General features: G+C 70.1%; 54 protein-coding genes and 2 riboswitches (2 of these 56 only partly in view). Of the genes, 14 read left to right on the plus strand and 40 right to left on the minus strand.

What is annotated here, in order from left to right:
* From ilvN to FE633_RS21655, 4 genes are all read right to left on the minus strand, one after another.
* Positions 1 to 211: the beginning of an acetolactate synthase small subunit gene (gene ilvN / locus FE633_RS21640; protein ID WP_138046810.1), read on the minus strand. It extends 314 nt beyond the left edge of the window; 211 of the gene's 525 nt are visible here — the first part of the coding sequence; it begins with the start codon at positions 209 to 211; its stop codon lies beyond the left edge, outside the window.
* Positions 212 to 258: 47 nt separating this feature from the next.
* Entirely contained in the window at positions 259 to 2,112 is a 1,854-nt protein-coding gene (locus FE633_RS21645; protein WP_138046811.1) for an acetolactate synthase large subunit, read from the minus strand.
* Between the two features lie 226 nt (positions 2,113 to 2,338).
* On the minus strand, positions 2,339 to 5,347 hold the full coding sequence (locus FE633_RS21650; protein ID WP_171060066.1) for a putative bifunctional diguanylate cyclase/phosphodiesterase: 3,009 nt from the start codon (positions 5,345 to 5,347) through the stop codon (positions 2,339 to 2,341).
* Between the two features lie 428 nt (positions 5,348 to 5,775).
* Complete coding sequence (locus FE633_RS21655) at positions 5,776 to 6,717, minus strand: 2-hydroxyacid dehydrogenase (RefSeq protein WP_138046813.1); 942 nt, start codon at positions 6,715 to 6,717, stop codon at positions 5,776 to 5,778.
* Positions 6,718 to 6,792: 75 nt separating this feature from the next.
* On the opposite strand from FE633_RS21655, the gene FE633_RS21660 reads away from it, so the two are divergent.
* A complete protein-coding gene (locus tag FE633_RS21660; protein ID WP_138046814.1) occupies positions 6,793 to 7,791 on the plus strand; it encodes an aldo/keto reductase in 999 nt (332 codons plus the stop codon).
* Between the two features lie 139 nt (positions 7,792 to 7,930).
* A complete protein-coding gene (locus FE633_RS21665; protein WP_138046815.1) occupies positions 7,931 to 9,133 on the plus strand; it encodes a PQQ-dependent sugar dehydrogenase in 1,203 nt (400 codons plus the stop codon).
* A gap of 13 nt (positions 9,134 to 9,146) precedes the next feature.
* Here the strand turns inward: FE633_RS21665 and FE633_RS21670 are convergent, their stop codons facing one another.
* Together FE633_RS21670 and FE633_RS21675 are read right to left on the minus strand one after the other, a co-directional pair.
* A complete protein-coding gene (locus tag FE633_RS21670) occupies positions 9,147 to 9,347 on the minus strand; it encodes a DUF6191 domain-containing protein (protein WP_138046816.1) in 201 nt (66 codons plus the stop codon).
* Positions 9,348 to 9,386: 39 nt separating this feature from the next.
* Positions 9,387 to 12,437 carry a helix-turn-helix transcriptional regulator gene (locus FE633_RS21675; protein ID WP_138046817.1) on the minus strand — a complete coding sequence of 1,017 codons (3,051 nt, stop codon included), beginning with the start codon at positions 12,435 to 12,437 and terminating at the stop codon, positions 9,387 to 9,389.
* Positions 12,438 to 12,674: 237 nt separating this feature from the next.
* Between FE633_RS21675 and FE633_RS49520 the strand changes: the two genes are divergently transcribed.
* Complete coding sequence (locus FE633_RS49520; protein ID WP_171060063.1) at positions 12,675 to 13,214, plus strand: hypothetical protein; 540 nt, start codon at positions 12,675 to 12,677, stop codon at positions 13,212 to 13,214.
* Positions 13,215 to 13,448: 234 nt separating this feature from the next.
* Here the strand turns inward: FE633_RS49520 and FE633_RS21685 are convergent, their stop codons facing one another.
* The 4 genes from FE633_RS21685 to FE633_RS21700 form a co-directional block, all read right to left on the minus strand.
* Positions 13,449 to 14,051, minus strand: coding sequence for a hypothetical protein (locus FE633_RS21685; RefSeq protein WP_138046819.1), 603 nt, complete (start codon positions 14,049 to 14,051; stop codon positions 13,449 to 13,451).
* A gap of 35 nt (positions 14,052 to 14,086) precedes the next feature.
* Positions 14,087 to 14,671 carry a GNAT family N-acetyltransferase gene (locus FE633_RS21690; RefSeq protein ID WP_138046820.1) on the minus strand — a complete coding sequence of 195 codons (585 nt, stop codon included), beginning with the start codon at positions 14,669 to 14,671 and terminating at the stop codon, positions 14,087 to 14,089.
* The gene (locus tag FE633_RS21695) at positions 14,649 to 17,006 is read right to left on the minus strand and encodes an MMPL family transporter (RefSeq protein ID WP_138046821.1); all 2,358 of its coding nucleotides are present in this window, start codon (positions 17,004 to 17,006) and stop codon (positions 14,649 to 14,651) included. Before FE633_RS21695 ends, FE633_RS21690 begins: the two co-directional genes overlap by 23 nt.
* Before the next feature lie 170 nt (positions 17,007 to 17,176).
* Complete coding sequence (locus tag FE633_RS21700; RefSeq protein ID WP_138046822.1) at positions 17,177 to 17,803, minus strand: TetR/AcrR family transcriptional regulator; 627 nt, start codon at positions 17,801 to 17,803, stop codon at positions 17,177 to 17,179.
* Positions 17,804 to 17,900: 97 nt separating this feature from the next.
* Between FE633_RS21700 and FE633_RS21705 the strand changes: the two genes are divergently transcribed.
* Both FE633_RS21705 and FE633_RS21710 read left to right on the plus strand, forming a co-directional pair.
* Positions 17,901 to 18,512, plus strand: coding sequence for an NADPH-dependent FMN reductase (locus FE633_RS21705; protein WP_138046823.1), 612 nt, complete (start codon positions 17,901 to 17,903; stop codon positions 18,510 to 18,512).
* Complete coding sequence (locus FE633_RS21710; protein WP_246113755.1) at positions 18,509 to 19,930, plus strand: DHA2 family efflux MFS transporter permease subunit; 1,422 nt, start codon at positions 18,509 to 18,511, stop codon at positions 19,928 to 19,930. Before FE633_RS21705 ends, FE633_RS21710 begins: the two co-directional genes overlap by 4 nt.
* Positions 19,931 to 20,017: 87 nt before the next feature.
* Here FE633_RS21710 and gatB read toward each other — a convergent pair whose 3' ends face one another.
* From gatB to FE633_RS21760, 10 genes are all read right to left on the minus strand, one after another.
* The gene (gatB, locus tag FE633_RS21715) at positions 20,018 to 21,529 is read right to left on the minus strand and encodes an Asp-tRNA(Asn)/Glu-tRNA(Gln) amidotransferase subunit GatB (RefSeq protein ID WP_138046824.1); all 1,512 of its coding nucleotides are present in this window, start codon (positions 21,527 to 21,529) and stop codon (positions 20,018 to 20,020) included.
* Positions 21,530 to 21,545: 16 nt separating this feature from the next.
* On the minus strand, positions 21,546 to 21,788 hold the full coding sequence (locus FE633_RS21720; RefSeq protein ID WP_119106457.1) for a hypothetical protein: 243 nt from the start codon (positions 21,786 to 21,788) through the stop codon (positions 21,546 to 21,548).
* On the minus strand, positions 21,785 to 23,293 hold the full coding sequence (gene gatA / locus FE633_RS21725; RefSeq protein ID WP_138046825.1) for an Asp-tRNA(Asn)/Glu-tRNA(Gln) amidotransferase subunit GatA: 1,509 nt from the start codon (positions 23,291 to 23,293) through the stop codon (positions 21,785 to 21,787). The genes FE633_RS21720 and gatA overlap by 4 nt, the downstream gene beginning before the upstream one ends.
* 5 nt (positions 23,294 to 23,298) lie before the next feature.
* On the minus strand, positions 23,299 to 23,595 hold the full coding sequence (gene gatC, locus FE633_RS21730; RefSeq protein ID WP_119106455.1) for an Asp-tRNA(Asn)/Glu-tRNA(Gln) amidotransferase subunit GatC: 297 nt from the start codon (positions 23,593 to 23,595) through the stop codon (positions 23,299 to 23,301).
* Positions 23,596 to 23,767: 172 nt separating this feature from the next.
* Complete coding sequence (locus FE633_RS21735; protein ID WP_138046826.1) at positions 23,768 to 25,996, minus strand: putative bifunctional diguanylate cyclase/phosphodiesterase; 2,229 nt, start codon at positions 25,994 to 25,996, stop codon at positions 23,768 to 23,770.
* 259 nt (positions 25,997 to 26,255) lie between these two features.
* Entirely contained in the window at positions 26,256 to 28,463 is a 2,208-nt protein-coding gene (gene ligA / locus FE633_RS21740) for an NAD-dependent DNA ligase LigA (RefSeq protein ID WP_138046827.1), read from the minus strand.
* A 15-nt stretch (positions 28,464 to 28,478) separates the two neighbouring features.
* Positions 28,479 to 29,498, minus strand: a complete 1,020-nt coding sequence (locus FE633_RS21745; protein WP_138046828.1) for a methionine synthase — start codon at positions 29,496 to 29,498, stop codon at positions 28,479 to 28,481.
* Between the two features lie 31 nt (positions 29,499 to 29,529).
* The gene (locus FE633_RS21750; protein WP_138046829.1) at positions 29,530 to 30,219 is read right to left on the minus strand and encodes an SDR family oxidoreductase; all 690 of its coding nucleotides are present in this window, start codon (positions 30,217 to 30,219) and stop codon (positions 29,530 to 29,532) included.
* Positions 30,220 to 30,240: 21 nt separating this feature from the next.
* Entirely contained in the window at positions 30,241 to 30,780 is a 540-nt protein-coding gene (locus tag FE633_RS21755) for an LOG family protein (protein WP_138046830.1), read from the minus strand.
* Positions 30,781 to 30,814: 34 nt separating this feature from the next.
* On the minus strand, positions 30,815 to 31,609 hold the full coding sequence (locus FE633_RS21760) for a class I SAM-dependent methyltransferase (RefSeq protein ID WP_138046831.1): 795 nt from the start codon (positions 31,607 to 31,609) through the stop codon (positions 30,815 to 30,817).
* Between the two features lie 87 nt (positions 31,610 to 31,696).
* Here FE633_RS21760 and FE633_RS21765 point away from each other — a divergent pair, with 87 nt between their 5' ends.
* The gene (locus FE633_RS21765) at positions 31,697 to 32,029 is read left to right on the plus strand and encodes a DUF427 domain-containing protein (RefSeq protein ID WP_246113756.1); all 333 of its coding nucleotides are present in this window, start codon (positions 31,697 to 31,699) and stop codon (positions 32,027 to 32,029) included.
* Here FE633_RS21765 and FE633_RS21770 read toward each other — a convergent pair.
* Both FE633_RS21770 and mnmA read right to left on the minus strand, forming a co-directional pair.
* A complete protein-coding gene (locus tag FE633_RS21770; protein ID WP_138046833.1) occupies positions 31,999 to 32,463 on the minus strand; it encodes an HIT family protein in 465 nt (154 codons plus the stop codon). The genes FE633_RS21765 and FE633_RS21770 overlap by 31 nt on opposite strands.
* Positions 32,464 to 32,540: 77 nt before the next feature.
* Positions 32,541 to 33,665: a tRNA 2-thiouridine(34) synthase MnmA gene (mnmA, locus tag FE633_RS21775; protein ID WP_138046834.1), complete on the minus strand. Its 1,125-nt coding sequence runs from the start codon at positions 33,663 to 33,665 to the stop codon at positions 32,541 to 32,543.
* Between the two features lie 60 nt (positions 33,666 to 33,725).
* Here mnmA and FE633_RS21780 point away from each other — a divergent pair, with 60 nt between their 5' ends.
* On the plus strand, positions 33,726 to 34,391 hold the full coding sequence (locus FE633_RS21780; protein ID WP_138046835.1) for an N-acetylmuramoyl-L-alanine amidase: 666 nt from the start codon (positions 33,726 to 33,728) through the stop codon (positions 34,389 to 34,391).
* Between the two features lie 45 nt (positions 34,392 to 34,436).
* On the opposite strand, the gene FE633_RS21785 is transcribed toward FE633_RS21780, so the two are convergent.
* From FE633_RS21785 to FE633_RS21795, 3 genes are all read right to left on the minus strand, one after another.
* The gene (locus FE633_RS21785; protein ID WP_138046836.1) at positions 34,437 to 35,606 is read right to left on the minus strand and encodes a cysteine desulfurase family protein; all 1,170 of its coding nucleotides are present in this window, start codon (positions 35,604 to 35,606) and stop codon (positions 34,437 to 34,439) included.
* A 66-nt stretch (positions 35,607 to 35,672) separates the two neighbouring features.
* Entirely contained in the window at positions 35,673 to 35,948 is a 276-nt protein-coding gene (locus tag FE633_RS21790) for a DUF4190 domain-containing protein (protein ID WP_138046837.1), read from the minus strand.
* Positions 35,949 to 35,985: 37 nt separating this feature from the next.
* Positions 35,986 to 36,150 (minus strand): hypothetical protein, encoded by a 165-nt coding sequence (locus FE633_RS21795; RefSeq protein ID WP_138046838.1) that lies wholly within the window; start codon positions 36,148 to 36,150, stop codon positions 35,986 to 35,988.
* 123 nt (positions 36,151 to 36,273) lie between these two features.
* On the opposite strand from FE633_RS21795, the gene FE633_RS21800 reads away from it, so the two are divergent.
* Positions 36,274 to 36,891 (plus strand): TetR family transcriptional regulator, encoded by a 618-nt coding sequence (locus tag FE633_RS21800; RefSeq protein WP_138046839.1) that lies wholly within the window; start codon positions 36,274 to 36,276, stop codon positions 36,889 to 36,891.
* A gap of 61 nt (positions 36,892 to 36,952) precedes the next feature.
* Here the strand turns inward: FE633_RS21800 and FE633_RS21805 are convergent, their stop codons facing one another.
* From FE633_RS21805 to FE633_RS21855, 11 genes are all read right to left on the minus strand, one after another.
* Entirely contained in the window at positions 36,953 to 37,414 is a 462-nt protein-coding gene (locus FE633_RS21805; RefSeq protein ID WP_246113757.1) for a hypothetical protein, read from the minus strand.
* Between the two features lie 153 nt (positions 37,415 to 37,567).
* Entirely contained in the window at positions 37,568 to 38,533 is a 966-nt protein-coding gene (locus FE633_RS21810; RefSeq protein WP_138046840.1) for a helix-turn-helix transcriptional regulator, read from the minus strand.
* Positions 38,534 to 38,549: 16 nt separating this feature from the next.
* Positions 38,550 to 39,407, minus strand: coding sequence for a thioesterase family protein (locus FE633_RS21815; protein WP_138046841.1), 858 nt, complete (start codon positions 39,405 to 39,407; stop codon positions 38,550 to 38,552).
* A 149-nt stretch (positions 39,408 to 39,556) separates the two neighbouring features.
* Positions 39,557 to 40,789, minus strand: coding sequence for an ABC transporter ATP-binding protein (locus FE633_RS21820; protein ID WP_246113758.1), 1,233 nt, complete (start codon positions 40,787 to 40,789; stop codon positions 39,557 to 39,559).
* 23 nt (positions 40,790 to 40,812) lie between these two features.
* Positions 40,813 to 41,916 carry an ABC transporter ATP-binding protein gene (locus tag FE633_RS21825; protein ID WP_138046842.1) on the minus strand — a complete coding sequence of 368 codons (1,104 nt, stop codon included), beginning with the start codon at positions 41,914 to 41,916 and terminating at the stop codon, positions 40,813 to 40,815.
* Entirely contained in the window at positions 41,913 to 42,911 is a 999-nt protein-coding gene (locus FE633_RS21830) for an ABC transporter permease (RefSeq protein ID WP_138046843.1), read from the minus strand. Before FE633_RS21830 ends, FE633_RS21825 begins: the two co-directional genes overlap by 4 nt.
* 115 nt (positions 42,912 to 43,026) lie before the next feature.
* Positions 43,027 to 44,811: an ABC transporter substrate-binding protein gene (locus tag FE633_RS21835; RefSeq protein WP_138046844.1), complete on the minus strand. Its 1,785-nt coding sequence runs from the start codon at positions 44,809 to 44,811 to the stop codon at positions 43,027 to 43,029.
* Between the two features lie 61 nt (positions 44,812 to 44,872).
* Positions 44,873 to 45,883 (minus strand): ABC transporter permease, encoded by a 1,011-nt coding sequence (locus tag FE633_RS21840; RefSeq protein WP_138046845.1) that lies wholly within the window; start codon positions 45,881 to 45,883, stop codon positions 44,873 to 44,875.
* 347 nt (positions 45,884 to 46,230) lie between these two features.
* The gene (locus tag FE633_RS21845; protein WP_138046846.1) at positions 46,231 to 47,010 is read right to left on the minus strand and encodes an enhanced serine sensitivity protein SseB C-terminal domain-containing protein; all 780 of its coding nucleotides are present in this window, start codon (positions 47,008 to 47,010) and stop codon (positions 46,231 to 46,233) included.
* 250 nt (positions 47,011 to 47,260) lie between these two features.
* A complete protein-coding gene (locus tag FE633_RS21850) occupies positions 47,261 to 48,046 on the minus strand; it encodes an enhanced serine sensitivity protein SseB (RefSeq protein ID WP_138046847.1) in 786 nt (261 codons plus the stop codon).
* 116 nt (positions 48,047 to 48,162) lie between these two features.
* Positions 48,163 to 48,837 (minus strand): AAA family ATPase, encoded by a 675-nt coding sequence (locus FE633_RS21855; RefSeq protein WP_246113764.1) that lies wholly within the window; start codon positions 48,835 to 48,837, stop codon positions 48,163 to 48,165.
* Positions 48,838 to 49,018: 181 nt separating this feature from the next.
* Positions 49,019 to 49,115: riboswitch (glycine riboswitch) on the plus strand.
* Positions 49,116 to 49,229, plus strand: a riboswitch (glycine riboswitch).
* A 35-nt stretch (positions 49,230 to 49,264) separates the two neighbouring features.
* On the opposite strand from FE633_RS21855, the gene gcvT reads away from it, so the two are divergent.
* From gcvT to FE633_RS21880, 5 genes are all read left to right on the plus strand, one after another.
* Positions 49,265 to 50,395 (plus strand): glycine cleavage system aminomethyltransferase GcvT, encoded by a 1,131-nt coding sequence (gene gcvT / locus FE633_RS21860; RefSeq protein ID WP_138046849.1) that lies wholly within the window; start codon positions 49,265 to 49,267, stop codon positions 50,393 to 50,395.
* A gap of 127 nt (positions 50,396 to 50,522) precedes the next feature.
* Complete coding sequence (gcvH, locus tag FE633_RS21865) at positions 50,523 to 50,900, plus strand: glycine cleavage system protein GcvH (protein ID WP_138046850.1); 378 nt, start codon at positions 50,523 to 50,525, stop codon at positions 50,898 to 50,900.
* A 13-nt stretch (positions 50,901 to 50,913) separates the two neighbouring features.
* A complete protein-coding gene (gene glyA, locus FE633_RS21870; RefSeq protein WP_138046851.1) occupies positions 50,914 to 52,176 on the plus strand; it encodes a serine hydroxymethyltransferase in 1,263 nt (420 codons plus the stop codon).
* A 77-nt stretch (positions 52,177 to 52,253) separates the two neighbouring features.
* Complete coding sequence (locus FE633_RS21875; RefSeq protein WP_138046852.1) at positions 52,254 to 53,621, plus strand: L-serine ammonia-lyase; 1,368 nt, start codon at positions 52,254 to 52,256, stop codon at positions 53,619 to 53,621.
* Between the two features lie 135 nt (positions 53,622 to 53,756).
* Positions 53,757 to 54,314, plus strand: a complete 558-nt coding sequence (locus FE633_RS21880; RefSeq protein WP_138046853.1) for a glycoside hydrolase family 25 protein — start codon at positions 53,757 to 53,759, stop codon at positions 54,312 to 54,314.
* A 35-nt stretch (positions 54,315 to 54,349) separates the two neighbouring features.
* On the opposite strand, the gene FE633_RS21885 is transcribed toward FE633_RS21880, so the two are convergent.
* Both FE633_RS21885 and FE633_RS21890 read right to left on the minus strand, forming a co-directional pair.
* A complete protein-coding gene (locus FE633_RS21885) occupies positions 54,350 to 55,189 on the minus strand; it encodes an NADPH-dependent F420 reductase (protein WP_281291226.1) in 840 nt (279 codons plus the stop codon).
* Positions 55,190 to 55,226: 37 nt separating this feature from the next.
* Positions 55,227 to 55,439, minus strand: coding sequence for an EF-hand domain-containing protein (locus FE633_RS21890; protein WP_138046855.1), 213 nt, complete (start codon positions 55,437 to 55,439; stop codon positions 55,227 to 55,229).
* 86 nt (positions 55,440 to 55,525) lie between these two features.
* On the opposite strand from FE633_RS21890, the gene FE633_RS21895 reads away from it, so the two are divergent.
* Positions 55,526 to 56,164, plus strand: coding sequence for a GNAT family N-acetyltransferase (locus FE633_RS21895; protein WP_138046856.1), 639 nt, complete (start codon positions 55,526 to 55,528; stop codon positions 56,162 to 56,164).
* A 45-nt stretch (positions 56,165 to 56,209) separates the two neighbouring features.
* On the opposite strand, the gene FE633_RS21900 is transcribed toward FE633_RS21895, so the two are convergent.
* Both FE633_RS21900 and FE633_RS21905 read right to left on the minus strand, forming a co-directional pair.
* Positions 56,210 to 56,842, minus strand: a complete 633-nt coding sequence (locus FE633_RS21900) for an ADP-ribosyltransferase (protein WP_138046857.1) — start codon at positions 56,840 to 56,842, stop codon at positions 56,210 to 56,212.
* Between the two features lie 92 nt (positions 56,843 to 56,934).
* Positions 56,935 to 56,998 carry the final stretch of a YncE family protein gene (locus FE633_RS21905; protein WP_138046858.1) on the minus strand. 1,148 nt of this gene lie beyond the right edge of the window, so 64 of the gene's 1,212 nt are visible here — the last part of the coding sequence; its start codon lies beyond the right edge, outside the window; it ends in the stop codon at positions 56,935 to 56,937.

Below are 56,998 nucleotides of genomic sequence, written 5' to 3' on the forward strand. Positions count from 1 at the left end.
CGTTGACGAGCTTGTTGAGCTGCTTGGTGACCTGTTCGAGCGGCAGGTCCTCGACATTCACCACGATGGTGATCCGGGAGATGTCGGGGTGCTCGGTGACACCGACCGCGAGGGAGTCGATGTTGAAGCCGCGGCGGGAGAACAGGGCAGTGATCCGGGCGAGGACGCCGGGCTTGTTCTCGACCAGGACCGAGAGCGTGTGCTTGGACATTTCTCTGTGTCTCTTCTCTGTCTTCTCGTCTCTGCGGTCTCGCTCGCTCAGTCGTCTTCGTTGTCGCCGAAGTCGGGGCGGACGTCCCGGGCGGCCATGATCGTGTCGTTCGAGGTGCCGGCGGCGACCATCGGCCAGACCATCGCGTCCTCGTGGACGATGAAGTCGACGACCACGGGACGGTCGTTGATCTCGTTGGCCTCCTGGATGACCTTGTCCAGGTCGTCCGGGGACTCGCAGCGGATCGCGTGGCAGCCCATCGCCTCCGACAGCTTCACGAAGTCGGGGACGCGGGTGCCGGCGCTCGGCTGCTTGCCGTCGGCCTCGGGGCCGGAGTGCAGCACGGTGTTGGAATAGCGCTGGTTGTAGAACAGGGTCTGCCACTGGCGGACCATCCCGAGGGCGCCGTTGTTGATGATGGCGACCTTGATCGGGATGTTGTTCAGGGCGCAGGTGGTGAGCTCCTGATTGGTCATCTGGAAGCAGCCGTCGCCGTCGATCGCCCAGACCGTACGGTCCGGCTGCCCGGCCTTGGCTCCCATCGCGGCCGGGACCGCATAGCCCATGGTTCCGGCGCCGCCGGAGTTGAGCCAGGTGGCGGGCTTCTCGTACTCGATGTAGTGCGCGGCCCACATCTGGTGCTGGCCGACACCCGCCGCGAAGATCGTGCCCTCCGGCGCGAGCTGCCCGATGCGCTCGATGACCTGCTGCGGCGACAGCGAGCCGTTGTCGGGCTGGTCGTAGCCGAGCGGGTAGGTCTCGCGCCAGCGGTTCAGGTCCTTCCACCAGGCGCTGTAGTCGCCGGTGTTGCCCTCGCTGTGCTCCTTCTGCACGGCCTGGACCAGATCGGCGATGACCTCGCGGGCGTCGCCGACGATCGGCACGTCGGCGGCGCGGTTCTTGCCGATCTCGGCCGGGTCGATGTCGGCGTGGACGATCTTGGCGTACGGGGCGAAGCTGTCCAGCTTGCCGGTGACGCGGTCGTCGAAGCGGGCTCCGAGGGCGACGATCAGGTCGGCCTTCTGCAGCGCGGTGACGGCGGTGACCGAACCGTGCATGCCCGGCATTCCCACGTGCAGCGGGTGGCTGTCGGGGAATGCGCCGAGCGCCATCAGGGTGGTGGTGACGGGCGCTCCGGTGAGTTCCGCGAGGACCTTCAGCTCGGCGGTCGCGTGCGACTTGAGGACGCCGCCGCCGACGTAGAGGACGGGCCGCTTGGCGTGGGTGATCAGCCGGGCGGCCTCGCGGATCTGCTTGGCGTGCGGCTTGGTGACCGGACGGTACCCGGGCAGGTCGTGGGTGGGCGGCCAGCTGAAGATGGTCTGCGCCTGGAGGGCGTCCTTGGCGATGTCGACCAGGACCGGCCCGGGGCGGCCGGTGGAGGCGATGTGGAAGGCCTCGGCGATCGTCCGCGGGATGTCCTCGGCCTTGGTGACGAGGAAGTTGTGCTTGGTGATCGGCATGGTGATGCCGACGATGTCCGCCTCCTGGAAGGCGTCCGTGCCGATCGCCTTGGACGCGACCTGGCCGGTGATCGCGACGAGCGGCACGGAGTCCATGTGCGCGTCGGCGATCGGCGTGACCAGGTTGGTGGCGCCGGGGCCGGACGTCGCCATGCAGACGCCCACCCTGCCGGTGGCCTGCGCGTAACCCGTGGCCGCGTGACCGGCGCCCTGCTCGTGGCGGACCAGCACGTGCCGCACCCGCGTGGAGTCCATCAGCGGGTCGTAGGCCGGGAGGATCGCGCCACCGGGGATGCCGAATACCGTCTCGGCCCCGACCTCCTCGAGAGAACGGATGAGGGACTGCGCACCCGTGACGTGCTCGGGCGCGGACTGTCCTCCGGAACGGGGCCGCGGCTGCGGATGGTGGGCCCCGGTGGCCTGCTCGGTCATCGGCATTCTCTTCTCGATGCTGAGGGTTTTTGCGAGTTTTGTGCGGTGTACGACGGGTGCCTGTACAACAAAAAACCCCTCGTGCCATGAGGCAAGCGAGGGGAGCGCGCCGGGTAGGGTCGCTGGGAGTTCCGGTTCATCGTTCCGGGGTCCCAGCTCAGCCGACGCGCTTTCCAAGTACGAGAATTCGGGTGCGCATGGCACAGACCCTCTCCCCGTCACGCTATGCCTGTCAAGCAGGTGGGACGGGAGTCTCATTATGTGAGCGTAGGGCCGTCCCGGTCCCGTACACTCCCCCGGAGCCGCCGGCCGTATAGGCACTGGCGCCCCCACCTGCGTAAACCCCGGCCACACCGCCGCCCACGAAGACCGGCTCGACCGAGCCGCCGGGCACCGGGTAATGACCGGAAGTGAGCGCACGGCGCAGTCGGTATTCGTCGACGGGTTCGGAGAACGCCCTGCCCTGTCCGTGCGTGCAGCCCATGTCGCGCAGGGCGACGGCCTGCTCGGGCAGGTCCACGCCGTCCGCCACGGACTCCAGGCCGAGGTCGCCCGCGATCCGGAGCAGCCCTCTGGTGATCTTGTGCAGCCTGGCCGACTCGACGACACCCTCGACCAGACCACGGTCGAGCTTCAGTACGTCGATGGGGAGTCGGCGCAGCGCGGTGATCGCCGCGTAGCCGCTGCCGAAGCCGTCAAGGGCGATCCGGACGCCGAGGCGCCTGAGCGCGTTCAGCCGGCGCTCCAGGTCGTCCAGGGAGACCCGTGGGTCGGTTTCGGCCAGTTCGATGACCAGGGCCCCGGAGGCCAGGCCGTGCCGGGTCAGCAGGGCCTCGATGGAGCCGGGGGGCATGGACCGGTCCATCAGCCGCCGGGCGGTCATGCGGACGGCGACGGGCACGCCGAGTCCGGTGGCACCGCGCTCCGCGGCCTGCTCGACAGCCTCCTCCAGCATCCAGCGACCGAGCTCGGCGGTGCGATCGCTGTCCTCGGCGACGCGCAGGAACTCGGCGGGCGTGAACAGCACGCCCTGGGCCGAGCGCCAGCGCGCCTGCGCGGCGACCGCGGTGATCCGGCCGGTGTTCAACGACACCACCGGCTGGTGCAGCAACGCGAACTCACCGTCGTGCAGGGCGGCCCTCAGCCGGGTCGCCAACTCCGCCTTGCGGACCACGTCCTGCTGCATCTGCGGCGCGTACAGCTCGACGCGGCCCTTGCCCGCGGCCTTGGCGCGGTACATCGCGAGGTCGGCGTTGCGGAGCAGCTCGCCCGCCCCCAGGCCCGGTTCGGCGAAGGAGACGCCGATGGACGCGGCGACCCGGACATCGTTGCCGTCGATGGAGTACGGCTGCGAGAGGGTGACTCGGAGGCGGTCGGCCAGCTCGAAGATGTGGTGTTCGCGCGCGGTGCGGTCGCGTGTGCCGTCGCCGACGATGAGGGCCGCGAACTCGTCGCCGCCCAGCCGGGAGGCGGTGTCTCCCTGGCGCACCGCGTCCTGGAGTCTGCGGGCGGCCTGGACGAGCAGTTCGTCGCCGGCCTGGTGCCCGATGGTGTCGTTGACGGCCTTGAAACCGTCGAGGTCGATGAAGAGGACGGCCGTGCCGTGGTCGGAGGCGCGGCGACCGGAGAGGGCCTGTCCGACGCGCTTGGTGAACAGGGCGCGGTTGGGCAGGTCGGTGAGCGGGTCGTGTTCGGCGTTGTGCTGCAACTGGGCCTGCAGGCGCACCCGCTCGGTGACGTCACGGCTGTTGAAGATGAGGCCGCCGTGGTGCCGGTTCACCGTCGATTCGACGTTGAGCCAGCCGCCGTCGCCGGACTTGAAGCGGCACTCGATGCGGGTGGTGGGCTCGTCGGCCGGACTCGCGGCGAGGAACCGGCGCACCTCGTGCACCACGCAGCCGAGATCCTCGGGATGGATGAGCGAGGCGAGTTCGCAGCCCTTGAGTTCCTCGGCGTCCCGCCCGTAGACCCCGGCGGCGGCCGGGCTGACGTACTGGAGGATGCCGTTCGGCGCGGCGATCATGATGACGTCGCTGGAACCCTGCACCAGGGAGCGGAAGTGGTTCTCCTTCTGTGCCAGTTCCTGGGTGAGGGTGATGTTGTCGCGGAGCATGATGCCCTGGCGTACGACGAGGCCGAGCACGACCGTGCCGCCGGTGATGAGCACCACGCGGTCGACGCTGCGGCCGTTGAGCACGTTGTAGAGAATGCCCAACGTGCAGACGGCCGCCGCGAGATAGGGCGTGAGCGCCGCCAGTGAACCGGCGATGGGCCGGTTGGCCGGATACCGGCTGTGGCCTCCTTCCTGGAGGGGCACATGGGCCGGTTGGTCCTTGCGGGGCACTTGTGCCGCTTGCTCCTGGCGGGGCACATGCGCCGGTCGCTCCGGGCGGGGTACGTGTGCCGCTCGCTCCGGGCGGGGTACGTGTGCCCGTCGCTCCGGGCGGGGCCCTGACACGTAGCCGAACACCACGCGCGGGAGCCCCTCTTCTTCTGTCTGTCCGTGGCGTTGCCCCACCCAGGGGGCGTACGCGAGCAGCAGTGAACCGGCGAACCAGCCGGCGTCGAGCAACTGCCCGGAGCGATAACTGTTGTGCAGCAGCGGTGAGGTGAACAGCGCGTCGCACATCACCGTCAGGGCGAGAGCGCCGATCGCGGTGTTCACCGCGGACCGGTTCACCGAGGACCGCCTGAAGTGCAGGGCCAGCACCATGCTCACCAGCGCGATGTCCAGCAGCGGATACGCGAGTGACAGAGCGGTGTGCGCGACGCTCGGCCCCTCCACCCTCGCCGCCTGGGCGAGCGCGAGGCTCCAGGCCAGCGTGAGCAGGGAGCCGCCGATCAGCCAGGCGTCCAGCGCCAGACAGACCCAGCCGGCCCTGCTCGCCGGCCGCTTGGCGAGCACGAGCAGTCCCACGATCGCCGGCGGCGCGAAACACAGGAAGAACAGGTCGGCGTAGCTCGGGCTGGGCACCGGTATGCCGAGGACGACCTCGTACCACCCCCAGACGAAATTGCCCGCGGCCGCCATCGCGGAGGAGAGCGCGAACAGCAGCCATGCGGGTCGGAAGCGGCTGCGGGGTGTGCGGGCGGACAGGAAGCAGGAGACGGCCGCGGCGGCGGCCGCCGCGCTCAGCCCGAAGTCGCCCATGACCAGCGCGAGAGTCTCCGAACCCCAGCCGAACGAGGCGCCGATGGCGTACCCCGCGCACACCAGGACCAGTACGAGTTGCGGGACCATGCTCGTGCCGCCGCCGGAGACCGGGCGGCGTGCGAGCAGTGCCCCCTGGGAGCTCACTGCTTCTCTCCGGTACGCGCCGCCCCCGAGTCCCTCTGGTCCCGGTGTGCCGGATGCGCATGTCGCCTGCGGCTGCCGTGCTGCGGGCGGTGGTGGTGACAGCTGTGGCCGCGACTGCTGGGTACGCGCCGGGGTCGCCGTCGGCGGCTCCGCCGCGTCGGATCGTTCGTCCATAGGCCGTGCATCGCCCGTCGCCCCCCTCGCAGTCTGCCTTCTCGTCCCCGGCGCCGAATGGTGCGCGGCGCATCCCCTGTCGGGACGATACACCAGTCTCGTCACTCAGGGACATAGCCCCTCTACGCTCCGTGACGATCAGCGGCGATGCGTGCACTCCCCGCATTCAGGAGACTGCGGAGGGTGGCTGACGCGGCCTACGCACCCGTCGTAAGGACCACGTTGCGCAGTGGCTCCCGGTTCACGAACCGGTTGAACTGGTCAACCAGCAGCCGCTTCGCGCGCGGCAGGAACGCGGACGTCGGGCCGCCCACATGGGGACTGATGAGTACGCCCGGCGCATGCCACAACGGGTGGCCCTTGGGCAGCGGTTCGGGATCGGTGACATCCAGGGCCGCCCTGATCCGGCCGCCCTCCAGCTCCGCGAGGAGCGCCTTGGTGTCGACGACTCCGCCACGGGCGACGTTCACGAGCAGCGCGCCGTCCTTCATCCGCGCCAGGAAGTCGGCGCCCACCAGACCCTTCGTCTGCTCGGTGAGGGGGGTGATGATCACCACGACATCGAAGTCCGGAAGGAGTTCGGGCAGGGCGGTGATCGGATGCACGGGGCCGCGCTCCGTCTCGCGTGCGGAGCGCGCGACGCGCGCCACCCGCGCCACCTCGAAGGGCGCGAGCCGGTCTTCGATGGCGGAGCCGACCGAGCCGTAGCCGACGATCAGGACGGACTTGTCGGCCAGCGCCGGGCGGAATCCGGACCGCCACTCCTCACGGTCCTGTCCGCGTACGAAGTCGGGGACGCCTCGCAGCGAAGAGAGGATCAGTGTGAGGGTGAGTTCGGCGGTGCTGGCATCGTGCACCCCGCGTGCGTTGCACAACTGCACGCCCTTGGGCAGCTGTCCCAGGCCCGGCTGGACGTGGTCGATACCGGCCGACATCGTCTGCACGACCTGTACGGACGTCATCCGGGCCATGGGGCGCACCGAGATGTCGCTGCCCTTCATATAGGGCACGACATAGAACGCGCAGTCGGCGGGATCGGCGGGAAACTCCTGCTCACCGTCCCAGAAGCGATAGTTGAGGCCTTCGGGGAGGCCGTCGATGTCGTCTGCGTCGAAGGGGAGCCACACATCGGGAGTCATGCTCAGGAGGCTATGCGAAAGAGCAGGGGACGCAGAGGTTAGTTTGGGGGACCGGGAAAGGGAGGGTACGGCCAGGTGGATCGCAGGACGATCGGGGCGGCGGCGCTCGAAGTGGGTGCTGTCGGCCTCGGGTGCATGCCGATGAGCTGGGCGTACTCGGGCTCTCGGCAGCGGGGCGAGGAGTCGCTGCGGACCGTGCACACGGCCCTCGACCGGGGCTCGACCCTCCTCGACACCGCCGACATGTACGGACCGTTCACCAATGAGCTGCTGGTGGGCCGGGTGCTGAAGGAGCGGCGCCCGGAGGCCTTCGTCTCCACCAAGTGCGGGCTGCTGGTGGGCGAGCAGCACATCGTGGCCAATGGCCGTCCCGGATATGTGAAGCGGGCCTGCGACGCCTCGCTGCGGCGGCTGCAGACGGACGTCATCGACCTGTACCAGCTGCATCGCGCGGACCCCGAGGTGCCGGTCGAGGAGACATGGGGCGCGATGGCGGAGCTGGTGTCGGCGGGGAAGGTGCGGGCCCTAGGGCTGTGCGCGGTGGGCGCCCGCTCGGGCCGCCGCTCCGGGGCACGCCTGCACGACGGAACGATCCGGCAGCTGCAGCGGGTGCAGCAGGTCTTTCCGGTGAGCGCGGTGGAGGCCGAGCTGTCGGTGTGGTCGCCGGAGGCGCTGGACGGGCTCCTGCCGTGGTGCGAGGCGCGCGGCATCGGTTTTCTGGCGGCGATGCCGCTCGGCAACGGTTACCTGACCGGGACCCTGACACCTGGCGAGGGCTTCGAGCCCGACGACGTACGCGCCCGGCACCCCCGCTTCACCGCCGAGATGATGGCCGCGAACCAGCCGATCGTGGCCGGTCTGCGCCGCATCGCCCGGCGGCACGGCGACGAGGTCACCCCGGCGCAGGTGGCCCTCGCGTGGGTACTCGCGCAGGGACGGCACGTGGTGCCGGTGCCGGGCGCCAAGCGCGGGCGCTGGGCGGCCGAGAACGCGGGGGCGGCCGGGCTGCGGCTGTCCGCTCAGGATCTCGCGGAGGTGGCGGAGCTGCCTTCGGCTCAGGGATCTTGGGACTGAATGGCCCGGGGGCGGGTGCGGCGGCCCGGGGGCAGGTGCGGGCGGCCCGCGGCATGAGCGAGGGTGGTCTGGGGACCGTGTGAAGGTCTCGCCGCGATCTGCGTCCGGAGATCGGGAACCTGTGAGGCGGTTGCGGTGTATGAACAGTAGAACCTGCCGCGTCGAAGGGATCCTGATCGTGCGACATCGAGCTGTGACCGCCGTCTTGGCCGCGGCCGCGCTTCTACTGACGGCCGGGTGCTCCTCGGACGACGACGAAAAGGGCGGCGGCTCCTCGGCGGGCGCCTCGGATCCGGGCGCCTCGGCGCCGCCCTCGCAGGGGACGGGGGAAGACGCCGCGCCGGCGAAGGGCTCGGCGAAGGTCGTGCGGACCGTCACGGAGGGCCTGAAAAGCCCGTGGGGTCTCGCGCCGCTGCCCGGTGAGGACGCCCTGCTGGTGTCGTCGCGGGACGAGGGCACGATCCTCCGGGTCGACACGAAGACCGGCAAGAAGACGGAGCTCGGGACGGTGCCGGGGGTCTCCCCCGCAGGCGAGGGCGGCCTGCTGGGCATCGTGCTCTCCCCGGAGTACGCCTCGGACCACATGGTCTACGCGTACTTCACGAGCGCCTCGGACAACCGGATCGTGCGGATGCCGTACGACCCCAAGAAGCCGGCGGGCGAGCAGCTGGGCGCCCCCGACATCATCCTGCGGGGCATCCCGAAGGGCACGAACCACAACGGAGGCCGCCTCGCCTTCGGCCCCGACAAGATGCTGTACGCCACGACCGGCGAGCGGTACGAGGGGCCGCTGGCGCAGGACAAGAAGTCGCTGGGCGGCAAGATCCTGCGCATGACCCCGGAGGGCGAGCCGGCGCCGGGCAATCCCTTCGGCGACTCACCCGTCTACTCGTACGGACACCGCAACGTCCAGGGTCTCGCCTGGGACGACAAACAGCGGCTGTGGGCCTCGGAGTTCGGCCAGGACACCTGGGACGAGCTGAACCAGATCCGGCCGGGCGGCAACTACGGCTGGCCCGAGGTGGAGGGCAAGTCCGGCGATTCCCGGTACATCAACCCGGTGGCCCAGTGGCCCGTGGCCGACTCCTCGCCGAGCGGCATCGCCATCGCGGAGGGCTCGGTCTGGATGGCGGGCCTGCGCGGCAAACGCCTCTGGCGCATCCCGCTGGACGGCACGAAGGCCGCGGCGGCCCCGCAGGCATTCTTCGAGGGCGTCTACGGCCGCCTGCGCACGGTGGTCTCCGAAGGCGGCGACAAGATGTGGCTGATGACGAGCGAGACGGACGGCCGGGGGACCCCCGAGTCCGGGGACGACAAAATCCTTGAGCTGGAGGTGAAGTAGGCGGCAGCCGCCGTCAGTCCTCGGACGGCCGGGTGGGCGACTGGGGCTGCGCCTGCGTCGGCAGGCGTACGACCACCTTGCCGGAGGACAGGTCTATCGGCCCGCGTCCCGGGTCACCGTCGTTCAGGTCCACGCGCGTCAGCTCCAGCCGCTTGCGCTCGTCGTTGGTGTGCTTGCGGCCTGGTGCGAAGAGCTCCTCGAACATGTTGAACACGGCGCCTCCCTGGGCCCGGGGTCCTTTACAGCGTATACCTCACCCTGTCGCCTGGGCAGTGGGCGCCTCCGGAAGCGCGAACAGCCGCAGCCGGTGCGCCAGTGCCGCCGCCTCGCCCCGGCCCGAGACGTTCAGCTTGGCGAGGATGTTGGAGACATGGACGCTGGCCGTCTTCGGGGAGATGAAGAGTTCCTCGGCTATCTGGCGGTTGCTGCGGCCGGCGGCGACCAGACGCAGGACGTCACGCTCACGGCTGGTGAGGCCGAGCGCCTCGACCGGGTCGACGGGGGTGAGGGCGGCCGGCTCCTGGTCCCGCGCCAGGACGAGGCGGGCGCGCCGCGCGAGCAGAGAGACGGACTCGGCCAGCGGGCGGGCGCCGAGGTGGTCGGCGACGACGAGGGCCAGGCGCAGCAACTCCGCGGCCCGGTCACGCTCGTCCTCGCCGCCGGCGGTCAGCAGGGACTCGGCGAGGCGGAGCCGGAGGCGGGCGAGGTCGTAGGGGCGCTCGATCGGTTCGAAGGCGGTGACCGCCTCGGACCAGATGGGCGGGGTGTCCCTGCCTTCGGCACGCTGGAGTTCGGCGCGAACCCATTGCTCGTACGCGAGCCAGACGGGCGCGCCGGTGGCCAGTGACTTGGCCGCCGTGCGGAGGCGGTCCACGGTCTCGGTGTGGCCCGGTCCGGCGACGGGCAGCCCGCGGGCGTCGGCCTCCGCGCCGGCGGCGGTCAGCAGCAGCGGCCAGCCGTAGCGCTGGGTGCCGGGCGGGAAGCCCGCGTCCAGAGCTCGGCCCAACTCGGCGCGGGCATCGGGGAGTCGGCCCTCGGCGGCGGCGATGCCGATCGCGAGGCAGGCCAGCGGCAGCGCGTTCTGCGGCATCGCGCCGTCGGGGCCGAAGTGCCCACGGGCGGCGGTGAGGAGACGTCCGGCCTCGGCCGGCTCACCCCGCGCGAGCGCGAGACGAGCGTGATAGGCGGCACGGAAGGCACGCGGCTTGGAACTCTGGCCGACACGCTCCGAGTTGATGCCGGCCTCACTCGCCTCCTCCCAGCTGCCGAGGGAGCAGAAGGAGTCGGCGAGATTGCCCCAGCACCAGGCCTCGGTGTCCGTCAGGCCGCGCATCCTGGCGAATTCGGCCCCTTCGTGGAGCACATGAACCGCTTCCCGCGAGCGGCCGACGCCCTCCAGGGCGGAGCCCAGGTTCACATGGAAGCGGCCCAGCACGAAGGCGTGGTCCAGCACCGTCGCCTCTTCCTTGACCCGGTACATCTCGGCGAACCCGGCCTCGATGTCACCCGCGTCGACCAGCAGCCCGCCCAGGGTGAGCCGCACGTTCAGTTCGATGTCACGGGCGCCCACCATGCGCGCGTACTCCAGGGCGCGCTCGGCGGCGGTCAGTGCGTCGGGGCCCGGCTTGTGCAGCATCGACCAGTTGGCGACCAGGCCGAGGACCGCGGCATGCACCTCGGAGGGCGGCAGGCCGCGGACGAGCTCCTGGGCGGTGGCGAGTTCCTTCCAGCCGTCACCGCGGCCCAGCAACTGTGTCAGCCGGGAGCGTTCGGACCAGAACCAGGCGGTGCGCAGGGGCTCGTTCTCGTCCTCCAGGAGGTGCAGCGCCCGCTTGTTGATCTTCAGGGCGCGTTCCCGTTCCCCACTCAGCCGGCCCGCCACGGCCGCCTCGGCCATCAGGTCGAGGTAGGTCAGCGGCCCGTTCTCCGGGTCGCGGGCGCAGGGGGGATAGACCTCGGTGTGGTCGACGGGACGCAGTTCGGCCCGTACGGCCGCCGGGGCGGTGTCCCACAGCTCCATCGCCCGCTCCAGGAGCCGCAGTTGCTCGGAGTAGGCGTGCCGGCGGCGGGCCTCGACGGACGCGTCGAGGACGACGGGCAGGGCCTTGGCCGCGTCGTGCGCGTGGTACCAGTAGCTGGCCAGGCGGGTGGCGCGCTCGTCGGCCGGCACGAGCGTCGGGTCGGCCTCCAGTGCCTCGGCGTACCGCCGGTTGAGGCGGGAGCGCTCGCCGGGCAGCAGGTCGTCGCTGACGGCCTCGCGTACCAGGGAGTGACGGAAGCGGTAGCCGTCGCCGTTCGGTGTCGCGAGCAGGATGTTGGCGCCGACGGCCGCCCTGAGCGCCTCGATGAGATCGTCCTCGGCGAGCCGTGCCACGGCCGCGAGAAGCGCGTACTCGACGGTGGAGCCGCCCTCGGCGACGATCCGGGCGACCCGCTGGGAACTCTCGGGCAGGCTCTCGACGCGGACGAGGAGCAGGTCGCGGAGGGAGTCGGTGAGGCCGGTGCAGCACTCCTCGTACGAGGCGACGGCGAGTTCCTCGACGAAGAACGCGTTCCCGTCGGAGCGTTCGAAGATCTCGTCGACCTTGGCCGGGTCCGGCTCGGCGTCGAGGATTCCGGCGATCTGGCAGCCGACTTCGTCGCGGCTGAAGCGGCCGAGTTCGATCCGGCGGACCGTGCGCAGCCGGTCCAGCTCGGCGAGCAGGGGGCGCAGCGGGTGGCGGCGGTGGATGTCGTCGGCGCGGTAGGTGGCGACGACGAGGAGGCGGCCGCTGCGCAGCGTACGGAAGAGGTAGGCGAGAAGGTGGCGGGTCGAGGCGTCGGCCCAGTGCAGGTCCTCCAGGAGGACGACCACCGTACGGTCGGCGGCGACGCGCTCCAGGAGGCGGACGGTGAGTTCGAAGAGGCGGGCCATGCCCTCCTCGTCGTGCCGGCCCCGCGAGGTGTCGCCCAGCTCGGGCAGCAGCCGGGCCAGCTCCTCCTCCTGCCCGGCCGCCGCGGCCGCGAGCGCGTCGGGCAGTTGGCGGCGCAGGGCGCGCAGGGCGGCGGAGAAGGGCGCGAAGGGCAGCCCGTCGGCGCCGATCTCGACACAACCGCCGAGCGCCATGACAGCGCCGTCGCGGGCGGCCGTGGCGGCGAACTCCTCGATGAGCCGGGTCTTTCCGACGCCGGCCTCACCACCGAGCAGCAACGCCTGCGGCTCGCCCGCGGCAGCTCGGGCGAGCGCGTCGTTCAGCGCGCCCAGTTCGTCGGCACGGCCGACGAAGACCGGACTGACGGACCTGGCCTCCACAACATCGAGCATCGCACAGGCCCCTGACAGACCGGCAGCGGTTGTCGCCCACGGCTTCGTGGGTCGCTGCGGCGGGACTTCGGCACGGCGCTCGGGCTGGGGGTCCGCGTGGTGCTGCCGCCGCGCGTACGGAAGGGCCTGCGGCCCGAGGTCCGCACAGCCCTCTGACAGGGCAGCACCGGTTGTTGCCGGCGGCTCCAAGGGGCGCCGCGACGGGCCTTCAGCACGGCCCCCGGGCTGCGGGACCGCATGGGGCTGCGGCTGGGCGTACGGACGGGCCTGCGGCCCCAGGCTCGCACGCTGCGGCTCGGGGGCGACGCGGCCCCGCGACTCAACAGCCACACCGCGCTGCGGCTCGCCGTCCGCGCGGCCCTGCGGCTCGCCGTCCGCGCGGCCCTGCGGCTCGCTGTCCGCGCGACCCTGCGGCTTGGATTCCGCATGGCGCGGCGGCTCAGCGGCCTCGCGGAGCGATGGCTCAGAGCCAGCAAGGCGCTGCGGCCCGGGGTCCCCACGGCCCTGCGGCTCAAGCTCCTCGCGGCGCTGCGGCTCAAGCTCCCCACGGCGCTGCGGCTCGCCGTCCGCGCGGTCCTGCGGCCCGAGGCCCGCGTCGCGCTGCGCCGGGAGTCCCCCCGGACTCCCGGGCCCGGCGTCTTCCCCAGGCGGGGTCACGCCGCGCGGGGGGAGCGGTGGCGGCGTGGCTGGGAGTGGGTCACCTGCCCTTCGGGATCGTCCTTCGCCGAGCGGCGGGCGGCGCGGCGGGCGCTTACCGCCTGCCGTGCCAGACGGTAGTTGTCGGCCTTGCGGATCAGCTCGGCGGAACGGATCTGGTGGAGCTCGTACGCGAACATCTCGTACCCCTCGTGAAGAGTCGGTTTCGGCTTCGCTCGTTGCGATGCCTCAACCTTCGTCTCCAAGGGGGGTGCGCCACATCGGGAGAGTTCCGCATCTTGCGCGTACGAAGGGCCTTAGGCGCACCGTAAGTGGCTTACGGCGAACCTAAGGCCCCTCAGGACGTGCGGTTGTTCAGCCGGTGGGGGCGGAGGGGGCGGAGGGGGCGGAAGGGAGGGCGAGGAGGATGTCGGTGTACTTCAGGGCGGCGAGCAGCAGCCCGATGACGGCGAGCGAGACGCCCGCCCAGGCGACCGACTTGACCCACGGAGCCTGCACCCGGTCCGGGTTCCCGAACGCGGGCCGGACGAGCACCACGACGCCGACGATCAGCGCGGCGAGCGCGAAGAACCCGGCGACCGCCGCGTTGGCGTTCCAGGAGTCGCCGTACAGCTGCTTGAGCTGTGTGCCCACGCCCGAGTTCTGCGCGACCTCCAGCTGGCCGTACAGCGAGTCGCGTGCCTGGGCCACGGTGCCGACCCAGCTGCCGGTCAGCGAGACGATACCGAGCCCGGCGGAGACGACGGCACCGGCTCCCTGGCCCACGCCGGAGCCACCGGTGTCCGTACCGGCGCCCTCGTCGAAGTCCGGGCGCGTCTGCTCGCCCTCGTCCCGCGCCTCGACGTCGGCCTGGTCACCGGCCGTGTCGGCGTCCTTCGTGAGCTCTACGTCCTCCTTGTCGCGCTTCGCCTCGGTGCCGGTGTCGACTCCGGCCTCGTCAACTGTCTTGGTACCCATGCTCCGCACCGTACGGACGCTGTATGAGAAGTCTCTTAATGATCGGCAGGCGCGTATCGATCGGCACGCGCGCGTGCGGCCCGCCACTCCCCCGCGAGCACCGACCAGACCTCCACGTCCTGCCGGACCCCCCGGTAGGGGTGGTGCTCCCGCAGCACGCCGTCACGGCTCATCCCGAGCCGCCGCGCCACCTTCAGGCTCGGTTCGTTGGCGGAGGAGGCGTGCCACTCCACTCGGTGCATGCCGCGCTCGTCGACCGCCCAGTCGATGAGGACCCGGGCGCCGCGCGTGATCAGGCCGCGGCCGGTCGCGGCGGGTTCCAGCCAGCAGCCGAGTTCGCAGGTACCGGTCTCGGCGTCGAAGATCCGGAAGAGGAGTCCGCCGACGAGCTTCCCGTCCAGCCACAGCCCGTGCAGGCTGCCGCTGTCGGCGGCGCGCTTGTCCGCGTACGACTGGAGCAGCGCCCGCGCGGAGTCGACATCCGTGGCCTTGAGACCGAAGGGCACGTGCTGGGTGATGAACTCGCGTCCGCGGTCGAGATGGGCGAGGAACTCCTCGGCCCGCCAGGGCTCCAAAGGACGAAGTTCCGCGCCGTCGTCACCCAGGGATATCGCGTACATCCTGCTGCCGCTCCTTCATGAGTACGTCCACGAGCGCGCCGTCGCGCGCACCGGGAATCGTCGCACGGGGAGCACCGCACTCCGGCGGTTCGATGCTGATGCGCGGCAGACGGCGGTCGAGCCAGCGCGGCAGCCACCAGTTGGCGCCGCCCAGCATGTGCATGAGGGCGGGCACCAGGAGCGTACGCAGGACGAAGGCGTCGAGGGCGACCGCGGCGGCGAGCGCGATGCCGAACATCGCGATGACGCGGTCGCCGCTGAGCACGAAGGCGAGGAAGACCGAAATCATGATCACGGCGGCGGAGTTGATCACCCGGCTGGTCTCGGCGAGACCGACGCGGACGGCGCGCCGGTTGTCGCCGGTCTCCAGCCACTCCTCGTACATCCGGCTGACCAGGAAGACCTGGTAGTCCATGGAGAGCCCGAAGAGCACGGACACCATGATCACGGGCAGGAAGGGTTCGATCGGCCCCCCGCGGCCGAGGCCCAGCAGCTCACCGCCCCAGCCCCACTGGAAGATCGCCACGACCACCCCGAAGGCGGCCGCCACGGCGGCGATGTTCATCGCGGCGGCCTTGAGCGGGACGCCCAGGGAGCGGAAGGCGAGCAGCAGCAGGACGCAGCCGAGCCCGATCACCACACCCACGAACAGCGGCAGCTTGCCGATGATGACGTCGGCGAAGTCGTCGTAGCCCGCGGTGACCCCGCCGACGTGCAGGTCGAGCGAGGTGTCCGTCTCGGCCCGCGGCAGCACGTCGTCACGCAGCCGGTCGACGAGATCGCTGGTCTTCTCGGACTGCGGCGAGGAGTCCGGTACGACGGTGAGATACGCCGTGTCACCGTCCGCGTTGTACGTCACGGGAGACGCCGTCCGCACGCCCTCGGTCGACCGGAGCGTGGTGTCGAGGTTGTCGAGCGCGAGCCGGTCCTCGGCCCCGTCGACGTGCGTGACGAGGGTCAGCGGACCGTTCATGCCGGGTCCGAAGCCGTCCGCGACGAGGTCGTACGCCTGCCGTGTGGTGGCCGCTGCCGGGTTGTTGCCCTGGTCCGAGGTGCCCAGGTGCAGCGAGAGCGTCGGCAGGGCGAGCACGGCCATGACGGCGACGGCGACGACGCCGAGCAGCTTGGGGTGACGCTCGACGAAGGCGGACCAGCGCGCGGCCAGCCCGGTGGGCAGCTCCGGTTCCGGGCCGTGCTCCGCCAGGCGTCGGCGCTCGCGGCGGCTGAGGGCGCGCATGCCGATGAAGGAGAGCAGCGAGGGCAGCAGGGTCACGGAGGCCGCGACGGTGAGCAGCACGGTCAGGGACGCGGCGATCGCGACGCCGTTGAGGAAGCTGAGCCGCAGGATGAGCATGCCGAGCAGGGCGATGCAAACGGTTGCGCCCGCGAAGACGACGGCGCGCCCGGTGGTCGCCACCGCGTTCCGCGCGGCCTCCTCGACCGGCAGTCCGCGCTTGAGGCCGCGCCGGTGCCGGGTCACGATGAACAGCGCGTAGTCGATGCCTACGCCCAGCCCGACCAGCATGCCGAGCATCGGCGCGAAGTCGGCGACGGTCATGAAGTGCCCGAGCAGCACGATCCCGGCGTATGCCGTGCCGACACTCATCAGTGCGGTGGCGATGGGCAGCAGCGAGGCGGCGAGCGAGCCGAAGGCGAGGAAGAGGACCACGGCCGCGACGATCACGCCGACGGCCTCGGCGATGTGCCCGCCCTCCGATTCGGTGAGCCCGACGGCGCTGCCGCCCAGCTCGACCTGGAGGCCGTCCGCCTCCGCGTCCTTGGCGGTGTCGACGACGGCCTGGACGTCCGCCTTGTCGATGTCGTTGGACGGTTCCTCGAAGGAGACCGTGGCATAGGCGGTACGCCCGTCACCGCTGATCCGGCCCGTGGCCTGGGCTTTTTCCCGGCCCGAGCCCTGGCCCTGGCCCTGATCCTGATCCTGGACCTGGTCCTTGCCCTGCCCCTGGTTCACGCCCCGGTCCTGCTCCTGCCCCGGGTCCTGGTCCTGGTCCTGGTACGGGCTCACGACCGCGGCCACTCCGGGCAGCTCGGCGATCTTGTCCAGGGTGCGGGTCATCGTCTGCTCGACGTCGGCGGCGCGCACCGAGCCGGGTGTGGTGTGCCAGACGATCGTGTCGCTGTCCCCGCCGAGCTCCGGGAATCCCTCGCGCAGCAGCTCCGTCGCACGGCCGGACTCCGTGCCGGGCACCTTGTAGTCGTTCGAGTAGGCCGATCCCGCGACGGCAGCGGCGGCGGTCGTGCCGCCCAGCGCCAGGATCCACAACAGAACGACGACAAGACGGTGCCTGACACACCAGCGCGCAAGTGCTGCCACGGGACGTGCTCCCTGGGATTTCGTGGATCTTTACCGGGGAACGACCCGCAAAGAACACATGAGCAATGCGCGGCCCACTCTTACAGAGTTACGAGATCGTTAGTTGTTTTCGTGCCCTTACTCACAGAGGGGCGAGGAGGCCATAACGCAGCCACATGAACCCCCTCACATCACCTGTGCGGCAGATAGCCGTGCAGGAACGCCCGCACCCCGGAGACGATCAGCTCGTTCCGCTCCTCGTCCGGCATCGGAACCGCCCCGTGATACGTGAGGTCGTTGATTTCGGCGCTGGTCAGCACAAGGAAGTGGGTCGCGGCCCGCTTCGGGTCCGGAACGTCGAGGAGCCCCTCCTCGGCCAGCTCGCGGAACCGGGCGGCCATCTCCTTGAGGGCACGATCGGGGCCGGATGCCCGCCAGGCGTCCAGGAACTCCTGCGGAATGTGGCCGACCTCGGCGCGCAGCTGCCGTACGAGGGCGAAGTGGTCGCGGTACTGGTACATGGGCGCCATCCAGGCGTGCGCGAAGTCGACGAGGTCGGCCTCCAGATCCGTGATCTTGTACAACCGCCGGTCGACGGCGTCGAGATGCGCGCGTACGACCTCCTCGGAGCCCTCCACGACGACCACACGGAAGAGCTGCGCCTTGCCCTCCGGAAAGTGGTTGTAGATCGTGCGGGTGGAGACTCCGGCCTCCTTGGCGATGGAGTCGATGCCGGCGCGGGTGTAGCCGTCGCGCCCGAAGACCCGGCGCGCCCCTCGCACGATCGCCTGCCGCTTCTCAGCGAGCCCCTGTCTCACGCGTCCTGCCCCTTCCTGTCGCCTGTCACGGTATCCGGACCAGGAGAGTTACAACGATCGTTGCATTCATTGCCATGAGCGTTGTACTTTTCTCGGCATGACGACTTCATCGAACGCACCTCTTTCCCCGAACCCGGCGGACACCCCGCTCCCGGTCGCCGTTCTGACCGGTTCCACCCGCGAGGGCCGCTTCGGGCCCGTGGTCACCGACTGGTTCCTGCGGTTCGCCGCCCAGCGCGGCGATCTCGAACTCGACCCGATCGACCTGGCCGAGCACGCACTGCCCGACGTCGTCTCCCCTGAGCCCCACCCGGAGGCCGCCGCGGTCACGGCGCGTCTGGAGGCGGCCGACGCCTTCGTGGTGATCACGCCCGAGTACAACCACAGCTTCCCGGGGCCCCTGAAGAACGCCATCGACCTGCACTTCACGCAGTGGCAGGCCAAGCCGGTCGGCTTCGTGTCGTACGGCGGCCTGGGCGGCGGTCTGCGCGCGGTCGAGCAACTGCGGCTGGTCTTCGCCGAGTTGCACGCCGTGACGATGCGGGACACCGTCAGCTTCCACATGGCGTGGGAGAACTTCGCGGAGGACGGCTCACTCCTGCGACCCGACATCCCCGAAGGCGCGGGCAAGGGAATGCTGGACCAACTGACCTGGTGGGGCCGGACGTTGCGGGCCGGCCGGGCCCACGCCGCCTACGGTGCGCGGTGAGCGCCACACTGCCCACGCGGAGCGGGGGTTCCGGGGGGTCGGAGAGGTCCGGGGGATCCGGGGGTTCGCCCCTGTCCCCCATCCCCCGGCACGTCCTGGCCCTCGCGGGCGTGGTGATCCTCGGCTCGTTCATGACGGTGCTCGACATGACGATCGTCAATGTCGCGCTGGACCACCTGTCGCGTACCTTCGACGCGCCGCTGTCCGTCATCCAGTGGACCGTGACCGGCTACTCGCTCGCGCTGGCGACCGTCATCCCGGTCACCGCGTGGGCGGTCGGCCGGTACGGCGCCAAGCGGGTCTTCCTCACGGCCGTCGCGCTCTTCACACTCGGCTCCGGGCTCACGGGCCTCGCCTGGAACGCCGGTTCGCTGATCGCCTTCCGGGTGCTGCAGGGGTTCGGCGGCGGCATGATCATGCCGGTCGCGATGACCGTGGTTCTGCGCGCCGCGCCGCGGGAGCGCAAGGGCACGATGATGGGCCTCCTCGGCATCCCCGTGCTCATCGGCCCGATGGCGGGCCCGATCCTCGGCGGCGTCTTCACCGACTCGCTCTCCTGGCGCTGGATCTTCTTCGTCAACGTCCCGGTCGGTGCCCTGACCCTGCTGCTCGGTGCGCGCGTCATGCGCTCCGACGACGAGCGGATCCGCCGCCCACTGGACCTGGCCGGCCTGCTGACCCTCTCCCCGGGCCTCGCCGCCCTTCTCTACGGCCTGACACTGGGCGGCGAGCGTGGCGGTTTCGGCGACGCCGGAGTTCTCGTCCCGCTCGTCGCGGGTGCGGCGCTGGTGACCGCTTTCGCGATACGGGCGTTGCGGACGCCCCATCCGCTGCTCGACCTGCGGTTGCTGCGCAGGGCGCCGGTCGGCCGGGCGGTGACGACGATGGTGCCGTTCTCGGCCGCGTACTTCGGCTCGATGATCCTCGTACCACTGTACTGGCAGCAGGAGCGCGGCCTGAGCGCCACGGAGGCCGGACTGCTGATGGCCCCTCAGTTCCTGTTCAGCGGCACGGTGATGCAGTTCTCCAGTCGTGTCTCGGACCGCGTCGCGACGCGCGCGATCGTCGTGCCGGGCATCCTGTGCGCCGTCACGGGCTTCCTCGCCTACGCCGTCCAGGCGGGGCCCGACACCCCGTACTGGCGGCTGGTCGCTTCGCTCGCCCTGATGGGCACCGGTGTCGGCATGACCAACATGCCCGTGATGGCCTCGGCCACGCGCGGCCTCGCGGACAGTGAGGTGGCCGCCGGCAGCACGGCGCTGAACATCATCCTCCAGATCGCCGCGTCCGTCGGCACGGCGCTCACCGCTCTGCTGCTGACGGCCACGGACGGATTCCGTACGACGCTGCTGTGCGGGGTGGGGCTGCTGGCGCTCGCGCTGCCGATGGCGGCGCGGCTGCCGAAGCACCGGCCGTGAGCTCGAGAGACCTCGCCGGGCTGAAAACAACGCCGGCCGGGCTGGACACTCCAGCCCGGCCGGCGTTCACACGTGCTCGGCGATGGTTTAACCCTCGACGCCCAGCTTCTCCAGGATGAGCTCCTTGACGCGGGCCGCGTCGGCCTGACCCCGCGTGGCCTTCATGACGGCGCCCACGAGGGCGCCCGCCGCGGCCACCTTGCCGCCGCGGATCTTGTCCGCGATGGCCGGGTTGCCGGCGATGGCCTCCTCGACAGCGGTCGTCAGGGCACCCTCGTCCGAGACGACCTTCAATCCGCGCTTCTCGACGACCTCGTCCGGGGTGCCCTCGCCCGCGAGGACGCCCACGATGACCTGACGGGCCAGCTTGTCGTTGAGCTCGCCGGCGGACACCAGGGCGGCGACCCTGGCAACTTGCTCGGGTGTGATCGGCAGCTCGTCGATCGGGTGCCCCGACTCGTTGGCGTGCCGGGCCAGTTCGCCCATCCACCACTTGCGGGCCGCGGTCGAGTCGGCGCCCGCGTCGATCGTGGCGGCGATCGCATCGATCGCGCCGGCGTTCAGGATCGACTGCATGTCGTGCGCGGAGATGCCCCACTCCTCGCGCAGCCGGTTGCGGCGTACGCGCGGCAGCTCGGGCAGGCCCGCCCGCAGCTCCTCCACCCACTCACGGGCCGGAGCGACCGGCACGAGGTCCGGCTCGGGGAAGTAGCGGTAGTCCTCCGCCTCCTCCTTCACCCGGCCCGAGGTCGTGGAGCCCGTGTCCTCGTGGAAATGCCGGGTCTCCTGGACGATCGTCTCGCCCGAGGACAGTACGGCCGCGTGCCGCTGGATCTCGAAACGGGCCGCACGCTCGACGGAACGCAGCGAGTTCACGTTCTTCGTCTCGGAGCGCGTACCGAACTTCTCGGCGCCCTTGGGCATCAGCGAGAGGTTCACATCGCAGCGCATCTGGCCCATCTCCATGCGGGCCTCCGACACGCCGAGCGCCTTGATGAGCTCGCGCAGTTCGGCGACGTACGCCTTGGCGACCTCGGGAGCGCGCTCGCCCGCGCCGACGATCGGCTTGGTGACGATCTCGATGAGCGGGATGCCGGCACGGTTGTAGTCGAGGAGGGAGTGCGAGGCGCCGTGGATACGGCCCGTCGCACCGCCCACGTGCGTGGACTTGCCGGTGTCCTCCTCCATGTGGGCGCGCTCGATCTCCACGCGGAAGACCTCGCCGTCCTCCAGCTGGACGTCCAGATAGCCGTTGAAGGCGATCGGCTCGTCGTACTGGGAGGTCTGGAAGTTCTTCGGCATGTCCGGATAGAAGTAGTTCTTCCGGGCGAAGCGGCACCACTCGGCGATCTCACAGTTCAGCGCGAGGCCGATCTTGATCGCGGACTCGACACCGATCCTGTTCATGACCGGGAGCGAGCCGGGCATGCCGAGGCAGGTGGGGCAGGTCTGGGTGTTCGGCTCGGCGCCGAGGGCCGTGGAACAGCCGCAGAACATCTTGGTCCTGGTGCCGAGTTCGACATGGACCTCGAGGCCCATGACGGGGTCGTACGACGCGAGCGCGTCCTCGTACGACACCAGATCAGTCGTGACAGTCACGGTGAAACTTTCCCTCTCAGCCCAGCAGGACGTCGTCGTCGCCCAGGCGCTTGAGCTCCCGGTAGAGGATGGCGAGGCCGGTGACGATGGCGGCGGCGGACACGGCCGCGTCGACCAGGCGCAGTGTGTCGTTCTCGAGGCGGGCCTTCTTGGCCTGCTTCACGACGGAGACGGCGCCGAACGCGGTGGTGGCCATGGACAGGTACGTACCGGACTTCGACTTCTTGAAGCCCTTGGCCTTCGACAGTGCCTTGCTCACAGTGACGGAGCCTCCTCGATCAGCGGGTGCCCCCACTTTTCCACGAAGGCGGCCTCGACGGCGGCTCCCACCTTGTAGAGGCGGTCGTCCTTCATCGCGGGGGCGATGATCTGCAGGCCGACCGGGAGGTTGTCCTCCGGAGCGAGGCCGCAGGGCAGCGACATGGCGGCGTTGCCCGCCAGGTTGGTCGGGATGGTGCACAGGTCGGCGAGGTACATCGCCATCGGGTCGTCGGCGCGCTCACCGATCGGGAAGGCGGTCGTCGGGGTCGTCGGCGAGACGATGACGTCCACCTTCTCGAAGGACTTCTCGAAGTCCTTCGTGATGAGCGTGCGGACCTTCTGGGCGCTGCCGTAGTACGCGTCGTAGTAGCCGGAGCTCAGGGCGTACGTGCCGAGCATGATGCGGCGCTTGACCTCGTCGCCGAAGCCCTCCGCACGGGTGAGGGCGGTGACGTCCTCGGCGGAGTGCGTGCCGTCGTCGCCGACGCGCAGGCCGTAGCGCATGGCGTCGAAGCGGGCGAGGTTGCTGGAGCACTCGCTCGGGGCGATCAGGTAGTAAGCGGAGAGCGCCAGGTCGAAGGACGGGCAGTCCAGCTCGACGATCTCGGCGCCCAGCTCCTTGAGGAGCGCGACCGACTCGTCGAAACGCTGGACGACACCGGCCTGGTAGCCCTCGCCGCGGAACTGCTTGACGACACCGACGCGCATGCCTGCGACGGAGCCGTTGCGAGCGGCCTCGACGACGGGCGGTACCGGCGCGTCGATGGAGGTCGAGTCGAGGGGGTCGTGACCGGCGATGGTCTCGTGGAGGAGGGCCGCGTCCAGGACGGTACGGGCGCAGGGCCCGCCCTGGTCGAGGGAGGACGAGAACGCCACCATGCCGAAGCGCGACACGCCGCCGTACGTCGGCTTCACGCCGACCGTGCCGGTGACGGCGGCGGGCTGGCGGATGGAGCCGCCGGTGTCGGTACCGATGGCGAGGGGGGCCTGGAAGGAGGCGAGGGCGGCGCTCGATCCACCGCCGGAGCCGCCGGGAATCCTGGTCAGGTCCCACGGGTTGCCGGTGGGACCGTACGCGCTGTTCTCCGTGCTGGACCCCATGGCGAACTCGTCCATGTTGGTCTTGCCGAGGATCACGACGTCGGCGGCCTTCAGCTTCTTGGTGAGGGTGGCGTCGTACGGCGGAATCCACCCTTCGAGGATCTTCGACCCGACGGTGGTCGGAATCCCCTCGGTGGTGAAGATGTCCTTGAGCGCGAGCGGCACACCGGCGAGCGGCCCGAGCTTCTCCCCCTTGGCCCGCTTCTCGTCGACGGCACGGGCCTGGGCGAGAGCACCCTCGCGGTCGACGTGCAGGAAGGCGTGCACCTTCTCGTCGACGGCGCCGATACGGGCGAGGTGGGCCTCGGTGACCTCGACGGCGGTGAGCTCACCGGCGGCGATCTTCTGCGCGATCTCGGCCGCGGTGAGCCTGATGATGTTGACGTTGCTGTTGTCCGTCATGGTGATTAGTCCTCCCCCAGGATCTGCGGCACCTTGAAACGCTGCTGCTCCTGGGCCGGGGCGCCGGAAAGCGCCTGCTCGGGGGTGAGCGACGGACGGACCTCGTCCGCGCGCATGACATTCGTCAGCGGCAGCGGGTGGGAGGTCGGCGGTACGTCTTGGTCGGCGACTTCGCTGACGCGGGCGACCGCGCCGATGATGTCGTCGAGCTGACCGGCGAAGTGATCGAGCTCTTCGTCCCGCAGCTCCAGACGCGCCAGCCGTGCGAGGTGGGCGACCTCCTCGCGCGTGATGCCAGGCATGCAGCGATCCTCAGGGGTGAGTGCGTGTGGTTTGCGGCCAATCCTATGGCGCCGACACGAGTGCCCGCGCACGGGTTTCTCCCACCCACCCGCAGCCGCCGACGGCGAGGCCCCAAAACGGGAAGACCCGCACCCGACCGACGACTGTCACGGGTGGTGCGGGTGGGAACAATTACCCGACCCGCCCAGGATCATCCGCCGCCGCGGGCAACGCGGCGGCGGGCCGCTGCCACCCCCGCGACCCACGGGCCCGAAGCCACGCGGTCGTCTCCTCGGCCGGCATGGCCGCGGCAACGAGCCACCCCTGCACGGCATCGCAGCCGAGATCCCGAAGCCGCTCCCACGTCTCGTCGTCCTCGACCCCCTCGGCGACGACAAGAAGCCCCAGCGAGTGAGCGAGATCGACGGTGCACCGGACGATCTCGGCATCCTCAGTGTCGACGGCCAGCCGCGCGACGAAGGACCGGTCGATCTTCAGCTCGCTCACGGGAAGCCGGCGCAGGTGGACCAGCGACGAATACCCGGTCCCGAAGTCGTCGAGCGACATCTTCACCCCGTGACCGGTCAGCGCGGCCAGGGTGTCCGCGGCCCGCTGCGGATCCTCCAGCAGCACATGCTCGGTGATCTCCAGCTGCAACGCCCCCGCGGGGACCCCGTGCCGAGCCAGCCGCGCCGCGACCGCCCCCGCGAACCCAGGCGTGTGCACATCCCGCGGCGACACATTGACGGCCACCGGGACGAACAGCCCCTGCCCCCGCCACCGGGCGACCTGTCCGAGCGCCGTCTCCAGCACGTACTCGGTGAGATGAGGCATCAGCCCGGACGACTCGGCGATCGCTATGAACTCGTCCGGCGGCACCTTTCCGCGCTCGGGATGCACCCACCGTACGAGCGCCTCGAGGCCGGCCACCTGCCCGTCGAACCGCACCTTCGGCTGGTAGTGCAGCTCGACGTCCCCGGCGTCCAGCGCCCGCCGCAGGTCCCCCAACAGCCCGAGCCGGTCGGGAGTGTTGGAGTCCCGCTTGGACTCGTACACCTCCACTCCCGTCCGGTCCCGCTTCGCCTGGTACATCGCGACGTCCGCCCGCCGCAGCAGCCCCTCCGCGTCGAGCGCGTGATCGGGGAAGACGGCGAGGCCGGCGCTGGCCTCCAGGACGAGGGTGAGCCCGTCGAGGTCGAGCGGCGAACCGAGCGCGCCGACGAGGTTGCGGGCGACCCGTGTGGCGGACGTCGTGGAGTCCGCGACGGGCAGTAAGACGGCGAACTCGTCCCCACCGAGCCGCGCGGCCTCCGCTCCGCGCGGCAATGCCAGCCGCAACCGGTCGGCTATCTGCAACAGCAGACGGTCCCCGGCGAGATGCCCCAGCGTGTCGTTCACGGAGCGGAATCGGTCCAGGTCGATCAGCATCAGTGCGGAACGCGCACCGATCCGCTCGGCATCGTCCAGCGCCGTCCAGGTCCGTTCGAGAAGCCACTGGCGGTTGGGCAGCCCGGTGAGCGGGTCGCGCAGCTGCTCCTCCGCCCGGGCGCGGGCTATCCACAGTGTGGAGTCGAGCGCGATGAGCGGGATCGAGAAGAGCGGCAGCAGCACGGGCAGGGCCATCGCGACGACGCAGATCAGCGGGGCGAGGCCGAGCACCGCCACCGCGACGAGCCCCTGTCTGACGAGGGCGGTACGGGCGACGGTGGGCAGACCGCCGACACGGGGCGCTTGGAGGTACCAGAGCAGCGCGCGGCTCACGACGAGATACGCGGCCGCCACCAACGCCACCTCGGGCACGGTGTAGACGGTCCAGCTCTCCGGGTCCCAGGGCTTCTCCACGGACGGGACCCGGCCGAACGCGGCCAGCACCAGAGCGCCGCCGCCGATGCCGAGGATGTCCACCGCGCCGTGCAGCACGCCCTGCCGCCAGCGGTGGCGGCGCGCAATGCCGACGAGGACGACGACGGTAAGGCTGACCATTCCGGCCGGCACCCAGCCGTACAGCAACAGGACCGCGAGCGTGAGAGCCGCGCCGGAGCCCGTGCCGCCCCACCAGCGGGCGCGGCCGAGCGCCACCAGATGGCCGACGATGATGCCTGCCAGGAGGGCCAGGGACCATCCGACGGAGCCGGACGGAAAGAGCGCGTGGTGCCCGGTGAACGCCCGGTAGAAGCCCGCGCCCAGCACGATCCCGGCGATCGCGACGACCGCCGCGGGCAGCGCGGGCCAGGATGTCTGCCGCTCGGTGTCATGGCCCGGTATCGCGTGCCCGGAGCCGACGCCGGCCGGGCCCGGGTTTCGCCCGCCCGTCGCGGTGCGCTGCCCGGCGGTGCGCAGCGACATCCCCCATCGCCGCATACCGGTCACCCAGCGCGGGCGCAGCCGTGAGTCCAGGGCGGCGCTCTCGGTCGGTTCCATTCCCGTCCCTCTCACAGCCGGCGGTGCCCACGCCACGCGGCCCGATGCCCGACACACCTTCAACGGCACCGCGTCTGAAAACCGTTCCCCGAACTCTCGACGAGCAGGGCATGCGCCAACCGCAGTTGGGCACGGCAGGCGCACACCTCAACAGTAGGCCGCAGAAGGCTTCTACGGGCAGCGGTCGTCCACGGTTGCCCGAATGCGACCCGGCCACCCGTATGCATCTGGTATGCGCCGATCGGGTGGCCTTCAACCCCTACTCCTCGGTCGGAAGCGCTACTTCAGCCGCCGATTCCGGCCCGTTTTCGAGCAGAACCGCAAAGCCGTCCTCGTTCAGAACCGGAACTTTCAGCTGCATGGCCTTGTCATACTTCGACCCAGGATTGTCACCTACGACCACGAAGGACGTCTTCTTCGAAACCGAACCGGTCACTTTCGCACCACGGCTCTGCAGCGCCTCCTTCGCGCCGTCCCGCGTGTGGTGTTCGAGCGTTCCGGTGACGACGACGGTGAGTCCTTCGAGCGGCCGCGGCCCCTCGTCCTCTCCGGAACTCTCCTCCTGCGTCCGGACTCCGGCTTCCCGCCACTTGCGCAGGATCTCCTGATGCCAGTCGACCGCGAACCACTCCTTGAGCGAGGCCGCGACGATGCCGCCGACGCCGTCGACCGCCTTCAGCTCCTCCTCCGTGGCCTGCTGGATGCGGTCGATCGAGCGGAACTCACGGGCCAGCGCCTCGGCGGCCACCGGGCCGACATGGCGGATGGAGAGGCCGGTGAGGATACGGGCCAGGGGACGCTCCTTGGCCGCCGCGATGTTCTCCAGCATCGCGAGAGCGTTCTTCTTGGGTGCCCCCTCCTGGTTGGCGAAGACCGTGACGATCTTCTCCTCGCCCGTGTCCGGGTCCCGCTTGGGCAGTCCGCTGTCCTGGTCGAGGACGTACGCCTTGATGGGCAGCAACTGCCCGATGGTGAGGTCGAAGAGGCCGCCCTCGTCCACCAGCGGCGGATCGGAGGGCTCCAGCGGCTTGGTGAGGGCCGCGGCGGCGACGTATCCGAAGTTCTCGATGTCCAGGCACTTGCGCCCTGCGAGGTAGAACAGGCGCTCGCGCAACTGTGCCGGGCAGGTACGGGCGTTGGGGCAGCGCAGGTCGATATCGCCCTCCTTGGCGGGCGCCAGCGACGTGCCGCACTCGGGGCACTCGGCGGGCATCACGAACTCCTGCTCGCTGCCGTCGCGCAGGTCGACGACCGGGCCGAGGATCTCCGGGATGACGTCACCGGCCTTGCGCAGCACCACCGTGTCGCCGATGAGGACGCCCTTGGCCTTCACCACGTCCTGGTTGTGCAGCGTCGCGAACTCGACCTCGGAGCCGGCCACGGTCACCGGCTCCACCTGCGCGTACGGGGTGACACGGCCCGTGCGGCCCACGCCCACGCGGATGTTGACCAGCTTGGTGTTGACCTCCTCCGGCGCGTACTTCCACGCGATCGCCCAGCGCGGGGCGCGCGAGGTCGAGCCGAGGCGGCCCTGGAGGGGGATCTCGTCGAGCTTCACGACGACGCCGTCGATCTCGTGCTCCACGGAGTGGCGGTTCTCTCCGTAGTACGCGATGAACTCCCGTACACCGTCGAGCCCGTCGACCACCTTGCTGTACGGAGTGGTCGGCAGACCCCAGGAGCTCAGCAGGTCGTAGGCCTCCGAGAGCCGGCCGAGCCCGTCGAAGCCCTCTCTCGCGCCGAGGCCGTGCACCACCATGTGCAGCGGGCGGGTGGCGGTGATGCGGGGGTCCTTCTGGCGCAGGGAACCCGCCGCCGCGTTGCGCGGGTTGGCGAAGGGCTTGTCGCCGGCCTCCACCAGGCGGGCGTTGAGCTCCTCGAACTTCTCCATCGGGAAGAAGACCTCGCCGCGGATCTCCACGAGGTCCGGGATGCGGTCGCCCCTGAGACGGTCCGGGATCTCGGTGATCGTCCGCACGTTCGGCGTGATGTCCTCGCCCGTGCGGCCGTCACCGCGGGTCGCCGCGCGAGTGAGGCGGCCGTGCTCGTAGGTGAGGTTGACCGCGAGGCCGTCGACCTTCAGCTCGCACAGGAAGTGGTGGTCGGACGTGCCGACCTCCTTGGCGACGCGGTCGGCCCAGGCCGCCAGCTCCGCGTCGTCGAAGGCGTTGTCGAGGGAGAGCATGCGCTCGCGGTGCTGAACCGCCGAGAACTCCGTCTCGTACGCCCCCGCGACCTTCTGGGTCGGCGAGTCGGGGGTGCGCAGCTCGGGGTACTCGTCCTCCAAGGCCTCCAGCGCGCGCAGGAGTTTGTCGAATTCCGCGTCGCTGACGACCGGAGCGTCCTTCACGTAGTACCGGAAGCGATGCTCCTCGATCTGCTCAGCGAGCTGCGCGTGCTTCTCCCGTGCCTCGGCGGGCACGGGCCCCGCAGCCGAGGCAGTCAGTGCGTCCTTGTCGCCGGCCACCGTGTTGTCCTCCCGTTACTCAGGGTTGTCCGCGAGGGATCTCGCCGCCCGGACGCAGTGGGCGAGTGCCCTGCGTGCGTACTCGGGCGAAGCGCCCGCGAGTCCGCACGACGGCGTGAGCGTGACCGCCTCCGTGAGAAGCCCCGGATTCAGCCCCAGCCTGCGCCACAACGTCCTGACACCCATGACGCTACCGGCAGGGTCTGACAATGGACCGTCCGTGCCCGGCACGACGCCCGCGAACAGCTTCGTGCCGCCTTCCACGGCTTCCCCGATCGCGTCGTCGTCACGCTCGGTGAGGAGCGCGAAGTCGAAGGAGATCGCGGTGGCTCCGGCCCGGCGCAGCAGCGCGAACGGGACGTCGGGGGCGCATGTGTGCACGACGACGGGCCCTCCGTCCCGCACGCCCGCCACATCCCGCAGGGTGGCCTCGACGACCTGGCGGTCCACGGCCCGGTGGGTGCGGTAGCCGCTCGCGGTCTTCACCTGGCCGCGCAGTACGGGGACGAGCGAGGGCTCGTCCAGCTGCAGCACGACCTGGGCACCGGGCACCCGCCGCCGTACGTCGTCGAGATGGGCCCGCAGCCCCTCGGCGAGCGACCCGGCGAGATCACGGCAGGCCCCGGCGTCGGACAACGCCGCCTCGCCGTTCTTCAGTTCCAGCGCCGCCGCGAGCGTCCAGGGCCCGACCGCCTGCACCTTCAGCGGCCCCTCGTAGCCCTGTGTGAACTCCTCCAGTGCGTCGAGATCCTCGCCGAGCCAGGTCCTGGCCCGCCGGGTGTCCCGCCCGGGCCGGTCCCCGACGCGCCACCCGCTGGGCTCGACGCGCGCGTACACCTCGACCAGCATCCCGGCCGTCCGCCCGATCATGTCGGCCCCAGGCCCCCGGGCGGGCAGCTCCGCCAGATACGGCATCCCCGTCTCCGGTCCCTCGAACGTGCCGGTCACGGTCCTCGCGGCCTCCCGGGCGTCCTCGCCCGGCATCGAACCGACGCCGGTCGCGGGGCCGGGCCTGAACTCGCTGTTTTCGCTCACCTGGGAAGCGTACGGAATCGTGGTGGCGCGGTCAGCGGCCCGGTCGCACCGTCAGGTCGTTGACCTCGGCGTCCCGGGGCAGATCCAGGGCCATCAGGATCGTCGTCGCCACCGACTCGGGGTCGATCCACTTCGAGGGGTCGTACTCCTTGCCCTCCTGCTGGTGGACCTTGGCCTGCATGGGGCTGGTGGTGCGGCCGGGGTAGACCGTGGTGACCCGGACACCGTTCGCGTGCTCCTCGTGGCGCAGTGAGTCGGCGAGGGCCTTGAGGCCGTGTTTCGAGGCGGCGTACGCGGACCAGCCGGCGTGGGCGTTGAGGCCGGCGCCGGAGTTGACGAAGAGCACATGGCCCTGGGTGACGCGGAGTTGGGGCAGGAAGTGGCGGGTCAGCTCGGCGGGGGCGATCAGGTTGACGTTGAGCTGGTGGCGCCAGGACTTGGGGGTCAGCTCGCCGATCGCGCCGAGGTCGACGACGCCCGCGATGTGGAGGAGCGAGTCGACCCGGTCCGGCAGTGTCTGGTGCGAGAACGCCCACGAGAGCCGGTCCGGGTCCGCGAGGTCGCCGACCAGGGTCTTGGCCCCGGGGAACTCGGCGGCGAGCTCCTTCGCCCGGCCGGCGTCGCGCGCGTGCAGCACGAGTTCGTCCCCGCGCGCGTGGAGGCGGCGGGCGACGGCCGCGCCGATGCCGGAACCGGCCCCGGTGATCACATGTGTAGCCATGGCCCCATGCTCGCACCAGCGTCACTGCGTGCCGAGCGACTCCTCCAGATATGCCAGCGCCCCCACCGGCTCCTGCGCGAAGAACACCAGCTCGGTCAGCGGCACCGGCAGGAAACCCTCGTCCTCCATGCGCCGGAACTGCTCCTTGAGGCCGTCGTAGAAGCCCGCCGTGTTCAGCAGCACCACCGGCTTGGTGGTGTGGCCGTGCTTCTTCAGCTCCAATATGTCGGTCGCCTCGTCCAGCGTGCCGGTCCCGCCGACCATGATCACCACGGCGTCGGCCTTCTCCAGGAGCAGCGCCTTTCGCTCGGCGAGATCACGCGCGACGACCATCTCGTCGGCCCCCGGGTGTGCCTTGGCCGCGAGGAACTCCACGGAGACGCCGAGCAGCCGCCCGCCCGCCTCCTGCACCCCGTCGGCGACGACCTTCATGAGCCCGACGTCCGAACCGCCCCACACCAGGGTGTGCCCGCCCTTTCCGAGCAGTTCGGCGAACTCACGGGCGGGGCGTGTGTAGCGCTCGTCGAGGTCGGCGGCCGAGAGGAAGACGCAGATGTTCATGGCTTCACGGTACGGGCCGCCTCTGACATCGCGGTCAGGCGGAGCTTCCATCTGACATCGCGGTCAGGCGGAGCTTCGACTGGAGATGCGGCAGCGTCTCCCAGTCGTCCATGAAACGGGCCGAAAGGCCGTACTTCGCGGCCTGTTCGACGAGTGTCGAGGTGCGGTAGTAGAAGTCCTCGTGCAGCACCTGGTGTTCGCTGCCCTCGGTCCGGTCGAAGGTGAAGTCGAAGAACCCGCCGGGCGCGAGGATGCGGCCGACGTGGGCGAAACACTGCTTGATGACCTGCGGCGGCGAGTGCGAGAACACGCTGTGGGCGTGCACCACGTCGAAGTGCGCGTCGGGCAGGAAGGCGAAGGTCAGGTCGTCGGTGAGCGTCAGATGCGGCACCTTGGCCTGGAGACCTTCCCGTACGAGGGTGTCCTGGGCCGCGATCAGGATGTCCGGCGAGATGTCGATCCCGTAGTAGTTGCCGCTCTCCAGGTAGTCGATGAACAACCGCCCGGCGCGCAGGTTCCCGCAGCCGATCTCCAGCATCCTGTGCTGCGGCGTCAGCCCGTGCCGGACCAGGTAGTCGAACTGCATCCGGCCCATCTCGGTCCACCGGTCGAGCGACGAGGTGTGTCCCACCGCCATCTCGGGGCTGCGCGCGGCGTCGGAGGCCATCACCGCCCGGTAATAGGCGATGTGGTCGGGGTAGCGGAGCCGCAGCCATGCGTCGCGCGCGGCCCGGCGGGCGTGCGCGGGCACCTTCTCGGGGTTCCGCAGGGCGTAACGGACCTGATGGGCGAGACTCTTGCGGTTACGGGTGAGGTACGTGGTTCCCATGAGGCTCCCATCGGCATGAAGTCAGGGAAGAAGAGGGACGCGACGCGCGCTGTATCCGGTAAGACCGCTACCCGAGGAGCCGGAACCTTGACCGCAGGCCATCGCATCACCATCGAGCAGGGCACCGAGCACGTACGCGTGGTCCATGAGGGGCAGGTGCTCGCGGAGAGCACGCGTCCGCTGCTGCTGCGCGAGACGGGCTGTCCCGTACGGTACTACCTACCTATGGAGGATGTACGTATCGACTTGCTGACTCCGTCGGAGACCCACACCCACTGCCCGTTCAAGGGCGACGCGTCCTACTGGTCACTCGCGGACGCACCCGACCTCGTCTGGACGTACCCCGACCCGAAGCCGGAGGTCGCCGAGATCAAGGACCACGTGTGCTTCTACGAAGTGGAAGTCGTCGCGGCCCACTGACGAAGAGAGCGCACGATTCCATCGGTGACGTCCGGGGCGACCCATTGTTGCTCAGGCCGCCTGAGCAGCCCGAAGACCCGGGGGCCACGCAGTTCCTGGGGAAGGTCGCTCATACGCGGCACGATGTGGAAGTGCGCATGGGCGAACCCTTCGGCCTCGGCGAACTGCGCGACGTAGGTCTTGACGCACCCGGTCACGTCGCGGAGGGCCCGGGACAATCTCACCTGCCACAGGCCCAATGTCCCGGCCTCCGCATCGGTGAGCTCGTGGATGGCGGTGACATGGCGGCGGGGCAGCAGCACCAGCCAGCCAGGCAGTGCCGTATCGAAGGCATGGGCCACCCGCCAATGCTGATCCACCGCGATGCGCTCGCTCGGCGGTAGATCGTCGAATCGTTCCTCCTGGCCGCAGGCGTAGCAGTCGGGCGTCGTCATGCCAGGAATCGTATGACTGCCGGTCACCTGCCCGGCGGTGCGCGGGAGAAGCCAACGGCCGCCGGGCCGGTGAGGTCCTAGGCCACCGCCGTCGTCGCGCGCCTGGTTGTCGCGATCGTCGCCGAGCCCACCACGCGTGTGCCGTCGTACAGCACCACCGCCTGCCCGGGAGCGACGCCCCGGACCGGCTCGGCGAAGGTGACCTCCAGCGCGCCGTCGACGAACTCCGCCGTCACCGTCGTCTCGCCGCCGTGGGCCCGCAGCTGCGCCGTGTACGTGCCCGGGCCGGTGGGGGCCGCGCCGCACCAGCGGGGCTTGATCGCGGTCAGGGCGGTGACGTCGAGGGACGCCGCCGGGCCGACCGTCACCTTGTTGTTCACCGGCGAGATGTCGAGGACATAGCGCGGCTTGCCGTCGGGGGCGGGGGTGCCGATGCGGAGCCCCTTGCGCTGGCCGATCGTGAAGCCGTACGCCCCTTCGTGCGTGCCGACGACCGCGCCGGACTCGTCGACGATGTCGCCCTCAGACTTGCCCAGCCGGTTCGCCAGGAAGCCCTGGGTGTCGCCGTCGGCGATGAAGCAGATGTCGTGCGAGTCCGGCTTCTTGGCGACGGCCAGGCCCCGGCGCTCGGCCTCCGCGCGGATCTCGTCCTTCGTCGTGACCGTGTCGCCGAGCGGGAACAGCGCGTGCGCGAGCTGGCGGTCGTCGAGGACTCCGAGGACGTACGACTGGTCCTTGGCCATGTCGGAGGCGCGGTGCAGCTCGCGCGTGCCGTCCTCGTTCACGATCACCTTGGCGTAGTGACCGGTGCAGACCGCGTCGAAGCCGAGGGCGAGGGCCTTGTCCAGCAGGGCCGCGAACTTGATCTTCTCGTTGCAGCGCAGGCAGGGGTTCGGGGTGCGCCCCGCCTCGTACTCGGCGACGAAGTCCTCGACCACGTCCTCGCGGAAGCGCTCGGCGAGGTCCCACACATAGAACGGGATGCCGATGACGTCCGCGGCGCGGCGGGCGTCGCGCGAGTCCTCGATGGTGCAACAACCGCGCGCGCCGGTCCGGAAGGACTGGGGGTTCGCCGAGAGGGCGAGGTGGACGCCGGTCACGTCGTGCCCGGCTTCCGCGGCGCGGGCGGCGGCGACGGCGGAGTCCACACCGCCGGACATGGCGGCCAGTACACGGAGGGGACGCTGCGAGATCTCAGTCATAACGCTTCAAGGGTACGGGTCCACGGGAACCGGAGCCCACGAGTATCCGTTGACGATCACATGGGCGAGAGGAAGAAGGACTCGGACCGGCGCGTCGGGAGGCGCGCCCTGCTCATCGGCGGGGCGGCGGCCGCCGTGGGCACGAGCGTGCTGGCCCGTGACGAGCTGGCACGCCTGTGGTGGCGGATGCCGAGCGTGGAGAAGCCGCGCAAGGCAGGCGAGGTCGACTTCAGAGGCGCCCGCTGGGTCGCGGCGTCGTCCGCGAACTGGCGGCTCGCGGACCGCCCCGACGACTACGACATAGACCGCGTGATCATCCACGTCACCCAGGGCAGCTTCGGCAGCGCCGTGAAGGCCTTCCAGGACCCGGGGCACGGCGCGGCCGCGCACTACATCGTCCGCAAGGACGGCCACATCACGCAGATGATCCGCGAGCTGGACGTGGCCTACCACGCCGGGAACCGCGACTTCAACGAACGCAGTGTCGGCATCGAGCACGAGGGCTTCGTGGACCGGCCGAAGGACTTCACGGACGCGATGTACGCCGCGTCTGCCCGTCTCACGGCGCGGATATGCGCGCGCTACGACCTGCCCGTCGACCGTGAGCACATCATCGGCCACGTGGAAGTGCCGGGCACGGACCACACGGATCCGGGGCCGCACTGGGACTGGGACCGGTACATACCGCTGGTGCGCAAGGCTCGTACGGCCCAGGCCAAGGCCTAGGCCCAGGCCCAGGGGGTACTCCAGGGGCTCGAAGGCACCCGGGAGTCAGCTCAGCCCCGCCGTCCGTGCCCGTTCCACCGCCGGGCCGATCGCCTGGGCCACCGCCTCCACGTCCGCCTCCGTTGAGGTGTGGCCGAGGGAGAAGCGGAGGGTGCCGCGCGCCAGGTCCGGGTCGGTGCCCGTGGCGAGGAGGACATGGCTGGGCTGGGCCACGCCCGCCGTGCACGCCGAGCCCGTGGAGCACTCGATGCCCTGGGCGTCCAGGAGCAACAGCAGCGAGTCGCCCTCGCAGCCGGGGAAGGTGAAGTGGGCGTTCGCCGGCAGTCGGCCCGTGCCGACGGGATCGCCGCCGAGGATGGCGTCAGGGACGGCCTTGCGTACGGCGTCCACCAGGTCGTCGCGCAGCGCGCCGATCTCCCGGGCGAACCACTCGCGGTGCTCGGCGGCGGTCCGGCCGGCGACGGCGAACGCGGCGACGGCGGGCACATCGAGGGTGCCGGAGCGGACATGGCGCTCCTGGCCGCCGCCGTGCAGGACCGGTACGGGGCTGTACTCACGGCCGAGGAGCAGCGCGCCGATGCCGTACGGGCCGCCGATCTTGTGGCCCGAGAGGGACATCGCGGCGAGCCCGGAGGCGCCGAAGTCGACGGGGAGCTGGCCGACGGCCTGGACGGCGTCGGCGTGCAGTGGGACGCCGAACTCGGCGGCGGTTTCGGCGAGTTCGCGGACCGGCATGATCGTGCCGATCTCGTTGTTGGCCCACATGACCGTGGCCAGCGCGATGTCGTCGGGGTTGCGCTCGATGGCCTCGCGCAGGGTCTCGGGGTGGACGCGGCCGTACGCGTCGACCGGGAGGTACTCGACCGTGGCGCCCTCGTGTTCGCCGAGCCAGTGCACGGCGTCGAGGACGGCGTGGTGCTCGACGGGGCTGGCGAGTACCCGGGTGCGGGCCGGGTCGGCGTCGCGGCGGGACCAGTACAGGCCCTTCACGGCGAGATTGTCGGCCTCGGTGCCGCCGGAGGTGAAGACCACCTCGCTGGGACGTGCGCCCAGGGCTTCCGCCAGGGTTTCGCGGGCCTCCTCGACGGTGCGCCTCGCACGGCGGCCGGCGGCGTGCAGGGACGAGGCGTTGCCGGTGACGCTCAGCTGGGCGGTCAACGCCTCGACCGCCTCCGGCAGCATCGGGGTGGTCGCGGCGTGGTCGAGGTATGCCATGGTGGGCCCAATTCTAGGGCCCGCTGCCGGCCGGCATGTTTCGGCTCCGCCCAGCGGCGGTGGCCGTCAGCTGCCGAAGCTCCACGACATCGTGTGGTCGGCCGACATGAACACCGCGAGGACCAGAAGGTCGGCCGCGCCCAGGCCGAGGCCCAGGAAGGCGCGGCCGCGACGGGCGGTGCCGCGGTGGAGGGCCACGGCCGCCAGCGCGATGGCGATGGGGCCGAGGAAGACGTTGAAGACCAGGAGGCCGACGAGTCCGAGGATGAAGGACGCGACGGCCATGCCGTCGGCGTCACGGACGGCGTTCCGGCGCCGGGGCGCAGCGGTGGTGAGTTCCATGAGGTCTGCTCCCAACAGGCTTGTGGGTACGGGGTGGTCAGTTGGCGGTGTGGCGCCGACGGCCGTGGCGCTCGCGGACCGCGAAGACGGCCAGCCAGACACCGATGACGACGCTCGCGACGACTGTGAGGGGGAGCGGCGCGTGGGCCACGGTGCCCAGGACGACGCCCAGCAGCAGGAGTGCTGCGACGAGGAACAGCATGAGATGCCTTTCCTGGAAGTCGAATGTTCGGTGAACGCTTGTGGTTACAACTGTTCACTGACTTCCCAGTCTAACGCGCCCTACGGCTTCCCTCTTACGGAGAACAGTTGTTAACTGCATGGCATGAGTCACACCCTCGGCGTCCGGCAGGCCAAGAAACAGAAGACCCGGCAGGCGCTCCTGGACGCCGCGCTGGGCCTGCTTGAGGAACAGAGCCTCAGCAGTCTGGGCCTGCGCGAGGTCACCCGGGCCGTCGGCGTCGCCCCGACGGCCTTCTACCGGCACTTCCAGTCGACGGCGGATCTCGGCGTCGCCCTGGTCGAAGAGGCGCTGGGCAGCCTGCACCCGATGATCGCCGGCACGGTGTCCGCGGCCGGCGACGGTGACGAACGCATCGACCGCGCCGTCGGCCTGATCGCCCGTCATGTGCGCGAGTACCCCGCACACATCCGTTTTGTCGCCCGCGAGCGAAACGGCGGGGTGCAGAAGGTCCGGGCCGCGATCGCGGAGCAACTGGCCAGGTTCACGGGCGAGGTGAAGGCCGAACTGGCCAAGCACCCGGAGTCGGCCGGATGGAGCGACGACGACCTGCTGATGCTCGCGGGCCTGTACGTCGACCAGATGCTGATGACCGCCTGCAACTTCCTGGAGGCGCCCGCCGAGGAGCAGGATCAGGTGGCCCGGGTGGCGACCCGCCGGATGCGACTGATCAGCATCGGCCGCCGCCACTGGCCCGGATGACAGAGGGCGCGTACGACATCTTCGTACGCGCCCCTCGTCGTCCCGCGGCGAGCAGCCGGCGTCAACCCTGAGCCTGCTGGTCCTGGCCCTGGCCCTGGCCCTGGCCCTGGTCCTGGTCCTGGTCCTGATTCTGGTCCTGATTCTGGTCCTGATTCTGGCCCTGGTTCTGCCCCTGCTGCCCACCGGGACCGCAGCCGCCGCCCTGCCCACCACCGGGGCCACCGCCGGGCGCACCCGACGGCATGCCGGAAGGGGCACCCGACGGGGCCTTTCCGGTGGGCGCACCCGAAGGTGCGCCGGAAGGCGCATCCGTCGGCGCACCCGAAGGCGCCCCGCTGGGCTTCCCCGACGGAGTCCCGCTGGGGGCGCCGGACGGAGCCTGGCAGTTCTGCTGCCCCGACGTGCCGTTACCGCTGCCGCTGCCCGAGGACGAGGACGAGGAGTCGCCCGAGCCACAGGCCGTGAGAAGGAAGGGTGAGACGGCCAGCAAGGCCACCGCGGGGGCGAGGCGTACACGATTCATGAGGGCAACTCCCGGATGATGAGCGGATTCTGAGACGCCGCATGCAATCAACCGCCCATAGGCCTGACTTGGGCCCGCGCTGTGCCCCGCCTGTGGTTACGGCAAAGGCCGACCCAACACATACGGCCTGACCTGCGCTTTCTTGTGCAGCCCTCAACTCCCCCGCTGGTACAGCTCCGTGACAGAGGCCGCCACTGAGGCCAGTTCCTCCCGGACCTCCGGCGGCGAGAGCACCTCCAGCCGGTCCCCGAAGGCGAGCAACGGCCGCGCCTCGCCGACCACTCCGATCGCGAGCCGGGCGGTGACCCATGGGCTCACGCCGTCGTCCTCGGGCGGCTCGGTCAGCGCGCCGCCGTGGAGGCGCAGGAAAAGGCCGAAGCGCTCACGCCTGACCCGTACCGTCACGTCGATCCCGCCCGGCCTTTCCTCGACCTGGCGCCGCAGCACCTCCCAGGCGTCGGCGAGTTCGACCCCGGGACGGCGCTTCACCGGTTCCTCCGTGAGGCGGGCCGAGCGCACCCGGTCGGCACGGAAGAGCCGCGGACCGCCGCGCCGGTCGGCGACGAGGTACCAGACGCCCGCCTTGGAGACGAGCCCGTACGGGTCCACGGTGTAGGTGCTGTCCTCCGTGTCGTCGCTGTGGCGGTAGCGCAGCCGCAGCCGGCGGTCGGCGAACACCGCGTCCTGGAGCGTGTCGAGGTCGACGGCGGGCAGCGGGCCGCCCTTCCAGCGGGTGGCGTCGACGAGGATGCGGCGGCTGGTGACCTCGGCGGCGGGCCGGTGCGGCGCGGGCAGCGCGGCCATCACCTTGCGCAGCGCCGAACCGAGGGCGTCGTCGAGACCGAGCGCGGCATGCGCGCCCTGGGCGGCGAGGATGAACAGCGCACGGGACTCGTCGGCGGTCAGTCCCGTGACGTCCGTACGGAAACCGGCGAGCAGTTCGATCCCGCCGTGCCGCCCGCGCTCGGCGTAGACCGGAACGCCGGAGGCCGACAGGGCCTCGACATCCCGGTAGATGGTGCGCACCGACACCTCTAGCCGCTCGGCGAGTTGATGCGCGGGCACACGGCCGTGCGTCTGCAGGAGCAGGAGGATCGAGAGCAGCCGGTCGGACTTCACATGCCCAGGATCCCGGTCAGAGCCTGACCCGCGCGAGCTGCCGGGACTGCGCCACCAGCCGGTCCGCACTGTCCCAGACCTCGGCGTCCTCCTCCAGGAAACCGCCGGCGAGATTCCGTGTGGTGATCGAGATCCGCAGCGGTCCGGGCGCCGGGCGGCAGCGTATGTGCACGGTCAGCTCGACAGTCGGGACCCAGCCGGACAGGCCCAGTTCGAAGGCGGTCGGCGGCAGCGCGTCGACCGCGAGCAGCAGCGAGAACGGATCGGCGTCGCGGCCGTCGGCAAGCCCGAACCAGGACCGCATCTCGCCCTTGCCGGAGGGTGCGCCGAGGGCCCAGCCCAGGGTGGCCGGGTCGAGCTTGAGCATCAGCCGGTCGGCGATGGCGGAGCTGCCGGTGACGGGAGTGGGCGAGTCGGCAGGGCCGAAGCACTGCTCCAGGGGCGGAATCGTGGGCGGCTTCGCCGTCGTACGGACGTCGTCGGGCAGGGAGCCCAGGTCCCCGTAGGAGGCGAGGACGCGGATCCGCTCGACCTCCCGGCCCGCGTCGTCGTACTGGAACAGGGACGCCTGGCCCGTCGAGAGCGTGCGGCCCGTCCGTACGACATCCGTGCGAACGACCGCCGGACCAGGCTGTGATGCCGTCAGGTAGTGCGCGGAGATCGTGAACGGATCGCCGTGCGGCAGGGTGTCCGCGAGCGCGCGCCCCAGGACGGCCAGCAGATAGCCGCCGTTGACGGCGTTGATGATCGTCCAGCCGGCGGACAGGTCGATGTCGTAGACACCTGGCTCGCGCCGGGTGACCGCCGTGTCGCGGTCGAACTCGCTGTCGCCGATCGTGGCTCGGACGGCCTGCATGGAAGCTGCTTCTGACATGGTTGAACCGTACAACAGAGATTACTAAGCAGTAGCTTTTTGTGTTGCGGCTGCGTGACATCTCACACCGCTCACTTCGCGCCCCGCAACGCAAAGAACGGGAGAGCGCCGTGACCTGCGCTCTCCCGTTCGCGTACTGCTCGCGCGTCCTACTTGTCGGTCGACTCCGGACGATCGGTGGTCTTCTCCACCGAGGTCTCCTCCACCGCGGTCTCCTCCACCGCGGCCTCGGAAGCCTCTTCCGCCGCTGCCAGCTCGGCCGCCGTGCCCACCGCGACCAGGTCGACCGCCTCCTTGGCCGCCGACAGCAGCACGGTGTCCTGCGGTGCCTGGTCCTCGGCGTTCTCCGGGTGGTGACAGGCGACCTGCTGACCCGGCTTCAGCTCGAGGAGCGGCGGCTCCTGCTTGGTGCAGATCTCCGTCGCCTTCCAGCACCGGGTGTGGAACCGGCAGCCGCTCGGCGGCGAGATCGGCGAGGGCACATCGCCCTTGAGCAGGATGCGCTCGCTCTTGGCGGACCGTCGCCGGGGGTCCGGGATGGGCACGGCCGACATCAGCGCCTTGGTGTACGGGTGCATCGGCGCCTTGTAGAGCGACTCGCGGTCCGCGAGCTCCACGATCTTGCCGAGGTACATCACCGCGATACGGTCCGAGACATGGCGTACGACGGACAGGTCGTGCGCGATGATCACGTACGTCAGGCCCAGCTCCTGCTGGAGGTCGTCCAGCAGGTTCACGACCTGCGCCTGGATCGACACGTCCAGCGCCGAGACCGGCTCGTCCGCCACGACCAGCTTGGGGTTGAGCGCGAGCGCGCGGGCGATGCCGATGCGCTGGCGCTGGCCGCCGGAGAACTCGTGCGGATAGCGGTTGTAGTGCTCGGGGTTGAGGCCGACCACCGACAGCAGTCGCTGGACCTCCTTCTTGACACCGCCCTCGGGCTCGACGCCCTGGAGCTTGAAGGGGGCCCCGATGATGGTGCCGATCGTGTGGCGCGGGTTCAGCGACGAGTACGGGTCCTGGAAGATCATCTGGACGTCACGGCGCATCGGGCGCATACCGCTGACCCCGAGGTGCGTGATGTCCCTGCCCTCGAACTCGACCTTGCCGGCGGTCGGTTCGAGCAGCCGGGTGATCAGCCGGCCCATCGTCGACTTGCCGCAGCCCGACTCGCCGACGACGCCCAGGGTCTCGCCCGCGCGCACCTCGAAGTCGATGCCGTCGACCGCCCGCACCGCGCCGACCTGCCGCTGGAGCAGGCCCTTGCGGATCGGGAAGTGCTTCTGGAGCCCGGTCACCTTCAACAGGGTCTCGCCGGCGCCGGCGTCCTTGGTGAGGGTCGCGCCCTTTGCCGCGCCGTCGCTCTGTGCAGGGATGCTCACTGCGTTGTCCTCTGCGTTCTCGCTCACAGCTTCGGCGCAATCTCTTCGGTCCAGATACGCTCCCGCTCCTCCTGCGTCATATGGCAGGCGGCCCAGTGCTGGCTGCCGACCTCGGACAGCTCGGGGCGGACCGTGCGGGTGACGTTGTCCTTGGGGACGTCCGCGTACGGGCAGCGCGGGTTGAAGGCGCAGCCGGACGGGATGTTGATCAGCGAGGGCGGGGAGCCCTTGACCGGGATGAGCCGCTCCTGCTGGTCGCGGTCCAGGCGCGGCATCGAGCCGAGCAGCCCCCAGGTGTAGGGGTGCCGGGGCTCGTAGAACACCTTCTCGGCGGGACCGCGCTCGACGCACCGGCCGCCGTACATCACCAGGATGTCGTCGGACAGCTCGGCGACGACGCCCAGGTCGTGGGTGATGATGATGACCGCGGAGCCGAACTCCTTCTGCAGGTCCCGGATGAGGTCGAGGATCTGCGCCTGGACGGTGACGTCGAGGGCGGTCGTCGGCTCGTCCGCGATCAGCAGCTCGGGGTTGTTCACCAGCGACATCGCGATCATCGCGCGCTGGCGCATACCGCCGGAGAACTCGTGCGGGTAGTTGTCGACCCGCTTGTCCGGCTGCGGGATGCCCACCCGGTCGAGCATCTCCACGGCACGGCGCTTGGCGGTCTTCTTGTCGACGTCGTGGTGGATCCGGTACGCCTCCACGATCTGCTGGCCGATCGTGTAGTACGGGTGCAGCGCCGACAGCGGGTCCTGGAAGATCATCGCCATCTCACGGCCACGCAGCTTGCGTACGTGGTCGGGGTCGGCGGAGAGCAGTTCCGTGCCGTCGAGCCAGATCTCGCCGGAGATCCGCGCCTTGCGCTTGCCGTACTGGCCGGCGGTGTGCAGGCCCATGATGCCGAGCGAGGTCACCGACTTGCCGGAGCCTGACTCGCCCACGATGCCGAGGGTCTTGCCCTTCTCCAGCGTGAAGCTGAGCCCGTCGACGGACTTGACCAGGCCGTCGTCGGTCGGGAAGTGCACCTTCAGGTCGCGGACTTCGAGGAAGGCGGTGGGGGCGGCCGAGTCACTGGCGACAGGCTCGGTCATCGCCGCCCCGGAGCTCTTGCTGAGTTCGGTCATGCGAGCCTCACTCGGGGGTCGATCACGGCGTACAGGATGTCCACGACGAGGTTCGCGATGATCACCGCGAGGGAGGTGATCAGGGTGACGCCGAGGATCACGGGCAGGTCCTTGTCGCTGATCGCCTTGAGGACCGCCTGCCCGAGGCCGGGAAGGCTGAACGTGGTCTCGGTGAGGATCGCGCCGCCGATCAGGGCGCCGAGGTCCATGCCGAGCATGGTGAGGATCGGGGTCATCGTGGAGCGCATCGCGTGCTTGCCGATGACGACCGGCTCGCGCAGACCCTTGGCGCGCGCGGTGCGGATGTAGTCCTCGCCCATGACCTCCAGCATCGTGGCTCTGGTGATCCGGGCGTACATGGCCGCGTAGAGGAAGGCGAGGGTGACCCAGGGCAGGATCATGCCGCCGATCCAGCCGCCGAAACTCTCCTCGATCGGTACGTACTGGGCGTCGAGCCAGCCGAGTCCGTAGCTGAAGATCGCGAGCGACAGCAGACCGGTGAAGTAGATCGGCAGCGAGACGCCGGCGAGGGCGACGACCATCGCGCTGCGGTCCCACAGGGTCCCGCGCTTGAGCGCGGAGAGCACGCCCGCCGCGACACCGAACAGCAGCCACAGCACGGCGGCACCGAGCGCGAGCGCCAGGGTCACCGGGAAGCGGTCGGTGAGCACCGGCCAGATGGCCTGCTCGTTGCGGAAGGAGTAACCGAAGCACGGCGCCGCGCAGTTGGTCACGTCGCCGCCCGCCGCGTACGTACGTCCCACGAAGAGGCCTTTGAAGAACTCCCAGACCTGGACGAGGATCGGGTCGCCGAGGCCCAGCTTCTGGCGCACCGCCTCGATGGCCCCGGGGTCGGCCTGCTTGCCCACGAACATCGTGGCCGGGTCCACGCCCGCCCACTTGGGGACGAGGAAGAAGATGCAGAAGACCACCAGGATGATGACCACCAGCATCACTGCGGCGGCGAAGAGCCGCCTGATGAGGTAAGCGAGCACTGCTCTCGGCCCGGCGGCGGACCGTGGGCCACCGGAGGTCTTCCGGTGGCCCACGATCACACCGCGCCGGCCTTCACCTGCCTTTCGTGCCGTACGGCGGGTGTGCCGGTCGGGTTTACTTCTTCAGGCCCAGGTTGACGAAGTCGTACTGACCGCTGTAAGCGTCGGTCGTGTACACGTTCGCCAGCCGGTCCGAGCGCCAGTTGATGAACTTCTCGAAGACGAAGGGCAGGTAGTAACCGCCCTCCATCACCTTGTGGTTGATCTCCGTGGCGATCTGTTCCTTCTTCGCGTCGTCCAGCTCCTTGACGTAGTCGTCGAAGAGGCCGTCGATCGTCTTGTCGTTGATCATCGCGAAGTTGTTGTTACCGCTCTCGAGGATGTACTTGCTGTCCCACAGCGGCAGACCGAAGCCCTGGACGGACGGGAAGTCCGGACCCCAGCCCATGATGATGATGCCGTAGCCCTTCTTCTTCACGTTCGAGGGGCTGCCGATGATGCCGGAGCTCTGCGCACCGTCGTACTGGTCGATCTCGGCGGTGATGCCGATCTTCTTCAGCGACGCCTGCAGGGACTCGGCGGTGGCCACCTCGACCGGCTTGTTGTTGCGGACCGCGATGGTGGTCTTGAAGCCGTTCGGCTTGCCGCAGGCCTTCAGCTCTTCCTTGGCCTTGGCGACGTTGCCCTTCTTGTTGGCACCGGCCATCTCGTACGGGTCGTACTTCTGGCCCTCGGAGCCCGGGACCGACGGCGGGAGCATGTTGGTGCCGATGTCGCCACCGGCGATCGGGCCGCCGCGAGCGGTCTGCAGCGACTCGTGGTCGGCACCGTAGAGCACGGCCTTGCGGCAGTGGATGTTGTCGAACGGCTTGACCGTCTGCGGGAAGGTCGCGTAGCGGATGTAACCGGACACCGGGTTGTCCAGGTTGCCCTTGTGCTCCTTCAGGGCGGTGGTGCGGCCCTGCGGGGACAGACCGGTCTGGTTGATGTCCAGGTCGTAGTCGCCGTTGATCAGACGCTGGTCCATGTCATTGGCGTTGGTGAACAGCGTCAGCGTGATCTTGTCCGGGTACGCCTTGCGGATCGGGTCCGAGGACTGCTTCCAGTTCTCGTTGCGGACCAGCGTGAGCGACTTGTTCGGCGTGTACGACTGGAACTTGTACGGGCCGGACGAGAACGGCTTCAGCCCGTACTTGGACTTGGTGTCCTTGTCCTGGCGGACCGGGGACGCCGAGGTCATGGCGAGCACTTCTTCGAAGTCGGAGTTCGCCGCGGGCAGGTTGAAGACGATGGTCTTGTCGTCGGGCGTCTCGATCGCCTTCAGACCGAGCTTGTCCGGGGACGTGTCCTTGTAGGGGCCCTTGTACTCGCCCTTGGGGTCGAGGATGTCCTTCACGTAGACCGGACCGCCGGACAGCACGTCCTGCGCCCACACGCGCTCGATGCCGTACTTGACGTCCTTGGAGGTGATCGGCTTGCCGTCCTCCCAGGTGATCCCGTCGCGCAGCGTGTACGTGTACGTCTTGCCGCCGTTGGTGATCTTCGCCGTGCTGGTGGCGAGGTCCGGGGTGAGCTCGGTGCCCTTGGCTCCGGGCTCCGTCTTGCTGGTCACCAGCTGACGGCTGTAGTACCGCATGAAGTTCCAGGCCATGCCGTAGTAACCACGCGTGGTGTCCCACGAGTCGGCGTCCTGGGCGCCGGCGAACTTCAGCGTGCCGCCCTTCTTGGCGAGGGAGGCCTGCGCGACCTTGTTGTTCGCGGCGTCGTAGCCGGCCGCGCCGTTCTTCGAACCGCCGTCGTCGTTGCCGCCGCCGCACGCCGCCGTGGACAGCAGCGCCGCGACCACGGCTGCGGCAGCCGCGGCCTGCTTGCGCCGCCCTGTGGTTCGTTGGGTAGTCACTCGGATCCTCCGTGTGTATAGCGGCCCGTCGACAGATGACGGGCCCTGGGGGTACGGCAGTTCAGCGAGAACCCTTCGGGTCGAGCGCATCGCGTACGCCGTCGCCGAAGAGGTTGAAGGCAAGGACGGTGATGAAGATCGCTACACCCGGGATCACCATGTAGGTGGGGTCCGAGTCGTAGTAGTCGATCGCCGAGGAGAGCATCTGTCCCCAGGAGGCTGTGGGGGGCTTGACGCCCACGCCCAGGAAGCTGAGCGCCGCTTCGGTGAGGATGTTCGTCGGGATCATCATCGTCGTGTACACGATGATGGGCGCGACGAGGTTGGGCAGCAGCTCCTTGAACAGGATGTACAGCCGCCCGGCCCCGAGACTGCGGGCGGCCTCGACGTACTCGCGCTCACGCAGCGAGAGCGTCTGGCCGCGCACCACGCGTCCGACATAGGGCCAGCCGAAGAAGCCGATCACCAGGATCATCACGAAGATACGCACGCCCGTGCCGGTGAGGCCGAGCATCTCGTTCGGCATGACCGAGACCAGCGCGATGATGAACAGCAGCTGCGGGAACGCCAGCAGACCGTCCATCACCCGGCTGATGAGGGCGTCCAGCCAGCCGCCGAAGTAGCCGGCGAGGACACCCAGAACCGTGCCGATCACGACCGCGACCAGGGCGGACAGGAAGCCGACCAGGAGCGAGATGCGGGCGCCGTAGACGATGCGGGCGAACACGTCGCGCCCGTTGACCGGTTCGACACCGAAGAGGTGGTCCCCGCTGATACCGCCCAAGGACCCCTTGGGAGTCGAGAAGAGAGGGTCGATCAGGTCCTCGTGGTGCGTCTCGGGGTCCTGCCCGACCAGGTTCGTGATCACCGGTGCGAGCAACGCGATCGCGATCAGGACGAGGACGACAACGCCGCCCGTGAGAGCCAGTTTGTCGCGCTTGAGGCGCTCCCAGGCAATCCGGCCGAGGGAACGCCCCTGTACCGACTTGGCCTCGGCGGAGCCGGCTGTCGCCGCCTCCTCGGCAGCACTCGGGGCCGCTTCCGCGGTCGGCTCGTGCAATGGTGCCGTCATCGTGGCAGCGACCCCTCTCAAACCGGCGGTAGCCGGCCCCCACATGCCGCTGTAGCGGCGTGATCTGTCTGTCGAACGCAGGGGAGAACACCCCTGGAGCCGGAGTCTTCAACGGTTCAGCGATCTGTTGCCAGACTTGGCGGTGAATGGATGCCTAAACGTGATGCTGTCTGGGGTGTTCCGTTATCCGGACTGCCGATAACGGGAGGCGGACGGGGGATAGTTGGGGCGTAAGGGGCTCACTACCCCATTTACCCGCGTAGATTTGGACAATCTACGCGCGGTGACTCTCGGCAAGCGGTACAACCGGTGCAAGCGGTTTTCGAGGGACAGACGGCGGACCGGGCTCAGTACGTGCCCGGGAAGCCACCCGTCGCCGGGGCGGGGGCCGCATGGGCCTCCCGGTCGTAGAACGGCCGCGCGTTGGCCCGCATCCACATGGCCACCGGGTCGTACCCGTCGGACATCGCGACGGTCGACACCGGCAGCCCGTCCGGCACGGCGCCGATGGACTGCTGCATCATCGCCCGTACCGAGTCCACGGCGGGCGGACTGGTGTCGTACACATCGAGGCCGATGGCGAGATACGGCGCCCCGAGCGCCGGCTGCACCCAGGCGCGGCGCAGCGAGCGCACGGCGGCGGTGCGATGCGCGTTCTGCGCGAGCAGGGCGTAGAACTGCGGGAGTTCGATGCCCGGTTCGGCCATCCTGAGCGGGCCCGCGGGCTGCCGCTCCAGGCCGGTGGCGATGCGGCGCAGGTCGAGCCAGGGGATGCCGACGCCACCGCCGGGCGCGTGCGGGTTCAGCCAGAGGCCGTAGTGGTCGGGGTAGAGGGTGCGGGCCACGTCGAGGCCGTCGACGACCTCGTACGAACGGTTCCAGCCGCTGGCCGAGAGTTCCTGGGCGGAGGTGACGCAGGGCGCGTAACTGAAGCCCTCCACCTCCATGTTCCCGTACTGGGCGTCCGGCGACCCGGCCTGGCCGTGCCAGAGCAGCATCCAGACCTGACCCGCGGAGGGCGTCGCGAGCGCCCGCAGGAGCGCCTCGTAGGCGTCGTAACGCCCGGGCGTCACCTGGCGCAGCATGTGCTCGACCTGCCCGGCCGCGGCTGTGCCCGACGCGCTCACCCTCTACCGCCCCTTCGCGACATACCTGTCAACATGCCCCACAGGCCCGGCGTGCGTCATGTACTTGAAGCGCGCACCACCCGACCGAGCCATTCTGCATCGTCCGGGGCCGATGCACTCACTGGCGCCTCAGCCGTGGGCCGGACCCCCGAGCGAAAGACCCCCAACCCCGACCGAGCCATGAAACCAGCTTAGGTCGCCATCCTGACAGCGGCTCGGCGCACGCGGCCGCGGCTGTGACCCCGTGGCGTCAGTGTCCGTGCCGATGGAAGGGGCGCACGCGGGCGCGCATCCAGTCGCCCACCGGGTCCTGCGCGACGTCGAGGAACACGAGGTTCACAGGCGGCGCCACCGGCACCCGGGCGAGCGCCCGCCCCAGGGCGTCCAACGGGAGCGCACGCGCCCCCTCGTCCCAGGAGATCAGTTCGACGCCGATGAACATCACCGGGTCGCCCCCCTCGATGCTCGCCAGGCAGCGGCGGGCACTCAGCACGACACCGGTTCCCGCGAACTCGGCCGAGGCGGCGGCCAGGAAGTCCACCGGGTCCTCCTGCCAGTCGGGCTCGAACAGCCGGACCCGGCCGCCGCTCGCGGGCCCGTCCAGCTCAGTCCGTCCGGCCCGGCACAACGCGGCGACGGCGGGCGGCGGCAGGGGCACACCGACCGTGCCGTCCGGATTCACCGCGATGCCCACGTGCGGCGGCAGTCCGCGCGCGAACTCCACGGCGGGCGCGATGGTGTACGACATGTGGTCGCCCACGATCTGCCGGAACTGCTGCTCCGAGCTGAAGACCGGAACGTACGCCTGTCCGTCGAGCTCCATCATCGGCAGGTCGAGCGGGCCGCTGTGCGGGCCGCCGCCGTTGGGCAGCGGCACCCAGAGGAAGCTGCGCCCGAGGACCTCCACGATGCGGGCACCCGCCGAGGGCGCCGCGGGCCCCCCGGGAGCGCCGAGGGACGCGGCGAGCACCTCCTCCAGCGCGTTGCCGGGCCAGCCGGCATGCGGGTGAGGGTGCGCCTGTACCGGTATGTCCATCTGCGTAACCATCTGCTCGGAACCTCTGCTGATGGGGGTAAACCCTATCGCCTGCGGAGCTTTCACCCCACGCGGCGTCCAGTGGGGTTCAGCCACCGAAGGGGCGCCGAAGGGACTCAGTCGCCGAAGTCGATCCGCCGCAGCACGTCCGCCGCGGCACGGTCGACGAGAACGGCCGAGTCGCAGCCCTCCGGCAGGTCGCCCTCCTCGACGGAGCGCAACAGCCGGTCGACCGCGCCGCGGTGCCGGGCGAAGGCGTATCGCGAGACGCCGCGGCCGCGCTCGCGCTGGCCGTCCAGCGCGGTGTCCGGCGGGACGTCGAGCAGCAGCAGGTGCAGCGTGCCGCCCCGGCGCCTGGCTTCGCGGGCGATCCAGTTGCGCACCCAGGCCTGGGTGCCGCAGTCGTGCACGACGACCCCCTCACCGGAGCGCAGGGCGCGGCGCAGGCCCGCGTAGTGCGCGGCCCGCACGAGGGGGCGGTAGACCGCGTACGGCACAAAGCGGGACAGACGGCGGTCCCAGCGGTCGCGGGTGTCCTGCGAGTCGATACGGAGGCCCGTCACGGCGCGGCGCATCAGGGTCGACTTGCCGCTGCCCGGGAGGCCCGTGACCACGACCAGGTCGGCCGCGCCGAAGCGGAGGCCGTGCGGACTGTGTCCCGCACGGTCCCGCAGATCGCGGACGACGGGCGCCGGGAGCGGGCCGCACGCCTCCCTGGCCGGGGCAGCGGGCTGCTTGGGCAGTGCGACGGCCGCACCTGTCGCGTACACCGTGGTCCTGTTCACGCTGATCGTCCTCCCCTTGGGGTCGGGAGACCCATCCCCGTCGAGTGTAAAGAGAAGGTAATGCGTGCCACCTGTCATTTTGGTTCTCGTCCTGCCACAGCCCCGTCACAGATCTCTGTGAAAGGTCCCCCTGCCGTGCCGCACCCAGGCGTGCAATGATGTGCGCGCCAACTGCATACCGGCCGCTTGAATCCGCGCGGGAGAGTTCCGGGTACGCGTACCCGGGCGCCGAAGGAGCAAGTCCCTCCCTTGAATCTCTCAGGCCCCGTTACCGCGCGGGCGAGGCACATCTGAAAAGCGGGCCGCTGTCCAGTGGCTCCACCCAAGGTGCAAACCGTGACCGCCGGCTGCCGACGGTCATGGCGAACCTCTCAGGTTCCGATGACAGATGGGGAGGAACGACCTCGCCCGTCATGCCCTGGGAGCAGAACCGATGAGCAGTAACGCCGCGCCCCTCACGCCACGGCGCACCGCGCTCGATGCCCTGCATCGTTCGCTCGGCGCGACGATGACCGACTTCGCCGGCTGGGACATGCCTCTGCGGTACGGCTCCGAGCGGGACGAACACATCGCCGTCCGTACCAGGGCAGGCCTCTTCGACCTCTCCCACATGGGCGAGATCACCGTCACCGGCCCCCAGGCCGGCCGGCTCCTCGACCACGCGCTGGTCGGCAACCTCTCCTCGGTCGGCGTGGGCCGCGCCCGCTACACCATGATCTGCCGGGCCGACGGCGGCATCCTCGACGACCTGATCGTGTACCGGCTCGGGGAGAGCGAGTACATGGTCGTCGCCAACGCCTCCAACGCCCAGGTGGTCCTGGACGCCCTGACCGAGCGCGCCGCCGGCTTCGACGCCGCCGTGCGCGACGACCGCGACGCGTACGCGCTGCTCGCTATCCAGGGCCCCGAGTCCTCCGGCATCCTCAAGTCCCTCACCGACGCCGACCTGGACGGCCTCAAGTACTACGCGGGCCTGCCCGGCACCGTCGCGGGCGTCCCGGCCCTGATCGCCCGCACCGGCTACACCGGCGAGGACGGCTTCGAGCTGTTCGTCTCCCCGGCCGACGCGGAGAAGCTGTGGCAGGCGCTGACCGACGCGGGCTCCGCGGCGGGCCTGGTCCCCTGCGGCCTCTCCTGCCGCGACACCCTGCGCCTGGAGGCGGGCATGCCGCTGTACGGGCATGAGCTGAGCACCTCGCTGACGCCGTTCGACGCGGGGCTCGGCCGGGTCGTGAAGTTCGAGAAGGAGGGCGACTTCGTGGGGCGCGAGGCGCTCACCGAGGCCGCCTCCAGGGCCGAGGAGAACCCCCCGCGTGTCCTCGTCGGTCTGATCGCCGAGGGCCGCCGCGTCCCGCGCGCCGGGTACGCGGTCGTCGCCGGCGGCGAGGTCGTCGGCGAGGTCACCTCGGGCGCGCCCTCGCCCACCCTCGGCAAGCCGATCGCGATGGCGTACGTGGACGCCACGCACGCCGCGCCCGGCACGCCCGGTGTCGGCGTGGACATCCGGGGCAGTCACGAGCCGTACGAGGTCGTGGCGTTGCCCTTCTACAAGCGCCGGAAGTAGTCCCGGCGTCGGGGTCGGCAGCGCGCCGACGTGACCTGCGGCCCCGTGTGCCGTCTCGTAGCGCAAAGGGCATCTCACCAGCCCACCCGTTCACCAGCACTCCCTCGCGTACAGGAGAATTCAGGCCATGAGCAACCCCCAGCAGCTGCGTTACAGCAAGGAGCACGAGTGGCTGTCGGCCGCCGAGGACGGCGTCGCGACGGTCGGCATCACCGAGTTCGCGGCCAACGCGCTCGGCGACGTCGTCTACGCCCAGCTCCCCGAGGTCGGCACCACGGTGACCGAGGGCGAGACCTGCGGCGAGCTGGAGTCGACGAAGTCGGTGAGCGATCTGTACTCGCCGGTGTCCGGTGAGGTCACCGAGATCAACCAGGACGTCGTGGACGACCCCGCACTGGTGAACACCGCCCCGTTCGAAGGCGGCTGGCTGTTCAGGATTCGCATCGCGCAGGAACCGAAGGACCTGCTCTCCGCGGACGAGTACACCGAATTCTCCGGATCTTGAGGACTCCTGACCGATGTCGCTTCTGAACCAGCCCCTCTCTGAACTCGACCCGGACGTCGCCGCCGCCGTCGACGCCGAGCTGAACCGTCAGCAGTCCACCCTGGAGATGATCGCCTCGGAGAACTTCGCTCCGGTGGCGGTCATGGAGGCCCAGGGCTCCGTACTCACCAACAAGTACGCCGAGGGCTACCCGGGCCGCCGCTACTACGGCGGCTGCGAGCACGTCGACGTGGTCGAGCAGATCGCCATCGACCGCGTCAAGGAGCTCTTCGGCGCCGAACACGCCAACGTGCAGCCGCACTCGGGCGCCCAGGCCAACGCCGCCGCGATGTTCGCCCTGCTCAAGCCCGGCGACACGATCATGGGCCTGAACCTCGCACACGGCGGGCACCTGACCCACGGCATGAAGATCAACTTCTCCGGCAAGCTCTACAACGTGGTCGCGTACCACGTGGACGATGCGACCGGCCAGGTCGACATGGCCGAGGTCGAGCGCCTCGCCAAGGAGTCCAAGCCGAAGCTGATCGTGGCCGGCTGGTCGGCGTACCCGCGTCAGCTGGACTTCGCCGCGTTCCGCCGGATCGCCGACGAGGTCGGCGCGTATCTGATGGTGGACATGGCGCACTTCGCGGGCCTGGTGGCGGCGGGCCTGCACCCGAACCCCGTCCCGCACGCGCACGTGGTCACGACCACGACGCACAAGACGCTGGGCGGCCCGCGCGGTGGCGTGATCCTGTCCACGGCGGAGCTGGCGAAGAAGATCAACTCGGCCGTCTTCCCGGGCCAGCAGGGCGGCCCGCTGGAGCATGTGATCGCGGCCAAGGCCGTCTCGTTCAAGGTCGCGGCCTCGGAGGACTTCAAGGAGCGGCAGCGGCGGACGCTGGACGGCGCGCGGATTCTCGCCGAGCGCCTGGTCCAGGACGACGTCAAGTCCGTCGGCGTCGATGTCCTGTCCGGCGGTACGGACGTCCATCTTGTCCTGGTCGACCTGCGCGACTCCGAACTCGACGGGCAGCAGGCCGAGGACCGCCTCCACGAGGTCGGCATCACGGTCAACCGCAACGCCATCCCGAACGACCCGCGTCCGCCGATGGTCACCTCCGGCCTGCGCATCGGAACGCCGGCCCTGGCTACCCGAGGCTTTGGGGCCGAGGACTTCGCCGAGGTCGCGGACATCATCGCCGAGGCGCTGAAGCCCACGTACGACCGGGACGCCCTGAAGGCCCGGGTGTCCGCCCTGGCCGGCCGGCACCCGCTGTATCCCGGCCTGAAGTAACCGCTCGGGGGCACCGCGCGGCCTGAACGTGCGTGCGCGGTGCCCCACTCTGTTCCACCCCGTTGTGAGGAGTCACCGTGGCCATCTCGGTCTTCGACCTTTTCTCGATCGGCATCGGCCCGTCCAGCTCCCACACGGTCGGCCCGATGCGCGCGGCGCGGTTGTTCGCCCGCCGCCTGCGCAACGAGGGCCTGCTGGCCCCCACCGCCTCGCTGCGCGCCGAGTTGTACGGCTCGCTCGGCGCGACCGGGCACGGCCATGGCACGCCGAAGGCGGTTCTGCTCGGCCTGGAAGGCGAGTCTCCGCGGACGGTGGACGTGGAGACGGCGGACGACCGGGTCGACGCGATCCGCTCGGAGAAGCTCCTGAAACTGCTCGGCGAGCACGAGATCGCCTTCTCCTACGACGACGACCTGATCCTCCACCGGCGCAAGGCTCTGCCGTACCACGCGAACGGGATGACGCTCTGGGCGTACGACACCGACGGGACGGAGCTCCTCTCGAAGACGTACTACTCGGTGGGCGGCGGCTTCGTCGTGGACGAGGAGGCGGTCGGCGCGGACCGGATCAAGCTCGACGACACGGTGCTGAAGCACCCGTTCCGTACGGGCGACGAGTTGCTGCGCCTGACACGGGAGACAGGCCTGTCCATCTCCGCGCTCATGCTGGAGAACGAGCGGGCCTGGCGCACCGAGGAGGAGATCCGCGAGGGGCTGCTGGGGATCTGGCGCGTGATGCAGGCCTGCGTCTCGCGCGGCATGTCCCGCGAGGGCATCCTGCCCGGCGGCCTGAAGGTACGGCGCAGGGCGGCCGTCTCGGCACGCCAACTCCGCTCCGAGGGCGAACCGTTGGCCCGCGCCATGGAGTGGATCACGCTCTACGCGATGGCCGTGAACGAGGAGAACGCGGCGGGCGGCCGGGTGGTGACCGCCCCCACCAACGGAGCCGCGGGCATCATCCCCGCGGTGCTCCACTACTACATCAACTTCGTGCCGGGCGCCGACGAGGAGGGCGTGGTCCGCTTCCTGCTGGCCGCGGGCGCGATCGGCATGCTCTTCAAGGAGAACGCGTCCATCTCCGGCGCCGAGGTCGGCTGCCAGGGCGAGGTCGGCTCGGCCTGCTCCATGGCGGCCGGCGCGCTCGCCGAGGTCCTGGGCGGCTCCCCCGAACAGGTCGAGAACGCGGCCGAGATCGGCATGGAACACAACCTCGGCCTCACCTGCGACCCCGTCGGCGGCCTCGTCCAGATCCCGTGCATCGAACGCAACGGCATGGCCGCCGCGAAGGCCGTCACGGCCGCCCGCATGGCCATGCGCGGCGACGGCTCCCACAAGGTGTCCCTCGACAAGGTCATCAAGACCATGAAGGACACCGGCGCCGACATGTCCGTGAAGTACAAGGAGACGGCACGGGGCGGGCTCGCGGTGAACATCATCGAGTGCTGAGCCCTGCCATCTTAGGGATGGAATGGGGCGATGTAGGGGAAAAGCAAGGTAGTTGAGTGCTTCACCCGCACTTTTCCGTACCCCTGTGCCTACCCCACTCCCCCACCTGTCTCCCCACGCACGGAGGAATGCCCCATGCTGCGCGGCATCGATGTCAGTTCCCACCAGTCGTCCTCGTTCGACACCGACGGCCTGTCCTTCGTCTTCATCAAGGCGACGGAGGGCCGTTCGTACGTCAACCCGAAACTGAGCGCCCAGACGAAGACGGCCCGCGACGGCGGCTGCGTGGTCGGCTTCTACCACTTCCTCTGGCCCGGCAACCTCACCGCCCAGGCCGAGTACTTCGTCAGCAAGGCCCCGGAGAAGGCGGGCGACGTCCTCGCCGTCGACTGGGAATCGACGAGCGAGGGCACCCACGCGAGCAACGCCGAGAAGGACCGCTTCATCCGCAAGGTGAAGGAACTGCGGCCGAACCACCGGGTCGTTCTGTACTGCAACAGAAACTACTGGCTGAACGTCGACACCACCTCGTACGCGGGTGACGCCCTGTGGATCGCCGACTACGTCACCGCCGGCGAGCCCCGCATCAAGGCGAAGTGGCGCTTCCACCAGTACACCGACAGCCCGCTGGACAAGAACGTCGCCGATTTCGCGAGCAAGGCAGCGCTCCGCGAGTGGGCCACCGGCGGCTGAGGCCGGGCGGCCGGGGCCGGCCCCCGCCCTACGCCTTACGCCCGGAAGTCCGCCGTCCGCTCCGGAGACGCCTCCGCCAGGGCCTTGGTGACCGCCTCGGTCCCGGCCTGAAGGCCGTAGACCGGGGTCGCGGGCTGCTGGCGCCAGGAGTCGTCGAGGGTGCCGGAGTCGACCGTGTCGAAGCCGAGTTCGTCGATGAGACCGCGGACGACGCGCTTGGCCGCCTCGTCGTCACCGGCGACCGGGAGGGCCATGCGGTCGGGGGCGCCGGCGGGGCGGGGGCGGTCGAGGATGTCCTGGGCGTACGTGCCGTTGAAGGCCTTGATGACCGTGTGGCCGATCTGCTGGGCGGTCCAGCGGCTCTCCGTCAGACCCTCGTCCTCGATCGCGGCGATCTTGCCGTCGCGCTCCCGCGGGTAGTAGTTGCCGGTGTCGATCACGGCGACAGCGTCAGCCGCCTCGTCGAGGAAGCCGGACGGCAGGTCCGGTACGGCCTTCAGAGGGACGGTGACGACGACGAGCTCCGCGCCACGCGCGACGTCGGCGACCGTCGCGGGCGTGGCTCCGGTCTCCTCGGCGAGCGCGGTGAGGGTGTGCGGACCGCGGGAGTTCGCGGCGGAGACGTCGTGGCCGAGGGCGGTGAGCCGCCGGGTGAGGTTTCCGCCGATGTTGCCCGCGCCGATGATGCCGATCTTCATGGCTCGCCCTTCCGGGGGGTCGGTGCTTCTGCTCTGACGGGGAACACCAACCTGCGGGTCGGACGGGATATTCCGGACCGAAAGCCGCTGTGCAGCGTCCGGGGGCCGCGGACACGGGCCGCGTGACGAAGCGACCGCATGACGAAGGACGCACGACGAGAGGGCGCTCCCGCGCAACCCGCGGGGGCGCCCCCTCGTGCTCAGACCGCTTGGCCTACTTGCTCAGGTGGGCCCAGAACTCGTCGAAGGAGAGGAGCTTGTCGTGGTTGCTGTCCTGGGCGGCGATCACGGCCTCCGCCACGGCCTCGGTGACGTTCCAGTCTCCGCCCTGGGCCAGGGCGGTCTTGAACTCGGCGGCGGTGATGAACCCGTCACCGTCCACGTCGATCCGCTCGAACGCCTTGCGTGCTTCCTCGATGTCGGCCACCGGGTCCGCCCCTTCGTGCTGTATCCATGCCTTGCTGACGGAGGTCAGATTAACCGCCCGGCGAAGCGACGGGGGAAGTGGATCTCATGCCTGAAAATCTGCGGGACATTCTCGACGCGGCGGCCCGGGGAGTGTTCCCGCCGACGGACGGCGGCACCACCGTCGTGCCGCAGCACGCTCACCGCGACGCGGGGGTGCTGGCTTTCACGGCTCACTCCGTCGTCTTCACGGACGAGGATCCGGACTGGGTGTACGCCACGCTGCGCGCGCTCGACTGCGACGCGCTCGCGGCGACGATGAACCCGCGGTTCCTCTCCGCGTTCATGGCGCGTACGGGGCGTACGACGGACACGATCGACCTGATGACGGTCGCCGCGCCGCTGCCCGGACCGCCCCCGGTCGGGCTGGCCGCACTCGACGACCCCCACCACCCCCGGGTGGCCCGCGCCCGCAAGCGGCGCGACGACGTGCGCGTGTGGGCGGCCGAAGGAGGGGTGCTCGTTCTGGGGCGCGGGATCGCGGGGCGCCTGGAGGCCGCGATCGAGGTGGACGAGGAGGTCCGGCACCGGGGACTGGGCCGTGCGCTGGCCTCGGCGGCGCGCCATCTGAGCGCGGGTGAGCCCGTGTGGGCCCAGCTGGCCGCGGGGAACGCCCGCAGCGTGCGGGCGTTCCAGGCGGCCGGGTTCCGCCCGGTCGGGGCGGAGGCCCTGCTCGTCGCGGCCTGAGGCGCGGAGGCACCCTCAGTGCCGCTCAGTACCGCTCAGAGCCGCTCAGTGCCAGGGCTCGTAGTACGGGTTGCTCTCGCAGTCACTCATGATCTCGGTCTTTGTCGCCTTGTCGACCGGGCAGACGCCGATGATGTACTGGCGCGCGATACCGCCCGGGAAGGCGACCTCGACCTGGTCGGCCCACTTGTGGGTGTCGCCGATGGTCTTGTTGACGTCCACACCGCCGGGGGCGTCGATGTAATAGTTGAAGCCGCTCTTCCACCACGTCTTGTAGAGGTCGTGGTCGTAGGTCGTGGAGACGTACGGCGAGGGCTGGTTGACGAGGACGTACTTCTCGATGTCGTACTGGCCGTTGATGACGTCCTTGGGGTGGAAGCCCTGCTCGAAGACGATCGAGGGGCCGCGGCGGTCGCTGCGGTAGAGCGTGCCGCAGGACGTGCGCCAGACGGGGTCGGGCGTGATGCGGTCGATGTCCACGCGGCGGTCGACTGCGGCGTGGACGGGGTCGGCGAACTGGGGACACTCGGGAGCCGCGGCCTTCACGGGTGATGTCGCGGGTGCCTTGGCAGGTGGCTTCGCCGGCTCGGCGGGGAGCGTCGCCGCCGAGGTCGCGAAGACGGCGGACAGGGACAGGACGACGGCAGCGGCCCGCCGCCGCAGGCGAGTTGTGATCATGCGGAGCACGATCTCGGTTCTGCGGGGGCGGGCCGTGGATCGTCACTCGTACGGCGGCGTGTCCCGAGGACAGCGGTCAACTTCCGTTCCTCTCAGCGGAAGATGCCCGTGTGCCCGAGCGAGTAGCGGCCCGGCTGCGGATACACCGCGAGCCCG

Origin of the sequence: Streptomyces montanus (genome assembly GCF_005786655.1) — a bacterium.
Taxonomy (GTDB): Bacteria; Actinomycetota; Actinomycetes; order Streptomycetales; family Streptomycetaceae; genus Streptomyces; species Streptomyces sporangiiformans.

Coding starts and splice junctions, on each gene's coding strand:
- FE633_RS21645 (WP_138046811.1), bottom strand. CDS start 2,112: ATGCCGATGACCGAGCAGGCCACCGGGGCCCACCATCCGCAGCCGCGG.
- FE633_RS21650 (WP_171060066.1), bottom strand. CDS start 5,347: ATGGTCCCGCAACTCGTACTGGTCCTGGTGTGCGCGGGGTACGCCATC.
- FE633_RS21655 (WP_138046813.1), bottom strand. CDS start 6,717: ATGACTCCCGATGTGTGGCTCCCCTTCGACGCAGACGACATCGACGGC.
- FE633_RS21665 (WP_138046815.1), top strand. CDS start 7,931: ATGAACAGTAGAACCTGCCGCGTCGAAGGGATCCTGATCGTGCGACAT.
- FE633_RS21675 (WP_138046817.1), bottom strand. CDS start 12,437: ATGCTCGATGTTGTGGAGGCCAGGTCCGTCAGTCCGGTCTTCGTCGGC.
- FE633_RS49520 (WP_171060063.1), top strand. CDS start 12,675: ATGGGGCTGCGGCTGGGCGTACGGACGGGCCTGCGGCCCCAGGCTCGC.
- FE633_RS21685 (WP_138046819.1), bottom strand. CDS start 14,051: ATGGGTACCAAGACAGTTGACGAGGCCGGAGTCGACACCGGCACCGAG.
- FE633_RS21690 (WP_138046820.1), bottom strand. CDS start 14,671: ATGTACGCGATATCCCTGGGTGACGACGGCGCGGAACTTCGTCCTTTG.
- FE633_RS21705 (WP_138046823.1), top strand. CDS start 17,901: ATGACGACTTCATCGAACGCACCTCTTTCCCCGAACCCGGCGGACACC.
- gatA (WP_138046825.1), bottom strand. CDS start 23,293: ATGACGGACAACAGCAACGTCAACATCATCAGGCTCACCGCGGCCGAG.
- gatC (WP_119106455.1), bottom strand. CDS start 23,595: ATGCCTGGCATCACGCGCGAGGAGGTCGCCCACCTCGCACGGCTGGCG.
- FE633_RS21735 (WP_138046826.1), bottom strand. CDS start 25,996: ATGGAACCGACCGAGAGCGCCGCCCTGGACTCACGGCTGCGCCCGCGC.
- FE633_RS21750 (WP_138046829.1), bottom strand. CDS start 30,219: ATGGCTACACATGTGATCACCGGGGCCGGTTCCGGCATCGGCGCGGCC.
- FE633_RS21755 (WP_138046830.1), bottom strand. CDS start 30,780: ATGAACATCTGCGTCTTCCTCTCGGCCGCCGACCTCGACGAGCGCTAC.
- FE633_RS21760 (WP_138046831.1), bottom strand. CDS start 31,609: ATGGGAACCACGTACCTCACCCGTAACCGCAAGAGTCTCGCCCATCAG.
- FE633_RS21770 (WP_138046833.1), bottom strand. CDS start 32,463: ATGACGACGCCCGACTGCTACGCCTGCGGCCAGGAGGAACGATTCGAC.
- mnmA (WP_138046834.1), bottom strand. CDS start 33,665: ATGACTGAGATCTCGCAGCGTCCCCTCCGTGTACTGGCCGCCATGTCC.
- FE633_RS21780 (WP_138046835.1), top strand. CDS start 33,726: ATGGGCGAGAGGAAGAAGGACTCGGACCGGCGCGTCGGGAGGCGCGCC.
- FE633_RS21785 (WP_138046836.1), bottom strand. CDS start 35,606: ATGGCATACCTCGACCACGCCGCGACCACCCCGATGCTGCCGGAGGCG.
- FE633_RS21790 (WP_138046837.1), bottom strand. CDS start 35,948: ATGGAACTCACCACCGCTGCGCCCCGGCGCCGGAACGCCGTCCGTGAC.
- FE633_RS21795 (WP_138046838.1), bottom strand. CDS start 36,150: ATGCTGTTCCTCGTCGCAGCACTCCTGCTGCTGGGCGTCGTCCTGGGC.
- FE633_RS21800 (WP_138046839.1), top strand. CDS start 36,274: ATGAGTCACACCCTCGGCGTCCGGCAGGCCAAGAAACAGAAGACCCGG.
- FE633_RS21805 (WP_246113757.1), bottom strand. CDS start 37,414: ATGAATCGTGTACGCCTCGCCCCCGCGGTGGCCTTGCTGGCCGTCTCA.
- FE633_RS21815 (WP_138046841.1), bottom strand. CDS start 39,407: ATGTCAGAAGCAGCTTCCATGCAGGCCGTCCGAGCCACGATCGGCGAC.
- FE633_RS21825 (WP_138046842.1), bottom strand. CDS start 41,916: ATGACCGAACTCAGCAAGAGCTCCGGGGCGGCGATGACCGAGCCTGTC.
- FE633_RS21840 (WP_138046845.1), bottom strand. CDS start 45,883: ATGACGGCACCATTGCACGAGCCGACCGCGGAAGCGGCCCCGAGTGCT.
- FE633_RS21850 (WP_138046847.1), bottom strand. CDS start 48,046: ATGGACATACCGGTACAGGCGCACCCTCACCCGCATGCCGGCTGGCCC.
- gcvT (WP_138046849.1), top strand. CDS start 49,265: ATGAGCAGTAACGCCGCGCCCCTCACGCCACGGCGCACCGCGCTCGAT.
- gcvH (WP_138046850.1), top strand. CDS start 50,523: ATGAGCAACCCCCAGCAGCTGCGTTACAGCAAGGAGCACGAGTGGCTG.
- glyA (WP_138046851.1), top strand. CDS start 50,914: ATGTCGCTTCTGAACCAGCCCCTCTCTGAACTCGACCCGGACGTCGCC.
- FE633_RS21880 (WP_138046853.1), top strand. CDS start 53,757: ATGCTGCGCGGCATCGATGTCAGTTCCCACCAGTCGTCCTCGTTCGAC.
- FE633_RS21895 (WP_138046856.1), top strand. CDS start 55,526: ATGCCTGAAAATCTGCGGGACATTCTCGACGCGGCGGCCCGGGGAGTG.
- FE633_RS21900 (WP_138046857.1), bottom strand. CDS start 56,842: ATGATCACAACTCGCCTGCGGCGGCGGGCCGCTGCCGTCGTCCTGTCC.